Annotated in this window: 33 protein-coding genes, 2 tRNA genes, 1 pseudogene and 1 riboswitch (1 of these 37 only partly in view); of the genes and pseudogenes, 13 read left to right on the top strand and 23 right to left on the bottom strand. The window is 67.9% G+C overall.

Translation table 11 applies throughout. From position 1 onward, the window contains the following. Positions 1 to 53: 53 nt before the first annotated feature. The 3 genes from ACWGIC_RS11050 to leuC all read right to left on the bottom strand — a co-directional run bounded on the left by ACWGIC_RS11050 (position 54) and on the right by leuC (position 2,992). A complete protein-coding gene (locus ACWGIC_RS11050) occupies positions 54 to 698 on the bottom strand; it encodes an HU family DNA-binding protein (RefSeq protein ID WP_452075719.1) in 645 nt (214 codons plus the stop codon). Positions 699 to 940: 242 nt separating this feature from the next. Continuing rightward, a complete protein-coding gene (leuD, locus tag ACWGIC_RS11045; protein ID WP_452075718.1) occupies positions 941 to 1,543 on the bottom strand; it encodes a 3-isopropylmalate dehydratase small subunit in 603 nt (200 codons plus the stop codon). Between the two features lie 24 nt (positions 1,544 to 1,567). Continuing rightward, positions 1,568 to 2,992, bottom strand: coding sequence for a 3-isopropylmalate dehydratase large subunit (gene leuC / locus ACWGIC_RS11040; RefSeq protein ID WP_452075717.1), 1,425 nt, complete (start codon positions 2,990 to 2,992; stop codon positions 1,568 to 1,570). Positions 2,993 to 3,137: 145 nt separating this feature from the next. On the opposite strand from leuC, the gene ACWGIC_RS11035 reads away from it, so the two are divergent. The 6 genes from ACWGIC_RS11035 to ACWGIC_RS11010 all read left to right on the top strand — a co-directional run bounded on the left by ACWGIC_RS11035 (position 3,138) and on the right by ACWGIC_RS11010 (position 9,926). Next, positions 3,138 to 3,839 (top strand): IclR family transcriptional regulator, encoded by a 702-nt coding sequence (locus ACWGIC_RS11035; protein ID WP_009074079.1) that lies wholly within the window; start codon positions 3,138 to 3,140, stop codon positions 3,837 to 3,839. Positions 3,840 to 4,850: 1,011 nt separating this feature from the next. Continuing rightward, the gene (locus tag ACWGIC_RS11030) at positions 4,851 to 5,474 is read left to right on the top strand and encodes an HU family DNA-binding protein (protein ID WP_452075716.1); all 624 of its coding nucleotides are present in this window, start codon (positions 4,851 to 4,853) and stop codon (positions 5,472 to 5,474) included. A gap of 748 nt (positions 5,475 to 6,222) precedes the next feature. Then, on the top strand, positions 6,223 to 7,449 hold the full coding sequence (locus ACWGIC_RS11025; protein ID WP_452075715.1) for a quaternary amine ABC transporter ATP-binding protein: 1,227 nt from the start codon (positions 6,223 to 6,225) through the stop codon (positions 7,447 to 7,449). Continuing rightward, positions 7,442 to 8,326, top strand: coding sequence for an ABC transporter permease (locus ACWGIC_RS11020; protein WP_354739274.1), 885 nt, complete (start codon positions 7,442 to 7,444; stop codon positions 8,324 to 8,326). The genes ACWGIC_RS11025 and ACWGIC_RS11020 overlap by 8 nt, the downstream gene beginning before the upstream one ends. Before the next feature lie 33 nt (positions 8,327 to 8,359). Further along, a complete protein-coding gene (locus tag ACWGIC_RS11015; RefSeq protein WP_452075714.1) occupies positions 8,360 to 9,268 on the top strand; it encodes a glycine betaine ABC transporter substrate-binding protein in 909 nt (302 codons plus the stop codon). A gap of 157 nt (positions 9,269 to 9,425) precedes the next feature. Continuing rightward, positions 9,426 to 9,926 carry a MarR family winged helix-turn-helix transcriptional regulator gene (locus ACWGIC_RS11010; protein WP_452075713.1) on the top strand — a complete coding sequence of 167 codons (501 nt, stop codon included), beginning with the start codon at positions 9,426 to 9,428 and terminating at the stop codon, positions 9,924 to 9,926. Here ACWGIC_RS11010 and ACWGIC_RS11005 read toward each other — a convergent pair. Next, the gene (locus tag ACWGIC_RS11005) at positions 9,923 to 10,411 is read right to left on the bottom strand and encodes a TetR family transcriptional regulator (RefSeq protein ID WP_452075712.1); all 489 of its coding nucleotides are present in this window, start codon (positions 10,409 to 10,411) and stop codon (positions 9,923 to 9,925) included. The genes ACWGIC_RS11010 and ACWGIC_RS11005 overlap by 4 nt on opposite strands. Before the next feature lie 85 nt (positions 10,412 to 10,496). On the opposite strand from ACWGIC_RS11005, the gene ACWGIC_RS11000 reads away from it, so the two are divergent. Then, positions 10,497 to 11,555, top strand: coding sequence for an FAD-dependent monooxygenase (locus tag ACWGIC_RS11000; protein WP_452075711.1), 1,059 nt, complete (start codon positions 10,497 to 10,499; stop codon positions 11,553 to 11,555). 134 nt (positions 11,556 to 11,689) lie between these two features. Here the strand turns inward: ACWGIC_RS11000 and ACWGIC_RS10995 are convergent. The 3 genes from ACWGIC_RS10995 to ACWGIC_RS10985 form a co-directional block, all read right to left on the bottom strand. After that, positions 11,690 to 11,762 (bottom strand) — tRNA-Glu (locus ACWGIC_RS10995). Positions 11,763 to 11,851: 89 nt separating this feature from the next. After that, positions 11,852 to 11,923 (bottom strand) — tRNA-Gln (locus ACWGIC_RS10990). Positions 11,924 to 11,972: 49 nt separating this feature from the next. After that, positions 11,973 to 12,716: an HAD family hydrolase gene (locus tag ACWGIC_RS10985; RefSeq protein WP_452075728.1), complete on the bottom strand. Its 744-nt coding sequence runs from the start codon at positions 12,714 to 12,716 to the stop codon at positions 11,973 to 11,975. 1,106 nt (positions 12,717 to 13,822) lie between these two features. Between ACWGIC_RS10985 and ACWGIC_RS10980 the strand changes: the two genes are divergently transcribed. Then, a complete protein-coding gene (locus tag ACWGIC_RS10980; protein WP_452075710.1) occupies positions 13,823 to 15,061 on the top strand; it encodes an FAD-dependent oxidoreductase in 1,239 nt (412 codons plus the stop codon). A gap of 882 nt (positions 15,062 to 15,943) precedes the next feature. On the opposite strand, the gene ACWGIC_RS10975 is transcribed toward ACWGIC_RS10980, so the two are convergent. The 9 genes from ACWGIC_RS10975 to ACWGIC_RS10935 form a co-directional block, all read right to left on the bottom strand. Further along, positions 15,944 to 16,714: a fumarylacetoacetate hydrolase family protein gene (locus tag ACWGIC_RS10975; RefSeq protein WP_452075709.1), complete on the bottom strand. Its 771-nt coding sequence runs from the start codon at positions 16,712 to 16,714 to the stop codon at positions 15,944 to 15,946. Between the two features lie 293 nt (positions 16,715 to 17,007). Further along, positions 17,008 to 18,678: a citramalate synthase gene (gene cimA, locus ACWGIC_RS10970; protein WP_452075708.1), complete on the bottom strand. Its 1,671-nt coding sequence runs from the start codon at positions 18,676 to 18,678 to the stop codon at positions 17,008 to 17,010. 209 nt (positions 18,679 to 18,887) lie between these two features. Next, positions 18,888 to 19,874: an ABC transporter substrate-binding protein gene (locus ACWGIC_RS10965; RefSeq protein WP_452075727.1), complete on the bottom strand. Its 987-nt coding sequence runs from the start codon at positions 19,872 to 19,874 to the stop codon at positions 18,888 to 18,890. A gap of 10 nt (positions 19,875 to 19,884) precedes the next feature. Continuing rightward, positions 19,885 to 20,673 carry an ABC transporter ATP-binding protein gene (locus ACWGIC_RS10960; protein WP_452075707.1) on the bottom strand — a complete coding sequence of 263 codons (789 nt, stop codon included), beginning with the start codon at positions 20,671 to 20,673 and terminating at the stop codon, positions 19,885 to 19,887. Then, on the bottom strand, positions 20,674 to 21,747 hold the full coding sequence (locus ACWGIC_RS10955) for a FecCD family ABC transporter permease (protein WP_452075726.1): 1,074 nt from the start codon (positions 21,745 to 21,747) through the stop codon (positions 20,674 to 20,676). It abuts the gene before it with no gap. 1,078 nt (positions 21,748 to 22,825) lie between these two features. After that, a riboswitch (cobalamin riboswitch) is annotated at positions 22,826 to 22,951 on the bottom strand. A 4-nt stretch (positions 22,952 to 22,955) separates the two neighbouring features. Beyond that, positions 22,956 to 23,996, bottom strand: coding sequence for a 3-isopropylmalate dehydrogenase (locus ACWGIC_RS10950; protein WP_452075706.1), 1,041 nt, complete (start codon positions 23,994 to 23,996; stop codon positions 22,956 to 22,958). Between the two features lie 263 nt (positions 23,997 to 24,259). After that, positions 24,260 to 27,592, bottom strand: coding sequence for a S8 family peptidase (locus tag ACWGIC_RS10945; RefSeq protein WP_452075705.1), 3,333 nt, complete (start codon positions 27,590 to 27,592; stop codon positions 24,260 to 24,262). Between the two features lie 251 nt (positions 27,593 to 27,843). Continuing rightward, positions 27,844 to 29,442 (bottom strand): phosphoglycerate dehydrogenase, encoded by a 1,599-nt coding sequence (gene serA / locus ACWGIC_RS10940; RefSeq protein WP_452075704.1) that lies wholly within the window; start codon positions 29,440 to 29,442, stop codon positions 27,844 to 27,846. Positions 29,443 to 29,522: 80 nt separating this feature from the next. Further along, positions 29,523 to 30,122: a TetR/AcrR family transcriptional regulator gene (locus ACWGIC_RS10935; RefSeq protein ID WP_452075703.1), complete on the bottom strand. Its 600-nt coding sequence runs from the start codon at positions 30,120 to 30,122 to the stop codon at positions 29,523 to 29,525. Between the two features lie 193 nt (positions 30,123 to 30,315). On the opposite strand from ACWGIC_RS10935, the gene ACWGIC_RS10930 reads away from it, so the two are divergent. From ACWGIC_RS10930 to ACWGIC_RS10915, 4 genes are all read left to right on the top strand, one after another. Next, the gene (locus ACWGIC_RS10930) at positions 30,316 to 31,155 is read left to right on the top strand and encodes a TIGR03620 family F420-dependent LLM class oxidoreductase (protein ID WP_452075725.1); all 840 of its coding nucleotides are present in this window, start codon (positions 30,316 to 30,318) and stop codon (positions 31,153 to 31,155) included. A 337-nt stretch (positions 31,156 to 31,492) separates the two neighbouring features. Then, positions 31,493 to 32,119, top strand: a complete 627-nt coding sequence (locus ACWGIC_RS10925) for a DUF1345 domain-containing protein (protein WP_452075702.1) — start codon at positions 31,493 to 31,495, stop codon at positions 32,117 to 32,119. A 156-nt stretch (positions 32,120 to 32,275) separates the two neighbouring features. Continuing rightward, positions 32,276 to 33,622 carry an ankyrin repeat domain-containing protein gene (locus ACWGIC_RS10920; protein ID WP_452075701.1) on the top strand — a complete coding sequence of 449 codons (1,347 nt, stop codon included), beginning with the start codon at positions 32,276 to 32,278 and terminating at the stop codon, positions 33,620 to 33,622. Positions 33,623 to 33,714: 92 nt separating this feature from the next. Then, the gene (locus ACWGIC_RS10915; RefSeq protein WP_452075700.1) at positions 33,715 to 34,611 is read left to right on the top strand and encodes a nuclear transport factor 2 family protein; all 897 of its coding nucleotides are present in this window, start codon (positions 33,715 to 33,717) and stop codon (positions 34,609 to 34,611) included. A gap of 702 nt (positions 34,612 to 35,313) precedes the next feature. On the opposite strand, the gene ACWGIC_RS10910 is transcribed toward ACWGIC_RS10915, so the two are convergent. From ACWGIC_RS10910 to ACWGIC_RS10900, 3 genes and pseudogenes are all read right to left on the bottom strand, one after another. Continuing rightward, entirely contained in the window at positions 35,314 to 36,333 is a 1,020-nt protein-coding gene (locus ACWGIC_RS10910; RefSeq protein ID WP_452075699.1) for a HEAT repeat domain-containing protein, read from the bottom strand. Next, a pseudogene (locus ACWGIC_RS10905) lies at positions 36,327 to 37,006 on the bottom strand (HEAT repeat domain-containing protein). Before ACWGIC_RS10905 ends, ACWGIC_RS10910 begins: the two are co-directional and overlap by 7 nt. 97 nt (positions 37,007 to 37,103) lie before the next feature. Further along, positions 37,104 to 37,619: a cupin domain-containing protein gene (locus ACWGIC_RS10900; RefSeq protein ID WP_452075698.1), complete on the bottom strand. Its 516-nt coding sequence runs from the start codon at positions 37,617 to 37,619 to the stop codon at positions 37,104 to 37,106. A 128-nt stretch (positions 37,620 to 37,747) separates the two neighbouring features. Between ACWGIC_RS10900 and ACWGIC_RS10895 the strand changes: the two genes are divergently transcribed. Next, positions 37,748 to 38,308 (top strand): TetR/AcrR family transcriptional regulator, encoded by a 561-nt coding sequence (locus ACWGIC_RS10895; RefSeq protein WP_452075697.1) that lies wholly within the window; start codon positions 37,748 to 37,750, stop codon positions 38,306 to 38,308. Between the two features lie 176 nt (positions 38,309 to 38,484). Here the strand turns inward: ACWGIC_RS10895 and ACWGIC_RS10890 are convergent, their stop codons facing one another. From ACWGIC_RS10890 to ACWGIC_RS10875, 4 genes are all read right to left on the bottom strand, one after another. Further along, a complete protein-coding gene (locus ACWGIC_RS10890; RefSeq protein ID WP_452075696.1) occupies positions 38,485 to 38,751 on the bottom strand; it encodes a DUF397 domain-containing protein in 267 nt (88 codons plus the stop codon). Between the two features lie 97 nt (positions 38,752 to 38,848). Continuing rightward, positions 38,849 to 39,862 carry a ketol-acid reductoisomerase gene (gene ilvC, locus ACWGIC_RS10885; protein WP_037811773.1) on the bottom strand — a complete coding sequence of 338 codons (1,014 nt, stop codon included), beginning with the start codon at positions 39,860 to 39,862 and terminating at the stop codon, positions 38,849 to 38,851. A gap of 42 nt (positions 39,863 to 39,904) precedes the next feature. After that, positions 39,905 to 40,411: an acetolactate synthase small subunit gene (gene ilvN / locus ACWGIC_RS10880; protein ID WP_184780531.1), complete on the bottom strand. Its 507-nt coding sequence runs from the start codon at positions 40,409 to 40,411 to the stop codon at positions 39,905 to 39,907. Continuing rightward, positions 40,408 to 40,990 carry the end of an acetolactate synthase large subunit gene (locus ACWGIC_RS10875; protein WP_452075695.1) on the bottom strand. The gene runs 1,304 nt beyond the window's last position, so 583 of the gene's 1,887 nt are visible here — the last part of the coding sequence; its start codon lies off the right edge, out of view; the stop codon is at positions 40,408 to 40,410. Before ACWGIC_RS10875 ends, ilvN begins: the two co-directional genes overlap by 4 nt.

Genomic DNA, 40,990 nt, shown 5'->3' with positions numbered 1-40,990 from the left:
GCCCCGACCTCACCCGAGGTCGGGGCCCTGCCGCGAAGCAACGAATACCGAGGCTACTTCTTCTTGGCCGCCGAGGTGCGCTTCGCCGGGGCCTTCTTGGCCGCGGCCGTCGTCTTCTTCGCTGCCGCAGTGGTCTTGGCGGCAGGCTTGGCGGCGGCCTTCGCCCGCGTGGTGGTGGCCTTCGGGGCCGCCTTGGCGCGCGTGGTGGTCGACTTCGCGGCGGTCGCGCGCGTCGTCGTCTTGGCCGCGGTGGCCTTGGCGGGAGCCTTGGCCGCGGTCGCCCGGGTGCGCGTGGCGGCCGGCTTCGCCGCCGTGGCACGGGTGCTGCGCGTGGCGGTCGTCGAAGCCGCGCGGGTGGTCGTGGCGCGCGTGGCGGTGGTGCCGGTAGCCCGCTTCGCCGCCGTGGCCTTCGGCAGCTTCTTCGAACCGGAAATGACGTCCTTGAACGTGGTGCCCGCGCGGAACGCCGGAACGTTGGTCTTCTTCACGCGCACGGCTTCGCCGGTGCGCGGGTTGCGCGCGGTGCGGGCGGCCCGAGCGCGCTTCTCGAACACCCCGAAGCCGGTGATGTTCACCTTCTCGCCCTTGTTGACCGTCCGGATGATGATGTCGACGAGACCGTCGACGGCCTCCGAAGCAACCTTTTTGTCGCCCAGACGCTCCGACAGCGCCTCGATCAGCTGGGCCTTGTTGGCCATTCCAGTCCCTCCAAGAAGAACTCTTCGTCCACGGCCAGGTCGGCCGGCTAACGCACACGGTATTACCAAGACAGCACAAATTCCAAACGGCACGCGAAATTTTCCCTTGCGGCGGGAACGGTTCCGCCCTCCCGAAGGACCCGATTCCGGTCCCGGAAGGTGCCGTTTGGCGTGGGCGAAGAGGGGGACCGCCGGGGCCGGATTCCCTTTCCGAGCAGGGAATCCGCCCCCGGCGGCGCAGGTCAGGAGGTCGCGGCGGGCAGCGTCGCGGGCTTCCAGGAGGGCCGCTGGGACTCGAACTCGTCGATGTCCCCCGCGTGGCGCAGAGTCAGCGCGATGTCGTCGAGTCCTTCGAGCAGCCGCCAGCGGACGTAGTCGTCGATCTGGAAGGGCGCGGTGAAGTCCTTGGCCCGCACGGTCTTGGCTTCGAGGTCCACCGAGACCTCGGTGCCGGGCTCGTTCTCGAGCAGCTTCCAGAGCAGTTCGACGTCCGACTGCTCGCACTGCGCGGCGACGAGGCCGCCCTTGCCGGAGTTGCCGCGGAAGATGTCGGCGAAGCGGGACGAGATGACGACCCGGAAGCCGTAGTCCAGCAACGCCCAGACGGCGTGCTCGCGCGACGAACCGGTGCCGAAGTCCGGTCCGGCGACGAGCACCGAACCGTTTTTGAACGGTTCCTGATTGAGGATGAAGTCCTCCTGCGCGCGCCAGGCGGCGAACAGGCCGTCCTCGAATCCGGTGCGGGTCACGCGCTTGAGGTAGACGGCCGGGATGATCTGGTCAGTGTCCACGTTGGACCGGCGCAGCGGGACCCCGATCCCGGTGTGCTGGGTGAACGGTTCCATGGCGGGTGCTCCTCTCGGGGGAAGTCAGGCGGGCAGGTCGGCGGGCGAGGACAGGGTCCCGCGCACGGCGGTGGCGGCGGCCACGAGCGGCGAGACGAGGTGCGTGCGGCCGCCCTTGCCCTGCCGTCCCTCGAAGTTGCGGTTGGAGGTGGACGCGCTGCGCTCGCCGGGGGCGAGCTGGTCCGGGTTCATCCCGAGACACATGGAGCAGCCCGCCTGCCGCCATTCGGCTCCCGCCTCGGCGAAGATCTTGTCCAGGCCTTCCTCCTCGGCGGTCTTGCGCACCCGCATCGAACCGGGCACCACGAGCATCCGGACCGAATCGGCCACCTTCCGCCCGCGCAGCACCTCGGCCGCGGCGCGCAGGTCCTCGATCCGGCCGTTGGTGCAGGAGCCGAGGAACACGGTGTCCACCGCGATCTCGCGCAGCGGGGTGCCCGGCTTCAGATCCATATAGGACAGCGCCTTCTCGGCGGCGAAGCGCGCGTTCTCGTCCGGAATCGCGGCCGGGTCGGGCACCGAATCGCCCAGCGGCAGGCCCTGTCCGGGGTTGGTGCCCCACGTCACGAACGGCGTCAGCTGGTCCGCGTCGAGGTGGACCTCGGCGTCGAATTCCGCGCCCTCGTCGGTGCGCAGCTCGCGCCAAGCGGCGACGGCGGCGTCCCAGTCTTCGCCCTTCGGAGCGTGCGGACGGCCCTTGAGGTAGGCGAAGGTCGTTTCGTCCGGCGCGATCATGCCGGCGCGCGCGCCCGCCTCGATCGACATGTTGCAGATGGTCATCCGGGCTTCCATCGACAGCTCTTCGATGGCCTTGCCGCGGTACTCGAGGACGTAGCCCTGCCCGCCGCCGGTGCCGATTTTGGCGATCACCGCGAGGATCACGTCCTTCGCGGTGACGCCCGGCTGCAGCGTGCCGTCGACGTTGATCGCCATCGTCTTGAACGGCCGCAGCGGCAGCGTCTGGGTCGCGAGCACGTGCTCGACCTCGGAAGTGCCGATGCCGAAGGCCATCGCGCCGAACGCACCGTGCGTCGAGGTGTGACTGTCGCCGCACACCACGGTGGTGCCGGGCTGGGTCAGCCCGAGCTGCGGTCCGATCACGTGCACGATGCCCTGTTCGGCGTCGCCCATCGGGTGCAGCCGGACGCCGAACTCCTTGCAGTTGCGGCGAAGGGTGTCGACCTGGGTCCGCGACACCGGGTCGGCGATCGGGAGGTCGATGTCCACCGTGGGGACGTTGTGGTCCTCGGTGGCGATGGTGAGGTCGGGGCGGCGCACCTTGCGCCCGGCGAGCCGCAGTCCGTCGAACGCCTGCGGGCTGGTCACTTCGTGCACCAGGTGGAGGTCGATGTAGAGCAGATCCGGTTCGGCGCCTTCGCCTCGGCGCACGAGGTGGCTCTCCCACACCTTCTCCGCCAGCGTACGAGCCTTGCCGGTGGGGCTGGTCATCTCCGGCTCCTTCCACGGGATCGGCCGGGAGCACGGAACCCGGACGATGCCGGTGAGGAGGGGCGAGCCGCGGCTGGCCGCGGGCCCGGGTTTCGTTTTTCCCAGATTCTGGACTTCCCACAGTGCGGGAAGATAGTATCGCGTCGTGGGACAGCATAGCGGTATCGGAGTACTGGACAAAGCCGTGGCCGTGCTGCAGGCGGTCGCCGAGGACCCGTGCGGGCTGGCGGAACTCTGCACGCGCACCGGGCTTCCGCGGGCGACCGCGCACCGGCTCGCGGTCGGGCTCGAAGTGCATCGCCTGTTGCGGCGCGGGCCGGACGGGCGCTGGCGGCCGGGCACCGCGCTCGCCGAACTCGCGGGCGGCTCGACCGACCCGTTGCTCGACGCGGCGAGTTCGGTGCTGCCGAAGCTTCGGGACATCACCGGCGAAAGCGTTCAGCTTTACCGGCGCGACGGCGTGCAGCGCGTGTGCGTTTCGACCGCGGAACCGCCGAGCGGTTTGCGCGACACGGTTCCGATCGGTTCCCGGCTGCCGATGACGGCGGGCTCGGGCGCGAAGGTCCTTGCCGCGTGGTCGGATCCGCACACGCAGCGGACGATCCTCGCCGACGCCGTTTACGGCGAGCGCACTCTGCTCGAAGTCCGCCGCCGCGGCTGGGCGCAAAGCGTCGCCGAACGCGAGCCGGGCGTCGCGAGCGTTTCGGCGCCGGTGCGCGATTCCTCCGGCACCGTCGTCGCCGCGGTGTCGGTCTCCGGTCCCATCGAACGCATAGGGCGCAAGCCCGGCGCCCGGTGGGCGGCCGATCTCCTCGCCGCCGCCGACGCGCTTCAGGAACGCCTCTGACACCCCGCTCCCACCACGCGCCAACCCCAGGCCGCCTCTCCGCCGCACCGGCGGGAGGCGGCCTTTTTCATCCGCACCTGACGCGGCTTACCGCGAACGCGCTCCGCCCGAAGGCCGGACGCAAAGCGATTCCTCCGAGGCGGCTCTCGCCGCAGTCTCGGGCCCCGGACTAATCCAACGCATCGACCGCAAACCCGGCGCCCGCCGCGCGGCCGACCTTCTCACCGCCCACGCTGCGCACAGCGAACGCACTCTCCGAAGCACGGCCGCGCCGAACGCGAACCCGCCGTCGCGAACGTTCCCACCCCGGCACACGAATCCGCCCACGCAACCCCCACCCCAGCCCGACCCAACACATCAACCGCAAACCCGGCGCCCAACGAGCAGCCGACCTCCGTGCCGCCCACGCGGCACACCGCCAACGCACTCCCCCGAAGCACGCCGCCACGACCAAGCCCCCAGCACCACCGAACGCGAACGTCCCCGCCCCGGCACACGAATCCCCCGACACAACCCTCACCCCAGAACCGGCCCCCAGCCCGACCCAACACATCGACTGCACACCCGGCACCCGCCGCGCAGCCAACCCCAGCACCCCCGCAACACCCCAACGGCCCCCGCCCCGCCAAGCGCCAACCGCGGCCCGCCTCTCCGCCACGCCCGTGGGGGACAGCCTTTTTCGCGCGGTTTTCGATCGTCCTCAGTAGACCGTCCGGCCGCTTCGCGGGTCGTCCGAGCGGACGCGCGCGACCCCGCCGCCAACCCTCAAGAAAAGACAAAACCGCAGGACAACGGGTGTCTACATGCGACTTTGCCGGTGCCGCAAGCACTCTCGCGGGTCTTCCGGCCAGTGAAAGAATCCGGCGGCGCGGCCCTCTCGCCGCCTCTTCGCTTACCCGACACGGCAACGAAAAAGGCAGGTCCCGATTGGACTTGCCAAGTCTATGGGTGATAATGACTGCGTTCGGCCTGTATGGCCGTATAAAACAAGTTCTGGTTGGAGGAACTGGAATGGCCAACAAGGCCCAGCTGATCGAAGCTCTGTCGGAGCGCATCGGCGACAAGAAGGCAGCCGCGGAAGCCGTCGACGGTCTCGTCGACATCATCATCCGCACCGTCCACAAGGGCGAAAAGGTCACCATCACCGGCTTCGGTGTCTTCGAGAAGCGCGCTCGTGCCGCCCGCACCGCGCGCAACCCGCGCACCGGCGAAGCCGTGCGGGTCAAGAAGACCAACGTTCCGGCGTTCCGCGCGGGCACCACGTTCAAGGACGTCATCTCCGGCACCAAGAAGCTGCCGAAGGCGACTGCCGTGAAGCGTGCGACCGCCAGCACCGCGAAGGCGACCGCGACCCGCGCCACGGCGACGACCACCACTCGCGCCAAGGCCACCGCTGCCAAGCCGGCCGCCACCCGCACCCGCGCCACCGCGGCCAAGGCTCCTGCCAAGGCCACCGCCGCGAAGGCCACCACCACCCGCGCCAAGGCGACCGCCACCAAGGCCACCGCGGCCAAGGCGGCTCCGAAGGCCACCACCACGCGGGCGAAGGCCGCCGCCAAGCCGGCCGCCAAGAAGACCACGGCGACCGCGAAGAAGGCTCCGGCCAAGCGCACCTCGGCCGCGAAGAAGAAGTAACTCCGGTTTTCCGGAAGCTCACGACAAGCCCCGCCCGGCTTCTCCCCGGGCGGGGTTTGTCGCGTCTCTGCCTTTTTTCCCGCCCCGGAGGGCACTGCCGGGCAACCGGGGCGGACCGCGCCGCTCGATTCCGAAGCGGCAGAAGAGCGTTTCGACGGCCGCCGGCAAGATCCGTTGGCGCGCTTGCCCGTCCGGATCTCGCGGCCGTGAGGGAGCAGCCAGCACAGCGGACCGGGTCCAGCCGCCCTCCCGGCAGCAGGCTTCGCCACCGGCCGGTCATCTCCGCGCAGTGCGCGGGAAATCGAGAGAAGGCCCTCGCGTTTTCCTGATCACACCGGCCATCTCGCTCGCCCATCCGTTCGATCACCTGTTCCCCCAAAGCAACCGCGAAGCGGCCCGCGGGGTTTCCTTGCCGTGTCCGGCCCGGCACCATGCGTGGCCACCGGGTGTCCGCGATCACCCAGGCCACGCACAGTCCACAACAGACTTTCGGGTTGTTATGCGAACGTGACCACCACGCACAGTGGCCACCGGTAATCCAGTCGGGCGAACCGCCGAATCCGGACTGGTTTCGCCAGCGCACACCGTCTTTTCCCGGCTGCCGCACCGGTGTCCCGCGGACGGGCCCGCCGCTCCGGCGAAAGTGGGTGCCGGGCCACGAAAACCGGCCGTCATCGGTGAACCGGTCGCGCGATCGGCTCCGAGCAGTGTTGGTCTATGCAATCATGTCGCCCGGCAAGGACCCCGAATGCGAGAACATGAGACGACTGTGCCGATAGTTCGTGTGGAGAAGCTGTACAAAGTGTTCGGCCGCCGGGCGGAAGAAGCGGTCGGCAAGCTGGAGAACGGCGCCGACCGGGCCGAATTGGAGCTGCCCGGCGTGACCGCGGCGGTGATCGACGCCTCCTTCGCCGTGGAGCGCGGCGAAATTTTCGTGGTGATGGGACTGTCCGGTTCGGGCAAGTCGACCCTGCTGCGGACGTTGAACGGATTGCTCCCGGCCACCTCCGGCCGGGTTCTGGTGGACGACATCGACCTCACCGAAAAGTCCGCGGCGGAAGTCCGCGAGCTGCGCCAGCGGCGGATGAGCATGGTGTTCCAGCACTTCGCGCTGTTCCCGCACCGCACGGTCGCGGAGAACGTCGCCTACGGGCTGAGCGTGCAGAACGCTCCGCGCGAGCGGCAGCGCGAACGCACCGCCGAAGCACTGGAGATGGTCGGCCTCACCGGATGGGAGGACCGGTTGCCCGGTCAGCTTTCCGGCGGGATGCGCCAGCGCGTCGGCCTCGCCCGCGCGCTCGCCGCGGACACCGAGATCCTGCTGATGGACGAGGCGTTCAGCGCGCTGGACCCGTTGATCCGCAAGGAGATGCAGGACCAGCTCCTGATCCTGCAGCGGCAGCTGGGCAAAACGATCGTGTTCATCACGCACGACCTCAACGAGGCCATGCGTCTCGGCGACCGGATCGCGATGATGCGCGACGGCCGGATCGTGCAGGTCGCGACCGCGCAGGAGATGCTCACCGAACCGGCCGACGAATACGTCGCGAAGTTCGTGCGCGACGTCGACCGCAGCCGGGTGCTCACCGCGTCCGCCGTGATGTCGCCCGCGGACATCACGTTCACCCCGGCGACGACGGCCGCCGAAGCGCTGGAAACGATGCGCCGGAACGAACTCGCCGGCGTGCTGGTGACCGAGGACGGCAAGTTCGCCGGCGCGGTCGAGCGCCGCGCGGTGAGCGAAGCCGCGGACCGGGGCACGGAAACGATCGCCGGAATCGTCGACCGTTCCGCCGCGCGGACCGGCCCGGAAACCCAGATGGCCGAACTGTTCGGCCACGCCGCTTCCGCGCCCGCACCGCTCGCGGTGGTCGGCGAGGAAGGCGCGCTGCTCGGCATGGTGACCCGCGAGGCGCTGCTGAACGCGCTGAGCACAGGAGAAAACGACGCCAAGGAGGTGAACGCCCGTGTCTGACAACGTCCTCGTCGGCGATCTGCCGCAGATTCCCGTCGGCACCTGGTTCAAGGCGATCATCGACTGGCTGCAGGGCAACATCGGCCCGTTCTTCGATTTCGTCGACAAGATCGTCAACGGCGCGGTCACCGGGCTCGCCTCGGGGCTGACCTGGCTGCCGTGGCCGGTGCTGGTCGTGGTGTTCGCCGGGCTCGGCTGGTGGCTGCGCGGCTGGAAGTTCGGTCTCGGCTCGGCGATCGGGTTCGCGCTCATCGACAGCCTGCGCGAATTCCCGTCCGCGATGCAGACGCTGTCGCAGGTGCTGATTTCCGGCGTGGTCGCGGTGGCGATCGCGGTGCCGGTCGGGATCGCGGCCGCGCGCAACGAAACGGTGAGCCGGATCGTGAAGCCGGTGCTGGACTTCATGCAGACGCTGCCCGCGTTCGTCTACCTGATCCCGGTCATTTTCTTCTTCTCGATCGGCCCGGTGCCGGGCGTGGTGGCGACGGTCGTGTTCTCGCTGCCGCCGGGCGTGCGGCTGACCGAACTCGGCATCCGCCAGGTCGACCCGGAAATGGTCGAGGCGGGCGAGGCGTTCGGCTCGCCGCCGGGGCGGATCCTGCGCGAGATTCAGATCCCGCTCGCGATGCCGTCGATCATGGCCGGCATCAACCAGATCATCATGCTTTCGCTGTCCATGGTCGTGATTTCCGGCATGGTCGGCGCGCCAGGGCTCGGCGCCGAGGTGTACGCCGCGGTCACGAGCCTGAAGCTGGACCTGGGTTTCAACGCCGGTCTCGGCGTCGTCGTGCTGGCCATCTACCTCGACCGGCTCACCTCCTCTCTCGGGGCGCGCTCGGCGGTGGGCCGCGCCCTCCGCCGGGCCGACGCGGCCTGATCCACCTCCACCGCAACGAGAAAGGACGAACGAGTGCGCACATCGAAACGCTTCGGCCGGATCCTCGCCGTTGGCGCCGCCGTCACGGCCCTGGTCGGCCTCACCGCGGCGTGCGGCGGCCGGGAGTCCCAGTCGGGCAACAGCCAGGAAGCCAAGAGCGTCACCATCGGCTACATCAACTGGGACGAGGACGTCGCCCTCACCAACCTGTACCAGGCGGTGCTGGAGGAAAAGGGCTACAAGGTCAAGACGCAGATGCTCGACGTCGGCCCGATCTACGCCGGTCTCGCGAAGGGCGACGTCGACCTGTTCCTCGACTCGTGGCTGCCCGCGACGCACAAGCAGTACTGGGACCAGTACAAGGACCAGGTCGAAGACCTCGGCGTCTGGTACGACAACGCGACCCTCAACCTCGCCGTGCCCGATTACGTGAGCGACGTCAACAGCATCGCCGACCTCAAGGACAAGGCGAGCATGTTCGGCGGCAAGATCACCGGCATCGAGGCGAGCGCGGGCGAGACGGGCATCGTGCAGAAGGACGCCATCCCGCAGTACGGCCTCGACGGCGCGATGACCCTGCAGAACTCGTCGACCACCGCGATGCTGGCCGCGCTGGACAGCTCGATCAAGGCGAAGAAGCCGATCGTCGTGACGCTGTGGCACCCGCACTGGGCGTACTCGCGCTACCAGCTCAAGGATCTCAAGGACCCGAAGGGCGCGATGGGCAAGGGCGAGCAGCTCCACGCGCTGGGCCGCAAGGGCTTCGGGAAGGACTTCCCGGCGCTCGCCGGCGTCGCCAAGAAACTGAAGATGTCGGACGAGGACCTCGGTTCGCTCGAGGACGCGATCCAGAAGGCCCCGAAGGGCCAGGAAAAGACCGCCGCCAAGCAGTGGGCGGATCAGCACAAGCAGTTCGTGGACCAGGCTTTCGCCGGTCTCTGAGCCAGCCGCTGAAACGACCCCGCCTCCCGGTCGCCGGGACGGCGGGGTTGTTTCTTTTTCAACAGGCAGGGCAGCTGGTTAGGCCGGATACCCCCTGATTCGTTGCCCAGCACCGTTATCGAGCGGAATCCGCCGCGCCATACGGCACACTGGACGCATGTCTCGTGCGCCGATCCCTGCCCGCACCGACGTACCCGACGACGTCGACGCGGTCACCGAAGCCGTGCTCACCGCTTCGCGGCTGCTCGTCGCGGTGTCCGCGCGGTCCATCGCCTCAGCGGGCGACCTCATCACGGTGCCGCAGTTCCGGCTGCTGGTCGTGCTGCATTCCCGCGGGCCGCTCAAACAGGCGGCGCTCGCCGAACATCTCGGGGTCACGCCTTCCACCGCGAGCCGGATGATCGACCGCCTGGTCGCGGTCGCGCTGGTCGCCCGGCTGGGCAATCCGTCGTCCCGGCGCGAGGTGGTCATCGAACTCACCCGCGAGGGCGACCGGATCGTCCGCGTCGTCACCCATCGCCGGCGTCGCGAAATCGCCGCCATCGTGGAGAAAATGCCCGAAACGGCCCGCCGCGGCCTGGTCGACGCCCTGACCGCGTTCACCGAAGCCGGCGGCGAACCTCCGGCCGGCAACCCAGCCGAGGCGGTCTGGGTCTAGATTTCCGCCGCTACCGCGCGAATCCCGTCGGTCACCTCTTTCGCCGACGGCGCCTCCTCCGGGTCGAGCAGCCACTGCACCATCAGCCCGATCACCAGCGCGCTCTGCACCGCTCCGCCGACCCCGGCCCGAGCCTCCCGCAACCCCTGCACGAGATGCCGCCGCACGTCCGGCGACCGCTCCGCCTGCACCAGCGCCTCAAGCTGCGCGACCCACAACGCCCGGTGCTCGCCGAAGCTGTCGATCATCCGCTTCAGCCCCTGCTCGGACAGTTCGAACGACGAATCCGCGACCTGGCCGCCCAGTTCGTCGACCGCCGCGACCAGCGCCTGCGTCAGCAACGCGTCCCGCGACCCGAAGTGGTACCCGATCGCCGCGTGACTGACCCCCGCCGCCGCCGCGATGTCGCGCACCGTCGTGTTGCCCCAGCCTCGCTCGATCAAGCAGCGCTTCGCCCCGGCCAGCAGATCCTCGCGATTACCCATGGCGCACAGCCTAGCCGACGTCTTGTCCAGATGGTTTATCCAAATGGTTTGACCAAATGGGCAAACTGGGTCTACGGTCTCTCCCATGACCTCCTTGAACGTCCTGATCTCCGGCGCCGGCGTGGCCGGCACCACCCTCGCCGAGTTCCTCACCCGCTCCGGCCACCGCGTGACGCTCGTCGAACGCGCTCCCGGCCTCCGGCACACCGGCTACGCCGTCGATTTCCGCGGCGACGCCCTCGATGTCCTCTCCGAGCTGGGCATCCTCGACGACGTCCGCCGGCACGAAACGAGAATGACCGGAACCGCCATCGTCGACCGCGACGGCGTCCAGGTGGACCAGCTCCCGGCCGAAGCCTTCGCCGGCGAGCTGGAGGTGCCGAAGCACGTCCTGAACGAGCTGCTGTACGACCTGACCGCCGATCATGTCGAGTACCGCTTCGGCACTTCGATCACGTCGCTCGCGCAAACTGAGGCCGCCGTGACCGTCGATCTGAGCGACGGCTCGACGGAGACCTACGACCTGGTCTTCGGCGCCGACGGCGTGTACTCGAAGGTCCGCCAGCTGGCCTTCGTCCCGCACTCAGCGGCGTTGCAGCACCTTGGCCTCTCCGGCGCGGGCTTCACCATGCCCAACTTTCTCGGTCTCGACCACACCGGACTCCTCCGCGCCGTCAACGGCACCGCCGTCTACCTGTTCAACTCCGCGGATCCGGCCAGGCTCACCGTGAGCCTGTCTTTCGGAACGTCTTCCGGCGCGCTGGACCGTCTCCCCCGAGCCGACCAGGAAGCAGCGACGCGCGCCGCCTTCGCCGGTGACACCTGGCACATTCCCCGCCTGCTGGAGGCGATGTCGGACGCTTCGGACTTCTACTTCAGCTCGAGTGCGCAGGTGCATCTGGACCGCTGGTCGACCGGCCGGATCGCCCTGCTGGGAGACGCCGGATATTGCGCCGCGCCCACCGCGGGCATGGGCACTTCGCAGGCCCTGCTCGGCGCCCGCTCGCTGACCCGTCTCCTGGCTGTCGAGGAGCACCCGGAAGCTTTCGCCAAGTACGAGGCCGAACTCCGCCCGTATGTGGCGGAAAACCAGGCAAACGGCCGTTCGGCGGCGGCGATGTTCGGCGGTGCGCAGGAAGCCTGAGCCGTTTTCGAAGGCGGCTTCCTTGGCGCGGACTACCGGTCCGGCTCGCGGCGACGACCGTCAGCCCCCGCCTCGGGTTTTCCCGTTAAACACAACAAAGCCCGGTTGATCTTTTCGATCAACCGGGCTGGCTGTACCCCCGATGGGATTCGAACCCACGCTACCGGCGTGAGAGGCCGGCGTCCTAGGCCGCTAGACGACGGGGGCTTAGAACTTCCCCGTTTCCGGGGCTTTTCTTGCGAGAGAGAACTTACCAGAAGCGATTTCGCACTTCCGAGAGGGGGTCCTCTCTGCAGCTGGGGTACCAGGACTCGAACCTAGACTAACTGGACCAGAACCAGTCGTGCTGCCAATTACACCATACCCCAGTGAGGTACTTTCCCGGTTGCCCAGGTCAGTGCCGCACGAGAAGAAATACTAGAACATCCCGCCGCGACCCGTCGCAGCGGGGGTCCCCGCCGCTCGCGGGGCGGGGACGCCGACCGTCGCGTACTCCGAAACCAGCAGCTCAGGCAGCTCGCCGAGACCGGTCACGGTGTGCACCCCCTCGGGCGCACGCTCACCGGTGCGACTGGTCCCGTCGCGGTCGAGCCAGACCGCGCCGAGCCCGGCGTCGAACGCGCCGATCGCGTCGGTGTCGAGTTTGTCGCCGACGTGCACCGTGCGCTCCGGCGGGCAGTCCAGCGCCAGGCAGACCGAGTGGAACATCACCGGATCGGGTTTCGCGACCCCGACCTCGCCCGCGATCGCGACGTGGTCGAAAAACGGCGCGAGCCCGAGTTCCGCGATTTTCTGGCGCTGATGAACCCCCGAGGCGTTCGTCACAGCGGCAAGCTGCAGCCCGGCGGCACGCAGCCATTCAAGGCAGGGAACGACATCGTCGAATAACCGCCAAGACCGCGCCAAAATCTCCCGACGGCGCGCCTCGAACGCACTCACTTGCGCGGAGTCCCCGAAGATCCCCAACTCGGCAAGGAAACATTCAGTGCGGCGGTGATGCATCACGTCGTAGCCGAGTTTCCCGGCGACAACAAGCGCGACGTGCTCCTCGGTGATCAAATCCCACAACGGCCAGAGATCGTCGCGCCCGGTAAGCGCGTGAAGAGTACGGCGGATCGCGGCGGTGCAGTCGATCAACGTGTCGTCGATGTCAAGGCACACCAGACTCAGCTCAGGAGGCACCCATGGCTCGCGGCCGGCAGCGGCCGGCGGGGCAGTACGAGCACGCGACAGAGCGGCCGGGGCGAAATCCACCCCGTGAGGCTAGGGCACTCGCCGCGTTCGCAACGCGGCCAAAAAGGTGATTACCCCCGAGCCGTTGCCGCTGACCGGCTCTACCGCGGGTGCGCAAAGTGTCCGTCCGGTGACGTTCACCACCGCCCCAGGGGTCCGAGCGGGTGAAAGACGCTTACTCCGCACTCTCCTTAACTTACAAATTCCGAACGATCCACTCCGGCCCCTCGCGCCTCCCGCTCGTCTGTGCCCGCGCCGAGAAACCCTGTCGCCCCAACCACTTCCCGCTGCCGGACGTCTCCCCCTCACCCTCGTCGCGCCCAAATCAGCAACAACCACGCATAAGTTCCGCCACCGAACTAACCACGCGAAATCTTTTCCCGAAATGCTGCGGCTCCGATCTTTCCGATCCGCACTGCGGGCCACTCTCCCGAGATCCACATACGTGAACCACACGCTATTACGCAAACTCCCCACATTCTGGTCCCTGAGCGGCAACATCAACTCCCCTGCCGACACCGGCCAGTCGCACTTTCCGCGCAATCCCGCCGCCCGTCAGACCGCCCCGAACGCGCCTTCACCAAACTTCTTCCCGCTCCGCCGTGGCTCTCTGCCCCTGCGGCCTGCACCCGGCCAATCGCAGCGCTCAGCGATTGCGGCCTCTCCCTCCGCGAAGCAGCTTTCTTCCCCTGCGACCTCTCCCGCCCAGCTTCTCCGGCATGCCTTCTCCCCTGTCTCCCACTCCCCTGCCTCTCCCACTCCCCTCTCCACCTCCTCGCCGGTACCCACGCCCCGCCGGGAACACCCTCGCCAACCGCCCCAATGCCGCCACCACTTCCACCCCGCAGACTCCCTCAAGTTCTCCCCGTAGAGGCCGCATCTCGAATGCCTTCACCAGCCCCGCCCCCGCTCCCCAGCCACACACCCCGCCCCGTAACCGCGAACACACCCCATCGGCCGACTTGACGCACCCTCCGCCCCAGGTGCATCCTCAGCTTATTCAACAGCCGATGAAAAAGAGGGAGCTGGGGAAGATGACCGAGCACACGGGGTGCGTCATCGTCGGCGGAGGACCGGCAGGCATGGTGGCGGGATTGCTCCTCGCCCGAGCGGGCGTAGAGGTGACGGTGCTGGAGAAGCACGCGGACTTCCTCCGCGATTTCCGCGGCGACACCGTCCACCCGTCCACCCTCACGCTCCTGGACGAGCTGGGCCTCGGCGAAAAGTTCGCCGCACTGCCGCAGACCAAGGTGACCACAGTCGGACTTCCGACCTCCGAGGGCGACCCGCTGACCCTCGCCGACATGTCGCTGCTGAAGGTCCCCCGCCCCTACGTCGCGATGGTCCCCCAATGGGATTTCCTCGACCTGCTGGCCGAAACCGCACAGAAAGAGCCGGCCTTCACCCTGCGCCTGGAAACCGAAATGACCGGCCTCCTCCGCTCCGGCCGCCGGGTGACGGGCGTCCGTTACCGCACCGCCGACGGCACAGAAGGCGAACTGACCGCCAACCTGGTAATCGCCGCCGACGGCCGCTGGTCACTGGCCCGCCGCTCGGCCGGCCTCACCCCGCGCGAGTACTACACCCCGTTCGACGCCTGGTGGTTCCGTCTTTCCCGCAAGGACGAAGAGCAGGAAGCGACATTGATGCCGAGGATGCGCAACCGCCGCTTCGCGGTGCCGTTGCCGCGCAAGGGCTACTACCAGATCGCCTACATCACGCCGAAGGGCAAAGACCTGAACGCCGCCGGCATCGAGAGCTTCCGCCGCGACGTCACCGAGGCCTGCCCGGAATTCGCCGACCGAGTACACGAACTGAAATCCATGGACGACGTCAAGTTCCTCAACGTCCGCCTCAACCGCCTGCGCCGCTGGCACGTCGACGGCCTTCTGTGCATAGGAGACGCCGCCCACGCGATGTCGCCGGTAGGCGGTGTCGGAATCAACCTGGCAGTGCAGGATGCCGTCGCCGCCGCGAGGCTACTGGCCGACCCACTCCTCCGAGGCAAGCCGACAGAGAAGGACCTCGCCTCCGTCCGCCGCCGTCGCCTTCTGCCGACCGTTGCCGTCCAGGGCCTGCAACGCCTTCTTCACCGCCGAGTCATGGGCCCCGTGATGAGCGGCCGCGCCGACGGACCCCCGCCGCAATTGATCTCGCTGCTCAAGCGCTTCCCAAAGCTCTCCCGCGTCCCGGCATTCCTCATCGGCGTCGGCATCCGCCGGGAATCCGCACCAGCTTTCGCCCGCCGCCCCACTGAACCGGCCAGCCGCTAACCCAACCCCCGAGTCGCCACCAAACGGCAACGCCCAGCGGCACCACCGACCGCCCACCGGCAAGCTCCCGCCGGTGGGCCGTGGCCAAAAAACGGCAACCCGCTTCGCCACCACCCGGCCGCAACGACTCCGCTCCCCAACAGACGTCGACCGCCACCGCGAATCTCTCATCCAGCAGCCGACATCCCTCGCCACTGAACGGCAACGCTCCCGCCACTCAGCAACCGAGCACCCCTCAGATGCTCTCGCCACTAAACGGCAACAACACCGACCACCCACCGAGCGAGCGCCCACAGCCTCTTCGCCGCCAAACGGCAACAACGCGGACAACTCGCCAACCGAGCCCCCGCAGCCCTGTCACCACCCGCAGGCAAGAACGCCATCTACCCACTAGCGACCTCTCGCCACCGAACGGCAACAGCACCGCCTGCACCCCGGTCCGAGCGCCAGCCGCCATTCGCCGCTCAACGGCAACAGCGCCCGCCCCTTGCTAACCCGAGCGCTCTTCACCTCTCGCCACTCACTGGCAACGGCATCGTCCGCTCACCGACCGAGTGCCGAACCGTCTTTCGCCACTCAACGGCAACAGCGCCGACCGCTCGCCAACCCGAGCGAAGGTCGCCATTCGCCACTCAGCGACAACAGCCCCAGCCACTCACCGACCGAACGCCAGCCGCCATTCGCCGCCAAACGGCAACGACACCGACCGCCCGCCAACCCGGCGCTAGCCACCCGCTCGCCACTCAACGGCGACAGCCCGAGCCACCGCCCCGGCACCTCCCCAACGACCAGAAACCAACTCCGACCAGGGATTCGCCACTCAACGGCAACGCTCGAACCCACCCGCTGAGCCCCTGTCGCCGCAAAACGGCAACGGCCAGCTCAGATGTTCTGCACCGGGTTCGTCAGTGTTCCGATGCCGTCGATCGTGATGGACACCGACTGCCCGTCGACGATCGGACCGACCCCCTCCGGCGTGCCGGTGAGGATCACGTCGCCGGGAAGGAGCGTCATCACCCGCGACACGAACTCCACCAGCTCGGGCACCTTGTGCACGAGATCCGAAGTCCGTCCGTCCTGTTTGAGCTCGCCGTCGACCTCACTGCGGAGCGCCAGGTCGGACGGGTCGATCGACGTGTCGATCCACGGACCGAGCGGGCAGAAGGTGTCGAACCCCTTCGCCCGGCCCCACTGCCCGTCGGACTTCTGCAGGTCGCGCGCGCTCACGTCGTTGGCGACCGTGTAGCCGAGGATCACGCTGGCCGCGCGGGCCGCGGGCACGTTCTTGACCGGCTGTCCGATGACGACCGCGAGTTCGCCCTCGAAGTCGACGCGGCCGACATCCGACGGCCGGCGGATCGGAGCGTTCGGCCCGACCACAGTCGTGGACGGCTTGATGAACAGCATCGGCGCGGACGGCACCTCGTTGCCGAGCTCCGCCGCGTGCTTCGCGTAGTTCCGGCCGACGGCGATCACCTTCGACGGCAGGATCGGCGCGAGCAGCCGGACGTCGGCCAGCGGCCAGCGTTTGCCGGTGAAGTTCGGCTGGCCGAACGGGTGTTCCGCGATCTCCAGGACCTGGGCATCGTCGCCGTCCCCCTCGATCGAAGCGAACGCGACACCACTGGGATGAGCAATACGAGCTAGACGCACAACACCAGTCTACGTACCCCCACCAACAGTCGCGCACCCCGAGCGTGCGCGACGGTCCCCTTCGCTTCATTTCACGCGAACGGCCCCTCCACCCCGGCTAACCGGCCGTGACCTCACTGGCGCGAAAGGACCCTTCACGCCAGCAAGAAACCCCAGCCGACCACCCGAACAGCCACTCCCCGCGCAGGACCAACGCGAAACGGCCATCAGCGGACCCGACTGTGAGCCGCAATACCCGCTGCGCATAGACCGCACGGCGAACGTTCCAACGCGACTCACCGGAGAGGCCCGATTCACCTGCTCACAGCAGCCACCCCCAGCTCAGGCACCGGCTGCTCCTGCCCCGACGCGACCGTCAGGCTCTTGTGGACCAACGCGTCGCACAACGCCAGCCAGCTAGCCTCGACGATGTTGCCGTGCACACCCACCGTCGTCCATTCGTGTTCGCCGTCACTGGTTTCGAGAAGCACCCGGGTGACCGCGTCCGTACCTGGATTCGACGGCAGGATCCGCACCTTGTAGTCGGCCAGCTCCATGCTGTCCAACCAGGACAGATACGGCGTCAACGCCTGGCGCAGCGCCGCGTCGAGGGCATGCACCGGACCGTTCCCTTCCGCGGTCGCGATGACTCGCTCGCCCGCGACATGCACTTTCACCGTCGCCTCGGAAACGACTTCGCCGTCCGGGCGGTGGTCCAGCACCACCCGGTACGACTCAAGCTTGAACGGCGGCGGATCCGACTTCTCGCCGGTAACCTCCTCGACCTCGCGGCGCAGCAACAGCCCCAGCGACGCGTCGGCCGCTTCGAACGACCAGCCTTCCGATTCGAGTTCTTTCACCTTCCGCACCGCGTTGGTGAGTGCGTCAGGCCGGCCGGCAAGGTCGACCCCGAGTTCACGTCCCTTGAGCTCGAGGCTGGCCCTGCCGGCCATCTCAGTGACCAGCACTCGCATGCCGTTGCCGACAGAAGACGGATCGATGTGGTTGTACAACAACGGATCCACCTTGATCGCGCTCGCGTGCAGCCCCGCCTTGTGGGCGAAGGCGGACGACCCGACGTAAGCCTGGTGGGTGTCGGGTGCGAGGTTGGCGATTTCGGCCAAGGCATGGGAGACGCGAGTGAGCTCGGTGGCGCCTCCGGTCGGGAGGACTTCCATTCCGAGTTTGGTCACGAGGTTTCCCGCTACGGCGAACAGGTCGGCGTTGCCTGCCCGTTCCCCGTAGCCGTTCGCGGTGCACTGCACGTGCGTCGCGCCGGCCTGTACCGCGGCGACAGAGTTCGCCACAGCACAGGAAGTGTCATCCTGACAATGGATTCCGAGCCGGAATCCGGTCTTTTCCTTGATCTCGCCTACGGTTTCGGCAAGTCCTAGCGGCAGCTGGCCGCCGTTGGTGTCGCACAGCACCAGAACGTCCGCGCCCGCGTGCGCCGCTGCGTCGAGTACCCGGAGCGAGGTTTCGGGAGAGAAAGCATAGCCGTCGAAGAAGTGTTCTGCGTCAAGGAAAACGCGGCGTCCTTCGCCGACGAGGAACGCTACCGTGTCACGCACCATCGCGCAGGCCTCGTCGACATCTACCCGCAGCGCCCGCTCGATGTGCCGAAGATCCGATTTGGCCACCAAGGTGATGACCGGAGCCGCTGACTCCAGGAGCGCGCGGACCTGCGGATCTTTGTCGGCCGCGGTTCCCGCCTTGCGCGTGGATCCGAACGCGACGAGCGCGGCGTGTTTGAGCGGCAATTCTCCCTTTGCCGCCCGGGAAAAGAACTCCGTGTCCTTCGGCAGCGCACCCGGCCAGCCGCCCTCGATGAACCCGACACCCAGCTCGTCCAACAGCCGCGCGACGGCCAATTTGTCCGTGACGGAGTAGGTGATTCCTTCGCGCTGAGCACCGTCGCGCAAAGTGGTGTCGTAGAGGTGGAAGGCATCGCCTAGCGGCGTGCCGGCGGGTTCCGTGCGGGTCACGGTGTTCTCCTTGTGGCGGGGCAGAACCTGGTCCAGGCAACAAAAAAACCTCCCGCATGGGTGCGAGAGGTTGCGCGCCGGTAGCTCTTGTGGAGCGTCTATCCGGCGCGCAAGGCAATAATGACGGAGATGGCGGTCATGCCGGACATCATGCCACAGCTTCGCCCGGCTTCCAAGACCGGGCGAAGCTTCCCACCTTCTGAGAGTCGTCAGCCGGGCAGATTCGCCAGGTAGCGGCCGAATTCTTCGACGGCGGCCGCATTTCGCGGCCCCTCCACCAAAGCGGCGTACGGCAGCGCGAAGAAGCGTCCTTCCTTCACTGCCGGGATGTCGCGCAGGCCGGGACGCGAACGGAGGAAGTTCTCCTTGTCGGCTACGCTGCCGACCTCCCCGCCGTAGTCGTTGATGAGGATGACGTCCGGCGCGCGCTGGATCACGGCTTCCCAGCTGACACTGGTCCAGCTGTCGTTAAGGTCCGCGAAGATGTTGGCGCCACCCGATTTGGTGATGATTTCGTCCGGCCCCGCGTTGCGTCCGGAGGTGAACGGCTGGTCACGGCCGTCGTCGTAGAGGAAGACCTTCGGCTTCGGCCGTCCAGCCGGTGCCGCGTTCGTGACAGCAGCGACCCGTGCGCGGTACTCTTCGATCAAACGTTCTGCACGATCACTGATTCCGAACATTTTTCCCAAATTGCGCACATCTGTGTACAGCGCGTCGAGCGGCCGCATGATGCCCCGTTGCTTGCCATTGCCGTTGCGGCACGCCTCAGTGAGCAAGTAGCTGGAAATGCCCAGCTTCGCGAGGGAATCCGGGGTGAACCCGGTTGCTTCCGAGAAGCCGTAGCTCCAGCCCGCGAACACGAGGTCCGCTCCCGCGCCCTGCACCACCTCGCGGTTGATCTTCTCAGCGAGCTTGGGCACCTTGGCGAAATCGGCTTTCCAGGGCGAAGACGCCACCCCGCCGGACTGTCCTTTGTCGACCACGTACCCGGCCATCCGGTCGCCCAGGCCGAGCGCGAACATCAGCTCGGTGATGCCGATGTCATTTGTGACGACCCGAGAAGGAGGTTGAGACACGGTCAACGGCGAACGGCAGTTGGTCACCGTCACGGGAAACCCGGCCGGGGGTGCTCCGCCGTCCCCTTCGGACACTTGAGCGCCGCATCCGGTGGCGACGAGTGCGACCGTCACGATCATCGCGACTGTCCTACGCATGACTGTCCTCCTGGGACTCGAGCCGGTCGAACAACAACTGCGGACGTCCCGTAGCGGGATGCGGCACCACGTGCCCGCGCACCCCGAACACGTCGGCGAGCAAAGCAGGCGTGAGCACCTCGGCCGGGGTTCCGCTCGCGACGAGGCGGCCGTGGTCAAGCACGTGCACCGTGTCGCACACAGCGGCGGCCAGGTTCAAATCGTGGAGCGCGGCCAGCACCGTCGGCCCGCTGGTGCGAGCGAGCGCGAGGACTTCGAGCTGGTGCCGGATGTCGAGGTGGTTGGTCGGCTCGTCAAGCACCAGGATCCTGGGCTGCTGCGCGAGTGCGCGCGCGATCAGGACGCGCTGCCGTTCGCCGCCGGACAGGGTGAGCACGCCTCGATCGGCCAGGTGGGTCAGACCGACTTGAGCCAGCGTTGCGGCGCACAGCTGATGGTCGGCCGCGTTCATGCGGTCGAGCAGGCCGTGATGCGGCATCCGCCCCATCGCCACCACCTCGGCGACAGTGAAGTCGAACTCCGTGTGCGATTCCTGCGCTACCGCGGCGATCGCGCGCGCCCGCTTTCGCGATGCCATGCCTTCCACCGGCTGGCCGTCGACCAGCACAGCTCCGGCTGACGGCTTGAGCACTTGGTAGACGGCGCGCAGAGTCGTCGACTTTCCGCTGCCATTCGGTCCGAGCAGTCCGACGAACTGGCCTTGCCGAGCTTCGAGGGTCACGTCGTCGACCAGCTTGCGACCGGCCGCGGTCACGCTGACGCCGTTGAGCGAGAGGTCCATTCACGCACCCCCGAACACGTACGCGCGACGGCGCATCAAGATCAGGAAGGCCGGTACCCCGACCGCCGCGGTAAGCACCCCGATCGGCAACTCCTCGGGTGCGGCGAGCACTCGCGCCGCGACGTCCACCCACACGAGGAAGACCGCACCAGCAAGCGGTGCCACCGCGAGGACCCGGCGATGATCAGCGCCGACGACCAGCCGCACCAGGTGCGGAAGGATCAGTCCGACAAATCCGATCGCTCCGCTCACCGCGACCAAGACCCCGGTCATGGCAGCGCAAACGATGAACAAGAGGGCCCGCAGCTTCCCGACGTCGACGCCGAGAGTCGTCGCCGCTTCGTCGCCCATGGCAAGCGCGTTGAGCCGGCCGGCCAGTGCCAGCAACAACAGAACCCCGCCGACCACGACGATCGCGGCGATCGGCAGCGTGCCCCAATTCGCGCCGGCGAGACTGCCGAGCAGCCAAAACAGCGCCGCCCGCGCGGCCTCGCCGTTCGGCGCTTGAAAGACGATCACCGTGGTGATCGCGAAAAACCCGTAGGACAACGTCGTGCCGGTGAGCACCAGACGCAGCGGCGTAAGCCCTTGCCGCGTACGGGCGACGAGATAGACGATCAAAGTCGCGGCGAGCGCAGCCACGAACGCACCGACCGACAGTGCATAAATTCCGAGTGACGCGAAGACGCCGAACAACGTCACCGCTGTCGCCCCGACAGACGCGCCGGAGGAAATCCCCAGCACATACGGCTCGGCGAGCGCGTTACGCACCATCGCTTGAATCGCAACGCCGACCGTTGACAACCCAGCGCCGACGACCACCGCGAGCAGAACACGAGGGAGCCGGAGGTCCCAGATGATCCGGTATTGCCCGACCTCGTCCGGACCGATCGTCCCGCCGAACAACCCCGCGCGGAGAAAGGCCCACGTGTGAGTGACCGGCACCGCCACCGTCCCGATCCCGACAGCGAGGACAACCGACCCGAGCAACGCCACCCCGAGTCCGAGAAGCACCGGCGTCAACGGCCGTCGCCGCTGAACGGCAACGGCCCCGACCTGGGATTCGCCACTCAACGGCGACGCGACCCGCTCACTCTGGGATTTGCCGATCCGCGGCGAAACGTCCTCTTCGGCCGAGGATTGGCCGTCCAGAGGCGAGACAACGCGAGTGCTGGAGTCGGTCCGGTTGCGACTAGCCGAGTCATCGACCTGTGGCTCGTCACCTTGGTGCTCGGCACCCTCATGTTCGGTGCCCTGGTGATCTTCGGCCTGATGCTCGGTGCCCTGATGATCCTCGGCCTGGTGCTCCTCGGCCTGGCGTTGCTCGCCGACCTGCAGCGATTCATCAGCCTCCGCCCCGTCGACCCGTGGCTCACCCGCCGGTGTCTCGCCGCGACGCACCCCGTTGCCGGGAAATGGCGAATCCTCCGTCTCGGCAGAACCACCCTGTCGACTTGAGCCGCGCGTACCGCCATCACCGTCGCACGGCGAAGCGCCCGAACCACTTTCGCCGTTCAGCGGCGAACCACCCGAAGCACCATCACCACGTGAACGAGAACCAGCCGCTCCAGCGTCGCCAGCAAACGCGCCCCCACCGCTGGAACTCAAACCATCCGACGCGCTGTCGCCACCCAGCGGCGAAACACTCAACCCACCCCGGGCACGCGAACCCAAACCAACTGGCTCGCTGTCGCCGCTCAGCGGCAAAAGCTCCGAGGCAACGCCAGCACGCGAACTCGAACCGACCGACACACCGTCGCCACTCAGCGGCGAAACGTCCGGAACACCGTCACCGTTAGCTGACGAACGACCAGAAGCATCCTCACCCTCAAAGAGCGAAGGACCTCCCGCGAGCGAGTCGGCCCCGGACACCGCCGAAGCACTCTCGCCGCCCAACGGCGAAAGACAGCCACCCCCAGGAACCACCGGCGAATCCCCGCCAGCAGCAGGCGGCGAAACCCCGCCAGAACCACCGTCGCCAAAAACCGGCGAATCCCCGGCCCCCTCAGACACAGGGCCACGACAAGCTGAACGCTCTTCAGACGAAGACACCACCGGCGAGGACCCAATCGAGACAGTGGGCCCGCGGGCAAAAGACGGCAGCCGCCGACGGCGGGAGTGTCGTCTCCCGCAGACCACGACGGGAGGGGACGAGGTTCGAGGAACCCCCGCCGGTATCGGGCTCGCCTTCGGCTCCGGTGAAGGAGCCGAAGGCCTACCGTTGCGGGTCAGCGCCGGATTTCGACCGGCTTCCGCGGCGGGGGTCCGAAAAGCTCAGGCGGTCAGCCGACCTGACGGACGTTGGACGAGACCAGCGCCGCGAGGCGGTCGCCGATGGCCTGGGTCGCGCCCGGCGACGACTGGTCGCGCGTGGCGAGGTCGAAGGCCACCGAGGCCTCGATCCGCCGCGCCGCTTCCTTCTGGCCGAGGTGGTCCAGCAGGAGCGACACCGACAGCACCGCGGCGGTCGGGTCGGCGAGCCCCTGGCCGGCGATGTCCGGCGCGCTGCCGTGCACCGGCTCGAACATGCTCGGGTTCCGGCGCGTGATGTCGAGGTTGCCGCTGGCGGCGAGACCGATGCCGCCAGTCACCGCGGCCGCGAGGTCGGTGATGATGTCGCCGAAAAGGTTGTCGGTGACGATCACGTCGAACCGCGACGGGTCGGTGACCATGTGAATCGTCGCGGCATCCACGTGCGAGTACGCGACGGTGACGTCCGGGTGCTCCAGCGAAACTTCTTCGACGATCCGCGACCACAACGAGCCGGCGTGCTCGAGCACGTTGGTCTTGTGGACGAGCGTGAGGTGCTTGCGCGGACGCTCCTCGGCGCGGTTGAACGCGTCCGCGACCACGCGCCGCACGCCGAAGGCCGTGTTGACGCTGACCTCGGTGGCGATCTCGTGCTCGGTGTCCTTGCGCAGCAGGCCGCCGTTGCCCGCGTACGGGCCTTCGGTGCCTTCGCGCACCACGACCATGTCGACGTCCCCGGCGTCGGCCAGCGGGCCGCGCACCCCCGGGTACAGCCGCGCCGGGCGCAGGTTGACGTGGTGGTCCAACTCGAACCGCAGCCTCAGCAGCAGGCCGCGCTCGAGGATGCCGCTGGGCACAGTCGGGTCGCCGACCGCGCCGAGCAGAATCGCGTCGTGCTGGCGCAGTTCGCCGAGCACCGACTCCGGGAGCAGCTCCCCGGTGGCGTGCCACCGCGAGGCACCGAGGTCGTAGTTCGTGATCTCCGCCGCCGGTGCTACCTCACCGAGCACCTTGAGCGCTTCGGAGACCACCTCGGGCCCGATCCCGTCCCCTGGGATCACCGCGAGCCGCATCCACACACCTCCGTAGCCCAGGCCACCGGGCGCACCGATGGCCCATTCGCACAAAAACGCCAGCAGCGGAAGGTTACCGGCCGTAGACAAGGTGCCGTAGCCGCACCACCCTTATGCCGCATCCTCCCACAGGGTGAGACACCCGTTCGGGCGAACGGAAACGGGGGCTTGCCCAGGCCGGACAGCCTTGGCAAGCCCCCGCGTCTCGCTATGCGGCCACTTTCGCGGCCCACCTCAAGTTCCCCTTAAAGGGTGAACCGGGGTCAGCCGCGCGGCACCTCCGATTCGATCCGCACGACCGCGGCGCGCTGCCCGGCCGCGTTGTGGTGCTCGATCGCCAGCAGGCCCTTCGCCTTGTCCCCGGCGAGCGCGGCCTTGTTGCGGTTGACCACCAGAGCCGTGCCCGGCTTGGCGACGTAGCCCAGCGCCGCGTCGCCGCCGCCCTGAGCCGAGTACGCCGGCGCGAGCGCGTCGAACGACAGCGGAGTGCTGACCGCGTCGATCAACCCGTTCGTGGTTCCCGGCGCGACGTAGTACCCGCTGGTGCCGACCGTGTAGCTGATCCGGTGCGACGCCTCCTTCGGGTCGATGCCGAGCGCGGCGATGCTGACCGGCAGCACCATCACGTTCGTGTCGAACACGTTGGTGTCGACGTCGCCGAGCTGTCCGTTGATCGCCTGCAGGTCCACCGACGGGTTGCCCGGCTTGGTCAGCGACACCGTGTTGACGAGCAGCACGTCCGACCCCTTCGCCTTCGTCACGAAGGTTTCGAAGTCCGGCTTGCCGTCGCCGGTGGTGTCGATGTCCACGAAGGGCACCGTGTTGCTGCCGAGGTTCGCGAAATCGCTCCAGGTCGTGATCCCGAACGCCAGCACCGCGTTCTCCGGCTCCCCCTGCGCCTTGGCGAGCGGGGCCGTCGACGCCGCGCCGATGTAGCGCAGGTCGCCGCCCTTCGCGGTGCGGTTGAGGGTGCAGTCGGACGTGACGTGCGCGTCGCATTCCGGCAGCTGGGGCGATTCGGCCTGCAGTTCGAGCACGCTGATCAGCGAGCGGTACCGCTGGGAGCCGCTGCCCTGGTCGATGCCCTTGCCGCCGAGGTTCAGCACGGCCTGGTCGGCGTTCGCGCCGAAGCGCACGCCGCCCGGGGTGGTGATCGCCGAAACCGGCTTCGGCGACGAGTACACGGCCACCCGCAGCGGAACGGTCGCGCCGTTCTTCGGGGTGAACGCGACCCGGCCCGAAGCGTCGGCCACGAACTGCCGCGCGAGCCCGGCTTGCGAAGCCGCCATGGTCGGGTCGAGAACCTTGCGCAGCGCCTTCGGGTCAGTGATCTTCAGCGTCACCTTCACCGTCGCGACCCCGCGCGGGTTCAGCTTCACCGAGTTCTTGTCCACTGTGTACTCAACGCCGGGCAGGCTGTTGACCGCCTCGTAGCCCACCGAGTACTCGGCCGCCTTGACACCCTTGTTGACCACCTTGATCGTCTTGCTCAAGGTCACCGGTCCGGCCGCCTCGACAGTGCCGAACGTGACGCTCACCGCGCCCGGGTCGTCCTGCACATACGCGAGAACCTGGTTGTCCAGCGCGGCTTTCGCGTCGATCCGGCCGGCACCGACGCGCTGCGGGCCGTAGGTGTGGCCAGCGCCGTCAGTGATGTCGTGCACCGCGGTGCCCACGACGTCGGCCTTGACCTCTTCGACGCTCCAGTCCGGATGCGCCTGGCGGACCAGCGCCGTGATGCCCGACGTGTGCGGCGCGGCCATCGACGTGCCCGAGATGACCAGCCGCTCGTTGCCGCTACCGCGGAACGCCGACGTGATCGTGTCGCCAGGAGCGGCGACGTCCGGCTTCACCGACGGACCGCGTCCGCCGCGCGAGGTGAACGAGCTGGGAGTGTCCACGATGGACTGGTCGTAGGTCTGCAGCGTGGTCCGCCCGGCTCCGAACAGCCGCACGGTGAGCGTGCCCGCGCTCAGGCCGGCCCGCACGGACTGGGTGGCCTTGCCGGTGAGCTGGAACATCGGCACCGCCGCGTTGCCCGCGATACCAGCGCCGAAGTGCTCCACAGTGGACGAAAGCAGCACGCCCTTGGCGCCAGCGGCCTGCGCGTTGTTGGCGCGCGCGGCGGAACCGCACGGCCGGGTGGCGTCGTTGTCGTCCCACTCCAGCCACGCGATCTTGCCCGCGACCTTTGCCTTGTCCTCAGCCGAATAGGCGGCGCAGCCGGCGTTGTTGCCCGCCGAAAGCGCGACCACTCCAGCGGTGAGGTCGAGGCTGTCGTAGCCGGTGTACTCCTGGCTGTACTGGCCCGGCTGCTGCCCCGCGGTCGGCGTCTTGACCTCGATCGCGTCCCGCAGTTCGCCCGCGTCGCGGCTGCTGGCCACGGTGAGCGCTTCCGGGGTGTTGCCCGGCGAACCGGCGATGTCGTTGATGTCGCCGCCGTTGCCCGCCGAGATCACCGGCAGCACGTTGTTCTGCGCGAGCTTGCGCACGAACAGCGAGTCCGGGTCGTCCGGCGCGCCGAAGTCGCTGCCCAGCGACAGGTTCACGACGTCGAGGTGGTCGGTGAAGTCGCCGTCGCCGTCCGGGTCGAGCGCCCAGTCCAGCGCCTGCGAGGTGACGTTCGTGGAACCCTTGCAGCCGAACACCTTGATCGCGTAGAGCAGCGCCTTCGGCGCGGTGCCCGGCCCGATCCGCATGGCGTCGAGCGTCTTCTTGTTCAGCTTCTTGTAGTCGCCGGTGAACGTGCTGCCGTCGGCGTTGACGCCGAAGCCGCCGATGGTGCCCGCGACGTGCGTGCCGTGCTCGCCGCACGCGATCGGGTTGGGGTCCGGCACCGGCGTCGGCGATCCGGTCTTGCCCGCGGAGTCGTAGTCGTCGCCGACGAGGTCGGTGCCGCCGACCACCTTGGCGCTCGGGAACAACGGCGACGGCTTGGCGCGGTCGACCGCCTTGTACGCCTCGGCCGTGCCGGGGCCGCCGAAGTCGGCGTGGGTGTAGTCGATGCCGTCGTCGATCACGCCGACGCGGATGTTGTCGCCGAACTTGCCGGTTTTCTGCCAGCTGACAAGCGTGTTGGTGAGTTGTTCAGCGCTGGCGTTGGTGCGGTTCTTCGGCACGACCGTGCGCACCGAGACGACGTCCGGCCGTTCCGCGAGCTGGCGGATCTTGCCCGCGTCCGCGGTGACGACAGCGCCGGGGACCGCGTTGGCCGTCTGCGTGACCAGCTTCGTGCCCGCGTCCGCGGCCCGCAGTTGCCCGACGACGGAGCTGACCGCTGCGGCGACGTCGGCCTTGGCCGCCTTCGCCGCTTGCTTGGCCTTCTCCTTGCCCTTGCCCTGCTCCTCCTTGAACGCGTCCACCGCGGGTTTCTTGGCCAGCTCGACGAACGCGGTGATCTGCCCCTGCGCCGCGCTCAGGCGGGGCGAAAGCTTGTCCTGGACCTTGCTCGCGTCGATCTTCGCCGGAGCGACCGGCTCGGCCAGCGGCGCGCTCTGCGCGGACGCCGCGGGCACGGCGACCGCCGCCGCCAGCATCACCGCGGAACCCACGACCACCGAGCGGGCAGCCCACCCGGACAACCGGGTTCTGCTCATGAGTAACCCCTTCTCGAGGCCCGGATCACGAACCTGCCCGCGCTCACCATTCGCACCCCCGACGGTGAGCACCGGCGCCGCCCCGTGCTCTCACGGCGCGTGGTTCAGCCTCGCGGCAAGAACCTAGCCGCCCGAAACCCCTACTTTCGTGCGGAAAAAGGTCCGTTACCCGAATGTTGCCGGTACGGGTGAACGACAGAACGGCCCCTTCCCCGGGAGTCCGGGAAAGGGGCCGTGGTGCGGAATCGGGACTAGCTGAAGTCGACGGCGCGAATGGTGTGCGCGCCGACAGTGGCTCCGATCGGCTCGAGCACGTTGGCGTCGACGTGCCGGTCGACGCGCAGCAGCATGATCGAGTCGGAACCGTCGGTGCTCTGGCTGATCTGCGCGGCCTCGATGTTGATGCCCGCCTCGCCGAGCAGCGTGCCGACGCGGCCCATGACACCGGGGCGGTCCGGGTACTCGATCACCAGGACGTCGCCCTCGGCGCGGAGGTCGAAGTGCCGGCCCTTGACCTCGACGATCTTCTCGACCTCGTCCTTGCCGGTGACCGAACCGGACACGGTGAGCGTCGCGCCGTCGCCGTGCACCGCGCGGACGGTGACCAGGCTGCGGAACTTCGGGCTCTCCGATTCGGAAACCAGCTCCGCCTGCACGCCGAGTTCCTCGGCCAGCCGCGGCGCGTTGACGAAGGTGACCTGGTCCTCGACCACGCCCGCGAACAGCCCGCGCAGCGCTGCCAGCTTCAGCACCGCGGTGTCTTCGCTGGAGATCTCGCCCTTGACCTCGACCGTCAGCGACGCCGGAGCCTTCGGGTTAAGCGCGGTCAGCACCTGGCCGAGCTTCTGAGTGAGCGACAGGTACGGCCGCACGTGCTCGCCGACCGCGCCGCCGCCGGACACGTTCACGGCGTCCGGCACGAAGTCGCCGCGCAGCGCCAGCAGCACCGAACGCGCCACGTCCGTGCCCGCGCGGTCCTGCGCCTCCGCGGTCGACGCGCCGAGGTGCGGCGTGACGACGACGTTCGGCAGGTTGAACAGCGGGCTTTCGGTGGTCGGCTCGGTGACGAACACGTCGATGCCCGCGCCGCCGACGTGGCCGCTGCGGACCGCGTCGGCCAGCGCCTCCTCGACGATCAGACCGCCGCGGGCGGCGTTGACGATGATCACGCCGGGCTTGGTCTTCTTGAGCGCCTCGGCGTCGATGAGACCCTTGGTCTCCGGCGTCTTCGGCAGGTGGATGGAGATCGCGTCGGCGCGTTCCAGCAGCTCGTCGAGGGTGACCAGCTCGATGCCCAGCTGGGCGGCGCGCGCGGCCGAGACGTAGGGGTCGTACGCGATGAGCTTCGTGCCGAAGGCGGCGAGCCGCTGGGCGAACAGCTGGCCGATCTTGCCGAGCCCGACGACACCGACCGTCTTGCCGTTGATTTCGACGCCGGAGAACGAGCTGCGCTTCCACTCGCCGCCGCGCAGGCTCTGGTCGGCGGCGGGAACGCGGCGGGCGACCGCGAGCAGCAGCGCGACCGCGTGCTCGGCGGCGGAGACGATGTTCGACGTCGGCGCGTTCACCACGAGCACGCCGCGCTCGGTGGCCGCCGGGACCTCGACGTTGTCCAGGCCGACGCCCGCGCGGGCGACGACCTTCAGCTGGGTGGTCGCCCCGAGCACCTCGGCGTCGACCTTGGTAGCGGATCGGACCAAGAGCGCGTCGGCGCTCTTCACCGCCTCGAGCAGAGCGGGACGGTCGGTGCCGTCCACGTGCCGGACCTCTACCTCTTCACCGAACACACTCAGCACGGAGGGCGCGAGCTTCTCCGCGATGAGGACTACGGGTTTGCTGGGCTTGGTCACGATGCGGCTCCCACTATCTGGTCACGAAATCGAGGACGCTCTCTCGCGGCGCACGTCGTTGTGCCCGGACTCGCGGGAGTTTAACGCGGCGCGCTGACAACCCGCTGCCCCCGCTGTTCACTTGTTCGTAATCCGGTGAAGACAAGCGCCATCAGGCGCTCTGTACCGCCTTCTCCCGGAAGATGGGATCCGGCCCAGGAAGCGCCGTGCAGCAGCAAAAGCAGCTCTTGGACAGTCACGTCGGTGCGGAAAACGCCGGCCGCCTGCGCCCTGTCCACTAGATGGGACGCCGCTTCGCGCATCGCTTCGCAGGAGGCGTGCAGCCGCGACTCCGGATCGTCGAACGCTTCGGCCAGCATTTCGGTAAGGCCACGGTAAACCGCGGAGGTCTCGCCGAAGCCGATGAGCCAGGTGTACAGCCCGTCGAGCGGATCCTCGGCGAGCAGCAGCTCGCGCGCCTTTTCCGCCTGGGTGTCGAACCGGTCCCGCAACAGCGTCTCGACCAGATCTTCTCTCGTCGGGAAGTGGCGGTAGAGGGTGCCGATCCCGACGCCGGCGTTGCGGGCGATTTCCTCGAGCGAAGCGTCGACGCCGCGCTCGGCGAAGGCGCGCCTCGCTTCGGCCAGCAGGCGTTCGTAGTTGCGGCGGGCGTCCGCGCGCATCGGCTTGGCGTCGGTCATCTCGAACCGGAGCTTATCCCGTGACAAATCGGAGGGTACCTCCGTATATTAACCGGAGGCAGCCTCTGGTTCGGAGCGCGTCCCCGGTGGACGCCCCAGCAGGGCTGCGCCGGGATCAACGCTGCGCTACTTCTGGGAGTCTGTTGTGGATTTGTTCGCGAAGCCGACCGCCGACGCGGAAGGCAGGGACGCGATGACAGTCGGAATCTGGACGTTTGCCTTTGACGGCAAGGAAATTGGCGAAGTACGCGCGGCTGCGGGCGAGGTCGAGTCGCTGGGCTTCACCGCACTGTGGTTCGGCGAATACCGCGGGCGCGAGGCGTTCACTCAAGCCGCGTTGCTGCTCGAAACGACCACGAAGTTAGGCGTGGCGACAGGGATCGCCCGGTTTTCCGAACGGTCAGCGGCTGCCGCTGAAGCTGCCGGACGCACGCTGGCCGAGGCGTATCCAGGCCGGTTCACGCTCGGGCTCGGCGGCCATCGGCCTGGCGGCGGAGGAGTTGCGATGCAGGATTATCTCGACGCCATGGACACGGCGGACCTGGATTTTTCTTCCGGGGCCCCCGCTCGGCCGCGGCGGCTGCTCGCCGCGCTCGGGCCAAAGATGCTGAAACTCGCGGCGGCCCGGACCGACGGTGCGCACACGTACTTCGTCTCTCCGGAGCATACAGCGGTCGCCCGGGAAACGATGGGACCCGACGCCTACCTCGCCGTCGAACAAGCCGTCGTCCTCGGCTCAGATCCGTTACGGGCGCGGCAAATCGCCCGCGAACATGTCGCTGGATACGTGCGAATGGCCGCACACCAACGAGCGAATCTGCGCCGCCTCGGCTACACCGAGGAAGATCTGGCCGACGGCGGCAGCGACCGTCTTGTCGACGCGATCGTGGCCTACCGCAGCGAGCAGGACGTCGCCGACCGAATCCGCGCACACTTCGACGCCGGCGCGAACCATGTCTGCGTCCAGGTCCTCGGGGACGGACCGGAGATTCCGGTGGACGGCTGGCGTCGCCTCGCCCCGTTGGCCCCCTGATTCCCGGTGGGGCTTTCGGAGCTTGTCGCGAAAGCCCCACCCCGCCTGTTCCCGACCCCTCCGCCCGGGCCGCCCCACAGTCACCGAAGCCTTCTCGGATGCCGGAACTCCAGCTCACCACGGATTCGCCACTAAACGGCGAAACCGTCTATCTCCTGCATACGGGCACTTTTACGTTCATCGCAGACATTCCCGCACTTCCCCGTCCGCCGCGAGGTTCCCGGCCAGCACTTCCCCTGAACGGGCGACCCCCGCGGGACCGTTTCGCCGTTCAGCGGCCACGACCCGCTGTTATCTTCGCGAGACGCCTCGCCCGCGTTCGCCCCGGGAGCCGCCGGTGTTCACGAAGCTCGCCCTCGCCGCGTCCCGGATGGTCGAACTCATCCTGCTGATCCTGGGAATCCTCACCTTCGTCCAAGACGACAACGTCGTCGCCCTTCTCTTCTGGGATCTGCTCGCGCTGGTCTACCTCGGCATCCGGATCGCGCGAGTGTCACGCAGCCGGAAAACCGGTCGCACCAATGCCCGATGGCTGAAAGGCGTTCTCGGCCGCCGGCTCGGATTGCTGTTCACTCTGTTGACCAGCCTCGTCGGCGTGACCGCCGGACTGTCGATCGTCCTGCCGGAAACGGCCGGCATCGACCTGGCCGCCGCGAAGATCACCGGCGTGCCCGCGGTTCTGCTGGCCTGGGCGATCCTGCACTTCGGCTACGCGGAACGCTACGCCCAGCTGTACTACGACAGCCTGCCGACGCAACACTTCCATTTTCCTGAAACCGAGCGTCCCACGCTGGCAGATTTCACCTATTTCGCGTTCACCATCGGGACGAGCTTCGCGGTCTCGGACGTCGAAACGCGGACGACGTCGATCCGTTCCCTGGTGCTCGCGCACAGCGTGCTGTCGTTCATGTACAACACGGCCACCCTCGGCATCGCTGTCAGCGTCATCACCGGCGGACGTTAAGCCTTCTGAGTTACAGTGTTGGTCGCGCGGCAGGGGCCGCGTCCTGTCCGCGGAAAGGGCTGAGCCCACCCCCGTACCACGAGTTGCCGAGCTTTCCTTCTTCCCTGCCCGGTGCCGGCGGACCACGGGGCGCGCAAGGGAAGGAAGGACCCCTTGATGACGGCCTTGCCCGCCAACCCCAACCTCGGCCAGCTCCGCAAACAGGCGAAAGAACTCGCCCGCGCCGACGCGATCGCACTGTCGGAAGCGCAGTTCCGGCTCGCTCGCAGCTACGGATTCCCCAGCTGGCCGCAGCTTCAGACATACGTACGCCGAATCGCCGAACACGGCCCGGACGTCCAGCACGCCTACCACCAAGACGTCGAGTACTACCGCGGCCGCGCCGTCGGCCTCCTCGCCTCAGCCGACGACGGCACCCCAGCCGCCCGCGCCGCCTTCGACCGCCACGAACAACCGCTGACCCGCTCCGGCGCGTTAACCGTCATCGCCCAGGAGCACGGCTTCCCGACTTGGCGGGCGCTGAAGGCCCATGTCGAGGATCTGCCGAAAAACGGCGAACCCTTCGCCCGGGCCTATCAGCTGGTCGAAGCACGAGATCTGGACGGCCTGGCAAAACTGCTCACCGAAGCCCCGCACCTAGCCCACGCCCGAGGCACGAACGGGAACGATCTCCTCGGCATGGCCTCCGCGACACACGACGAACGCCTCGTCCGCGTCCTGCTCGCCCACGGTGCCGACCCCGCGCGAGCCAACGCACACGGATGGACTGCCTTACATCAAGCCGCCTACAGCAACTTACCACTGATCGCCGACCTCTTGATCAACTCCGGCGCACCCTTGACCGTCTCGGCTCGCGGCGACGGCGGAACCCCGCTCATTGTGGCTCTATTTTGGGGAAATCGCGCTGTTGCCGAAAAACTGGCGACGCGCGAACGGTCCCCTCGCAACCTTCGCGTCGCAGCCGGTCTCGGCGACGACGCACTGCTGGATGAACTCGTCAGTCCAAAGGGGACTCTTTCACCAGCAGCCGGCGCGCACCGTGATTTCTACCGCCCGCACAGCGGTTTTCCCTTCTGGCAGCCAGCAAACGACCCGACAGAAATCCTCGACGAATCCCTGTCCTGGGCCGCCCGCAACAACCAACTAGCCGCACTCCGCACCCTGGCGTCGCGCGGCGCGAACCTGGACGCCGACGTCTACCGCGGCACAGCCCTGGCGTGGGCCGCGACGTGTGGCCACTCAGCGGCAACAGAGACCCTGCTTTCGCTGGGCGCGAACGTCAACCACGTCGGCACCTTCGGCGGACCACGCCACGGCGTCGGTGTCACGGCACTGCACCTGGCCGCCCAAAGCAACCGGCTGGACGTCATCGAACTCCTCGTAAATGCCGGCGCAGACCTCACCGCCCGCGACGCCCTCTGGGACAGCACCCCCGAAGGCTGGGCGGAAGCATGCGACAGCCCCGCCGCCCAAGAGCTGCTGCACCGCCTCAGTCGCCACTAATCGGCAACTCGCCCACGGGTAGACAACCGGAGTCGGTAGTCCGTATCGTAGCGGACTACCGACTCCGGTTAATCGACCCCGCGGAGACCCTCATGTCCACCCCACGCGACCTGTTCAACCAGCTCTCCACCGGAATCACCGACGGCCGCTTCGCCGACCTCGCACAGCTCTACGCCGAAGACACCGTCGTCGAACACCCCACCGCCGTACCCAGGCCCGGACGCATGGAAGGCCGCGCCGCACTGCACGACCGTTTCGTCAGCGGTCTGGCCCAGACCCTTCATCTCAAACGCCACGACGTGACCATCCACGAAACCGCCGACCCCGAGGTCATCGTCGCCGAATACCAGTACACAGCGGAGTCGCGGAAAACCGGCCGGACAACCGAAACAGCCAACATCCAAGTCCTCCGCGCCCGCGACGGACTCCTCACCCACACCCGCGACTATCACGACTACCTCCGCCTGGCCGCCATCCAAAACGCGACCGCAGGACTAGTCGAGGCATACGCACAGGCCCCCGCTTACGAACCCCGCCCCATCGCGCCCCGCCCGGCTGAACTCTTCTCCCCGAACACCCGTGAAGGCGTTTTCCAACGAGTCGTCTTCGGCGTCGCCGACGGACGCTGGTCCGAACTCCCCGACCTCTATGCGGCGAAAACCGATGTCCGACACCCGTTCCTGCCCGGTGCCCCCGTCCTCCGCACCCGCGACGACCTGCGCGCCCACTTCGCCGCAGGCGCCGCGGCAGCCTTCCGCATCGAGGTGACCGACTTAGTGCTCCACCTGAGTACCGACCCAGAAGTCATCATCGGCGAATCGACCTATGTAGGCGAAACCAGCGCCGGGGTGACGTTCCAGGTGAACAACATCTTCGCAATGCGCATCCGAGACGGGCAGATCGTCGAGTCTCGCGACTACGGCGACCACCTCGCCCTGGCCGCAGCAACCGGACAGCTCCCGGAACTAATCGCGCGCGTCGCCGAATAACGGCAACACTTCCACGCTTCCGCCACTCAACGGCAACCGCTTGGCCGATGCCGCACGCTCTGCCCACCCAACGACGACCCCAGCATTACGTCGCCACTCAATGGCAACGTCCTCACCAACCCTGGACACCGTCACCCCACAGCGACGGCTCAGCACAACATCGCCACTCAACGGCGACTCAGCATCACGACGCCAGCCGACGACCCCCGACCGCTGAACCCACCATCGCCATTTAACGGCAACATCCGTCTCCGCGCCCCGGCTAATGCACAGCAACCGTTCAACCAGGCCGTCGCCGCTCAGCGGCGAACCTCAGCCCGCCACGCTCGTCGCCGCTCAGCGACAAAACCAGTCCGCCACGCTCGTTGCCACTTCCCGGCAAAATCTGCCGTCGCGTTCGTCGCCGCTCAGCGGCAACAGCCGCTGCCGCAGCCTTCGCCATTGAGCGGCAACCCGCCGTCGCAGCCCTCACCACTCAGCGGCGAACACCCACTCCGTCGCCCCGGCAGCTAACCCCGCAGCTTTCGCCAGCCAACGGCAATTCATCCCGCAAGCTGTCACCCGGCCAACCACGCCAGACGCCATTCGTCGATGAACGGCAACGCACCCCACAGCAACTTTCGCCAATAAATGGCAAATGCCCCTGACCAGCAAAGACACCCCCGAATCTCCGCCCGTCACCCGCACACGACTAGGAGCCCTTCAGCCACCCTCCCCAGCAACACCCGCACGCTCTTCAACAACCTTCACCAGCGCCGAAGCCACCAACGCCACAGCCCGGTCCTCATCCTCCGCCAACCGTCGCAACGCCCCCAGCGCGAGCGTCCCCGGCATCTCCGCGAGCGCCTGCGTCAACCGGATTCGCACCGCAGAATCCTCAGAAAGCACCGCCGCCTCGACCAGCGCCCCGACAATCCCCTCGACTCCCGAATCCGCCAGCGCGCCCAAAACCTCAGCCGCCTCGACGTCGTTTCGCCCCTCGACGACCATTTCGACAAGCGTCGGCACAACCTCCTCAACACCGCGCGCCCCCAAAGCGAGCGCCGCATGCCGACGAACCACCGCGTCTGAACTAGCGAGCGCACCCATCAACGCCGCAGTCGCCTCGTCGCCGGACAACTCGATGAGTGCCAAGATCGCGCGCCGGCGAATGTCACCGTTCTCCGAGCGAAGGCCGGACGCCACATTCGCCACCCCGTCGCCATCGGTGCGGGCAAGAGCCCATCGCAGCGCGCCGGCGACATTCGGATCGGATTCGGCGAGAACTGCCCTGGCGAGCACCTCCGCGGGGACCGGCACATCGTCCGCAGGAGCCAAGACGGTCTGCTGCCGCCGAGCGGCACCAGGTGAACTGAGTCCGCGCAACAGTTCGACGATGCGCAAGGCACCCTCCCATCCGGAGGGTGCCGAGGCATCGACCGCACGGAGCCGGTCGAGCAGCTCCTGTTCCCGCTTCAGCCGGTCTTCAGTCCGCCGGATGAGGTCTCCGACCAGCTCCGACGGCACGAAGGCGGGATCCTCCAGCGCCCGGCCGATCTGCCGCAGGGACATCCCGAGCGACCGGAGGCTTTCCACGTGGAAGATCCGGCGGATGTCGTCGGCGGAGTACTCGCGGTAGCCGCCCACGGTGCGGCCGGTCGGCCGCACCAGCCCGAGGGCGTCGTAGTGCCGGAGCATCCGGGTACTCACCCCCGAGCGGCGGGCGACCTCGCCGATCAGCACGCGGTTTCCTGAGCCCGCTCCGGACCGAGCGCGACGATCCGTTTCGCCTCGTCCACGGCCTGGTCGAAACCGGTGTCCGGGTCACGAAGCAGCCGCTCAGTGGCAGCGGCGTGTGCCCGAACGGCCGGGTCGGTGCTCGTCAATGCCGCCTCCAAAGCCGGCTCGATCACGGGACCGAGCGCGACCAACGCCCGGCTAAGGCTGAGCTGCACGGTCCGGTCACCGCGACCGAGCTGTGTCACCAGTTCCGCCGCCAACCCGGCCTTGTCCCCGTCCGGAACGAGGACGACAGCTGCCACCAAGCGCTTCTAGCGACCTCGTCGTCCGCGTCGCGCAGCAACGATCGGGTGATCGCTGGCCACACGTCCCGGTCGCCGATTTTGGACAACGTGTGCAGCGACTGGCTCCGGGCCTGCGCGACCGGAGACTGCAGCTCGTCGAGAAGCCGCGGCACCGTGTCCGTCGCCGGAAACCGCGTCAATGCCCAGGTGAGCATGTCGCGCACGTAAAAGTCCGGCTCGATCGCGCACCGTGCGACGAGCGCCTCGACGAGACCAGGGCCGTCCGGGTGCGTTCCGACCGTCAGAGCGGCCTGCAGCCGCGTCGACGAGTCCCCGGCGCCCAACGCCTCGATCAGCCGCGTGAGCTGGGAATTCATCTGGTTCGAGTTCATCGGGATCACCTCCGCCGACCAGTGAAGACCTTGTCACGATGTCAATGTCAAACCCGGCAGGCAAAACGACCGTCGCCGCTGAGTGGCGAAATCCGCCCTACACCCGATCCGCGCCGACAGCGACGCCGACGATCGTGCACGGTTCGACGCCGTGGTTACGCCAGGCGTGCCGCGTGCCGTTCTGGACGACGACGTCGCCCGCCCCCAAAACCGCCTGTTCCCCGTCGTCCAATTCCAACGTGACCTCACCCGAGACGATCAGGACGTAATCGAGGCTGTCGGTGGTGTGCATGCCCGACGTGTCGGGCTCCATCGCTGCGGCCGCGCCCGGTGCCTGTCGCTCCATTTCTTCCCAGGCTGCCGTCAGGTCGAGATCCGGCGACGGGGTCAGCTCTCCGGGCGCGATCGTGTTGATCATGAACCGCGAGCCGTCACGCGGCGGGTAATACGCCTCGGCGCGACGCGGCGAACCGTCGTCCGGGAACACCGGTCGTTCGTCCCGGCCCCACAGCCGATAGATCGCGCAGCCAGGCATCAGGCCGGAAGTGATCGGCTCGACAGCGCTGTCGGCGACCACCCGAGCCTTGCCGTCGGCGTCGTGCCCAGTGACCACTCGGCGAACCTTCGTGTGTGACATTCGATCGCCCCTCAGTACGTCAGCGTATGGATACTGCTGCGTATCCATACGCCACCGTATCCAGCGTGAGCAGGGCCGTCAATACGGTCGCGTATCCTCCGCGCATGGTGAACGATTCGCCCCGGCTATCCGCCCAGGACTGGACGCGGGCCGCGCTGAAAGCGATCGCGGACGGCGGCCTGGCCGCGGTCGGAGTCGAACCGCTCGCACGGACGCTCGGCGTGACCAAGGGCAGTTTCTACGCGCACTTCCGCAACCGGGACGAGCTGATCACCGCGGCTCTCGCCGATTGGGGGCGAAACCACGGAGAAGCGGGACTCGCCGAATACGCCGCGATCGCCGATCCGCGGCAACGGCTGCGCGAACTGCTCACCGCTGTCGTGCGCGCCGTCCAGCCGTTGGCCCCGTCGGTTCACCTGAGCCTGCTCGGCGACCGCAACGACCCGCGGGTCAAGGATGCGGTCAGCCGCGTCAACCAAGCGCGGCTGAATCTTCTGACCAACACTTACCGCGAACTCGGCCTCCCGCCGGACCAAGCCGCGCACCGGGCGCGAGTCGCTTACGCGGCCATCCTCGGCCTGCTGCACCTGGCCCAAACCGAGGCGGATTCACCAAGCCCCGACGCACTCGCCGACGCAGCTGCCGCGATTTTCCTGCCGTCCTGACAGCCACCGGCTACCGAACACACCGGCAGCCTGAAGAGGCACCGCCTCGTGCAAGAGTGATGCCGGATCGACCCCGACCTCGAGCCCGAACAGGCAAGTTTCAGATTCGCCACTGAGCGGCAACTGCCGTCCAGCGGGCAATCCGCCGTCCACCCAAACAGACAGCCAGCGAAGGCCTAGGACTCCCCCGGCAACTCGAACTCGCCGTCCCGGACCCCGCGCGTGAACGCGTCCCATTCGGACGGCGTGAACACCAGCACTACCCCGTCCGGGTCGGTCGGCTGCCGGATGGCCACGTAGGTCACCCCGTCCGAATGCGGTACGAACGCGAACTCCGCACAGTGCTCCAGGGTCACGCCCGCCGGTTCGGCGCGGATCCAGATCGCGCCGGTCAGGTCGAGTTCGTGCCGGATGTGCGCCTTGTCGTCGGTCGGGCGGCTCATCGGCACAGCGTATCCGCCGTTCGGCGGCAACGCCTTGGAACGAAAGAGGCCCTGCCGTCCGGCGAACGGACGACAGGGCCTTCTTCTGGGAAACCGGTCAGGCGGTCTCGGTGATCGGCCGGTCCACCCACGACATGAGGTCGCGCAGCTTCTTGCCGGTCTTCTCGATCGGGTGCTGGTTGCCCTGCTCCTCGAGCTTCGTGAAGTTCGGCCGGCCCGCCTCGTCCTCGGCGACCCACTCGCGGGCGAAGGTGCCGTCCTGGATCTCGCCCAGGATCTTCTTCATCTCCTCCTTGACGGCCGGCGAGATGACGCGCGGGCCGCGGGTGAGGTCGCCGTACTCGGCGGTGTCGGAGATGGAGTAGCGCTGGCGCGCGATGCCGCCCTCGTACATCAGGTCGACGATCAGCTTCAGCTCGTGCAGCACCTCGAAGTAGGCGATCTCCGGGGCGTAGCCGGCCTCGGTGAGCACCTCGAAACCGGTCTGCACAAGCGCGGACGCGCCGCCGCACAGCACGGCCTGCTCGCCGAAGAGGTCGGTCTCGGTCTCCTCGGTGAAGGTCGTCTTGATGACGCCGGCCCGCGCGCCGCCGATCGCCGCGGCGTAGGAGAGCGCGAGCGCCTGGGCGTTGCCCGAGGCGTCCTGCTCGACCGCGATCAGGCAGGGCACGCCCTTGCCGTCCACGAACTGGCGGCGGACCAGGTGGCCCGGGCCCTTCGGGGCGACCATCGCGACGTCGACGTTCGCCGGCGGCTTGATCAGCTCGTACCGGATGTTGAAGCCGTGGCCGAAGAAGAGCGCGTCGCCGTCCTTGAGGTTCGGCGCGATGTGCTCTTCGTAGATGAAGCGCTGCTTCGTGTCCGGCGCGAGGATCATGATCACGTCGGCCTCGGCGGCCGCCTCGGCGACCGACAGCACGCGCAGGCCCTGCTCCTCGGCCTTCGCCCGGGACTTGGACCCCTCCTGCAGGCCGATGCGGACGTCGACGCCCGAGTCGCGCAGGCTCAGCGAGTGCGCGTGGCCCTGGCTGCCGTAGCCGATCACGGCGACCTTGCGACCCTGGATGATCGACAGGTCGGCGTCGTCGTCGTAGAAGATTTCCACTGCCATGGGGGGTACTACTTCCTTCCGTACTTACACGAAATCTGCGGTTCAGCGGGGAGAAGTGGCGGTGATCGAGCGGGCCCCGCGGCCCACCGCGACCATTCCGGACTGGACGAGTTCGCGGATGCCGTACGGCTCCAGCATCCGCAGCAGCGCGCCGATCTTGTCCGACGTCCCGGTCGCCTCGACGGTGAGCGCCTCCGGCGAGACGTCCACCACCTTGGCGCGGAAGAGCTGGACGGTCTCGAGGACCTGGCTGCGCACGGTGGCGTCGGCCCTGACCTTGACGAGCAGCAGTTCGCGCTGCACCGCGCTGCCTGCTTCCAGCTCGACGATCTTGATCACGTTCACCAGCTTGTTGAGCTGTTTGGTCACCTGTTCGAGCGGTAGCTCCTCAACGGCGACCACGATCGTCATCCGGGACACCTCGGGGTTTTCCGTGGGCCCGACAGCAAGGGACTCGATGTTGAAGCCGCGGCGGGAGAACAGTCCGGAGACCCGGGCGAGCACACCGGGCTTGTTCTCGACCAGCACGCTCAGCGTGTGGACAGTCATGCTTGCTCTCCCTCCGCGGCCGCGGCCTCGGCGGCTTCCTGCGAAACCTCGTCGTCGTCGAACAGCGGCCGGATGCCGCGGACGGCCATGATCTCGTCGTTCCCGGTGCCCGCCGCGACCATCGGCCACACCTGGGCATCCTTCCCCACGACGAAATCGATCACGACGGGACGGTCGTTGATCTCCATCGCGCGCCGGATCGTCGCGTCGACGTCCTCCTTGGCTTCGCAGCGCAGGCCGGCGCAGCCGAGCGCCTCGGCCAGCAGCGTGAAGTCCGGGATGCGGTGCTTGTGCGTGCCGAGGTCGGTGTTGGAGTACCGCTCGGAGTAGAACAGGTTCTGCCACTGGCGGACCATGCCGAGGTTGCCGTTGTTGATCACGGCGACCTTGATCGGCGCGCCCTCGATGGCGCACGTGGCGAGTTCCTGGTTGGTCATCTGGAAGCAGCCGTCGCCGTCGATCGCCCACACCTGCGTGTCCGGCAGGCCGAACTGCGCGCCCATCGCGGCCGGGACGGCGTAGCCCATGGTGCCGAGGCCGCCGGAGTTGATCCACGTGCGCGGCTTCTCGTACTTCACG

It is taken from the genome of Amycolatopsis sp. NPDC054798 (genome assembly GCF_053611505.1).
Note: the sequence above shows the minus strand (reverse complement) of the source record. Positions and strands in the feature narration are given on the sequence as shown.

Coding starts and splice junctions, on each gene's coding strand:
- ACWGIC_RS10960 (WP_452075707.1), bottom strand. CDS start 20,673: ATGGACCTCTCGCTCAACGGCGTCAGCGTGACCGCGGCCGGTCGCAAG.
- ACWGIC_RS11010 (WP_452075713.1), top strand. CDS start 9,426: ATGTCTCGTGCGCCGATCCCTGCCCGCACCGACGTACCCGACGACGTC.
- ACWGIC_RS11000 (WP_452075711.1), top strand. CDS start 10,497: ATGACCTCCTTGAACGTCCTGATCTCCGGCGCCGGCGTGGCCGGCACC.
- ACWGIC_RS10980 (WP_452075710.1), top strand. CDS start 13,823: ATGACCGAGCACACGGGGTGCGTCATCGTCGGCGGAGGACCGGCAGGC.
- ACWGIC_RS10935 (WP_452075703.1), bottom strand. CDS start 30,122: ATGACCGACGCCAAGCCGATGCGCGCGGACGCCCGCCGCAACTACGAA.
- ACWGIC_RS10965 (WP_452075727.1), bottom strand. CDS start 19,874: ATGATCGTGACGGTCGCACTCGTCGCCACCGGATGCGGCGCTCAAGTG.
- ACWGIC_RS10945 (WP_452075705.1), bottom strand. CDS start 27,592: ATGAGCAGAACCCGGTTGTCCGGGTGGGCTGCCCGCTCGGTGGTCGTG.
- ACWGIC_RS10895 (WP_452075697.1), top strand. CDS start 37,748: ATGGTGAACGATTCGCCCCGGCTATCCGCCCAGGACTGGACGCGGGCC.
- ACWGIC_RS11050 (WP_452075719.1), bottom strand. CDS start 698: ATGGCCAACAAGGCCCAGCTGATCGAGGCGCTGTCGGAGCGTCTGGGC.
- ACWGIC_RS10930 (WP_452075725.1), top strand. CDS start 30,316: ATGACAGTCGGAATCTGGACGTTTGCCTTTGACGGCAAGGAAATTGGC.
- ACWGIC_RS10920 (WP_452075701.1), top strand. CDS start 32,276: ATGACGGCCTTGCCCGCCAACCCCAACCTCGGCCAGCTCCGCAAACAG.
- ACWGIC_RS11030 (WP_452075716.1), top strand. CDS start 4,851: ATGGCCAACAAGGCCCAGCTGATCGAAGCTCTGTCGGAGCGCATCGGC.
- ilvC (WP_037811773.1), bottom strand. CDS start 39,862: ATGGCAGTGGAAATCTTCTACGACGACGACGCCGACCTGTCGATCATC.
- leuD (WP_452075718.1), bottom strand. CDS start 1,543: ATGGAACCGTTCACCCAGCACACCGGGATCGGGGTCCCGCTGCGCCGG.
- leuC (WP_452075717.1), bottom strand. CDS start 2,992: ATGACCAGCCCCACCGGCAAGGCTCGTACGCTGGCGGAGAAGGTGTGG.
- ACWGIC_RS10950 (WP_452075706.1), bottom strand. CDS start 23,996: ATGCGGCTCGCGGTGATCCCAGGGGACGGGATCGGGCCCGAGGTGGTC.
- ACWGIC_RS10915 (WP_452075700.1), top strand. CDS start 33,715: ATGTCCACCCCACGCGACCTGTTCAACCAGCTCTCCACCGGAATCACC.
- ilvN (WP_184780531.1), bottom strand. CDS start 40,411: ATGACTGTCCACACGCTGAGCGTGCTGGTCGAGAACAAGCCCGGTGTG.
- ACWGIC_RS11025 (WP_452075715.1), top strand. CDS start 6,223: ATGCGAGAACATGAGACGACTGTGCCGATAGTTCGTGTGGAGAAGCTG.
- ACWGIC_RS10890 (WP_452075696.1), bottom strand. CDS start 38,751: ATGAGCCGCCCGACCGACGACAAGGCGCACATCCGGCACGAACTCGAC.
- ACWGIC_RS11005 (WP_452075712.1), bottom strand. CDS start 10,411: ATGGGTAATCGCGAGGATCTGCTGGCCGGGGCGAAGCGCTGCTTGATC.